Consider the following 57,671-nt stretch of genomic DNA (forward strand, 5'->3'; position numbering starts at 1 on the left):
CAGGGGCACCAGTTGCACCTACAGGACCTTCAGGACCAATGGGACCTACAGGACCAGGAGCTCCAGGAGAACCCGCAGGACCCACAGGACCTACGGGACCAGTAGCTCCAGGAGAACCCGCAGGACCCACAGGACCAGTTGCACCGGGAGGACCAGGTATTATGGGTAATGGAACCTCAACCAATTGAGTAACGGGAACGTCTGGCCCAGGAACGAACTCAACGCCTGGTATTTGTGCTGGTTGTCCAGTTGGTACCAAAGTATCAAGAGTTGCAGGAAACGCTGATGTTAAATCTGGTAATAACGGAGAAATTTGAGATGATTCTAAAAAATTTAAATCCATTTCTTTCTCAAGAAAGTAATTTTTCCCAGATTATAAGTGAGAATTTCACTTTTGAGAATAAAAATTTTGTGATCTAGCTATCAAAAAACTAGGCAAATCTAATGAGTTAAAAAATGTTTAACTGGCCAAATACTTTCTCTCTATAAACCTAAATTTTTTATGAAGCAAAACCTTTAAATTCTTCATACTTAACTGAGATTGAAATAGATGCCATATTCAAAAACTTAAAAACTAATTTTGCTCTAAAACCCATTTTTAATAGTAGTTTCCTGAATACCAAACCATCAAATCCCATTCTGGATTATAATTACTCTTAGTCCAAATAGTTTACTTACTATCCACATAAATTCCATCAAATATTCTTAACTTTTCTTTATATAAAAAAATGCAAAATACAAAACTTAAAGATATGACAAAAAATAACGGTTCAAAAAACATTTAAGTAGCAAAAAACTGAAAAATAAATATAAAGACGTTTGATTTTTTATAAAGTTCCCTCCTGAAAAAATCAATACATTTAACTAATTAATTTAAAATTTTATTTTGAACTTGAAATCCTAAATTTACACTCAATCAAAATGACCTACTCAATAGACATTACTACTTTGGCTACCTTGGCACGTTGGTTAGCTCCTGACTTCAGTAACCAAGAATAAGCTTTTGATCGCCCACCCCTTTTTTTTGCCCATATTCGCGTCTATATGCGTCCACTTGCATATCAACTGCTCAATGGACTTACCCTTGATCTAGAGCAAGCTGATGAAATTACCCTCAATAAACTGAAATTATTCTCTTCAAAAAAACATATAGATATTGAAAACTACGCCATTGAAGAAGAAGAATTTTATGGAGGTGCCCGCAACCCCCAACGCCTAGAAAACCTCAAAAAATAACAAATTAAAAAATTACCAGGCTGTACTTTTATTAAAAAATGGACTGGTAATAGTTTTAGAGGTGAGGTAGAACCAGGAAAAGCTTGTACCGTAGTCCAGAAAGAGAAAACTACCTATCTAAACAGTCACTTTGAGATAGATGAACAGAAATTTATTAGCCATGACACAGAATGTGAGCCTGAACATAGATAAACAGGTATGGGGAGCGATCGCTGGACTTTTTGAATTTATCTGTTGGACTACCTTTGCCGATCAAGTTACAATTCGACATTTCCCTGTCATCGGTTGGTATATCTTACCCACAAGTTGTCAGACGAATTTCATAAAATTTTGCTACGTTAAGTTTTTTGCTAGTGATAGTTGGAGCTGATAAGTACAAATCTCTAAGTTATAGTTTCACATAATAATTTTAGTAGAAAGATTTTTTGGAAAATAGGTATAAAAATATTGTTGAAATTAGGAGCATGAGGCATTTAGAAATAAAAAGCATATCATAGATTTACCCATTGAATCTGAAAGGAAATAATTTCGCAATTTGATTTTCAGACTCTTTGCTGGCGTGACATGAAACCTTTAATTTGGCCTCAGCAAATCAATAACATCATGTTAAATGTCTTTCTTGTGGAATTATGCGACACCTTCCCTGGTCTAAGGTTGGACTTTCGGTACGCAACAAACCTTTGATTTAACCAGAGAGTGTCAAAAATTGCCAAGACCTGGTACATTAACCGAATATCAGTAAGCAAGATTCAAAGTAAATTTATGAAAGTCCTAGTAATTGGTGGCGATGGCTACTGCGGTTGGGCAACCGCTCTTTATCTTTCTAGTAAGGGTTATGAAGTAGGTATCCTAGATAGTATGGTTCGGCGGCACTGGGATATGGAAATTCAAGTGGAAACACTCACACCTATTGCCCCTATCCAAAAACGTATCCAACGTTGGAAAGACCTAACAGGCAAAAAAATTGACCTATATATAGGAGACATCACCAACTACGACTTCCTTAGTAAAACACTACGTCAGTTTGAACCAGAATCTATAGTCCACTTTGGTGAACAGCGTGCTGCTCCATTTTCTATGATTGACCGAGAACACGCTGTTATGACCCAGGTTAATAATGTTGTTGGTACTCTCAATATTCTCTATGCGATGAAAGAGGATTTTCCAGATGCCCACTTGGTTAAATTGGGAACGATGGGAGAATATGGTACTCCTAATATAGATATCGAAGAAGGCTATATTACTATTGAACATAACGGACGTAAGGATACTCTGCCTTATCCGAAACAACCAGGGTCTTTCTATCATTTAAGTAAGGTTCACGATAGCCACAATATTCACTTTGCCTGCAAAATATGGGGCCTCCGTGCTACAGACCTCAATCAAGGTGTGGTATATGGTGTTGCTCTAACTGGTCTTTTAGATGATGAAATTATCAAAGACGAACTTTTGATTAACCGTCTGGACTATGATGGAGTTTTTGGTACAGCCCTCAATAGATTTTGTATTCAAGCAGCAATTGGCCACCCACTAACTGTTTATGGATCAGGTGGACAAACTCGTGCCTTCTTAGATATTAGAGATACTGTCCGTTGCATGGAACTAGCGATCGCTAATCCCGCTGAACCAGGTAAGTTCCGAGTGTTTAACCAATTTACAGAAATGTTCAGTGTTCAAAAACTAGCAGAAATGGTAAAAACAGCGGGCAAAACTATGGGTTTAGATGTACAGATTAATCACTTGGATAATCCTAGAGTAGAATTAGAGCAGCATTATTTTAATGCTAAAAATACAAATCTACTAGACCTTGGTTTAAAACCTCATTTTCTATCTGATTCTCTATTAGACTCTTTGCTAAATTTTGCGATTAAGTATCAAGAAAGAGTGGATAAAAATCAGATTTTACCTAAAGTATCTTGGCATAGAGAAAAAACTAAACAATCAGATTCTGCACAAAATACAATAGTATCCAAAACTAAGGAAACCAATAAAGAATTAGATTCTGTACAAGTACAGTAACATCTAAAACTGAATAAAAAATATATCTTTTTTAAGAAATTTATATTCAGTATATGTAGTAATTTTACTTGTGGTTGGAATTTGATATAATCAATTTTATAATAGTTTAAACCTGAGTTTTATCTACATATTAAAGGTAAGCATTCAGCTATTACGGGTCAGCTCTTCCTAGGGAATGCTGCGCAAACAGCTTTTGATAGACCTTGCTTTTAATGGCAAGGTTTTAAAAATGAAGCAAGTATTCATTTAACTTCTACCATTTGGAAATCTCCCAATTACTTTTCCCTTCTTTAAAAGTAATATAGCTGACTGCTGAATGCTTACTCTTAAAGCAAGAGGTAAGAGATTTATTTATTACCTTTTCTAATGCAGAAACTAAGATATAAAATTACCTTAAGATTAAGACTTAGTTATATGCAGTTAGTCACCGAAAACTACTTAACTCAAGTTAGTAATTGGCCAGAAAAAGGTAAACATATATTAGCGCAATTTGATGAAAATTCTATAGTTGTCTATCAAGCATATAAACCAAAAATAGGTCGTTTTGCAGCCTTAAAAGGTGATTTTGGTGGTGAATTTAGCCTGAGTAGAATGAGTTGGATTAAACCTAACTTTTTGTGGATCATATATCGTTCTGGATGGGGAACAAAAACAGGGCAAGAAATCATTCTCGCTGTAACTATCAAACGTACAGCATTTGATGAAATTTTAGCTAATGCGGTAGATTCAAAATTTATTCCAACTATTTATAATTCTCAAGAAGAATGGAAAGAAACTTTAAAGCGATCGCTTGTTAGACTACAATGGGACCCAGACCATAACCCCATGGGTGGTAGATTGGAACGACGAGCAATTCAATTAGGACTGCGTGGTGAAACTCTAAATAATTATAGCCGAGATTGGATTATCAAAATAGAATATATTACAGAATTTGTACGACAGCAGCGCAGTAATAGAGAATCAAGTAAATGGATTAACTTAATTACACCAAAAGAAGATGTTTATCCAGTAAATAATCCTGAGATAATATACAAACTAGGATTATCAATATTGTAGATAAATCAAATAGGTAATAAGTATAGCAAGTCAGAAAGAAAGACGTTAGATTATTTCAGGCACAAAAAGTCTTAAGTTACTTATATAACTGAGTTTTGAGCTAATTTATAAATTGAGATACGCAACACAAAAAATTTATCACATTCTACTTAAATTTATTACTATATAAATCAAGATTCTTGCTAATATTTTTTCAGCTAATAAATTTATATTTATTAATTTATGAAGATAGCCCTTTTTACCGAAACCTTTCTACCAAAAATAGATGGTATAGTTACCCGTCTATGTCACACTGTTGAACATCTACAACGTGCAGGCGACCAAGTGCTAATATTTTCTCCAGAAGGAGGACTTACAGAATATAAAGGATCAAAAATTTGTGGCATTGACGGTTTTCCTCTACCCCTATACCCAGAATTAAAATTAGCAATACCAACTCCCACCATTGGAGACGAGCTAGAAAAATTTCAGCCAGATATAATTCACGTCGCCAACCCTGCGGTATTAGGTTTAGGTGGCCTATACTATGCGAAAAAACTGAACATTCCACTCGTGGCATCTTATCATACTCACCTGCCTCAATACCTACATCACTATGGTTTAGGAATGCTCGAAGGCTTACTTTGGGAATTACTTAAATCAGGCCATAACCAAGCAGACCTAAATCTTTGTACCTCTACAGCAATGGTAGAAGAACTAAGGAACCACGGCATTGAACGAGTGGACTTATGGCAGCGGGGAGTAGATACAGAATTATTTCAACCCCACCATGCAAGTCGGGAAATGCGCGATCGCCTCAGTCAAGGAAACCCCGATAGTACAATATTGCTATATGTTGGCCGTTTAGGTGCAGAAAAAGAAATTGAGCGTATTAAACCCATCCTGGAAGCCATCCCTAATGCTTACCTAGCCCTGGTAGGTGATGGCCCTAACAGACAAACCCTAGAAGAACATTTTGCCAATACTCCTACTCACTTTGTGGGATATTTGCGTGGTCAAGAATTGGCCTCTGCTTATGCTTCTGCGGATGCTTTTATATTTCCTTCTCGTACCGAAACTTTAGGACTGGTACTTTTAGAAGCAATGGCCGCCGGTACCCCAGTAGTAGCTGCCAATTCAGGAGGCATTCCTGATATTGTTACAGATGGAATAAATGGTTATCTATTCGATCCGGGTGATGAAAAAGGAGCCATTACAGCAACTCAAAACCTTTTAGCCCGCTCAGAAGAACGAGAAAGTCTACGAAAAAATGCCAGAGCTGAAGCCGAACGTTGGGGATGGTCAGCAGCGACTCAACAATTAAGAAACTATTATAAAAAAATTATCTCATCCTATTCCATGTTGTCAGCAGCTTAAAAATATAAAAAAAAAGGTTTTAAACCTTTTTTTTTGCTAAACTAACCATGCTACTGGACTGACACAGCTAAAACTGTGCAATAGATTTTAACTGGAAAATTCTTACTTTTGACTTTTGACTTTTGACTTTTGAATTCAATCTAATGCACTATTTAAGGTGTGTCAGTGTACTACTTTAGGTTGAAAAATTTAAGCAAAGCAAAATAAACTTAAGTTGGAGCCATTTAACTTTAACAAAAAGAAGTCGAAATGACATTCTCTAATGCTGCAGGCAGTATACTCGCAACATTGACTCAAGTTAATAGTATGGGTCTACTGGCAAGTCGTGTCAAGGATTTGCCAGTAGGAGAGTTTGTTTGTCTGCTGGACTTTATTACTGCAGAGTTTCATCAATATCTCCGGGCTATAGACTTAATTAATAATGAAGGTGTTGAAACTCTACTAGAACAACTATTAGATGCCTTTACTGTAAAAATTGGTCAAGTCCTGAAAGCAGATCAAACAAGTATTTTCTTGGTTAACCAAGAAAAAAAACAACTTTGGTACAAAACAATAGTTGAAAACACAGGTATATCTCAAGAGTGCAACTTACCAATTAATGTAGGTATTTTAGGTCATGTAGCTACTACAGGAGAAGCACTAAACATTGCCGATGCTAAGAGTCACCCACTATTTAATGAAGAGGTAGACCAACCTCCAGGTTATGATACCCGTACTATTCTTTGTATGCCAATTTTTAGTACCACTAACTCTCACCAACCAGTAGCAGTGGTACGACTACTGAATAAAGCAGATGATGTCCACTTCAATGAAGAAGATGAGCAACTATTCCGCTCTTTTGCTGATTCAATGGGGATTATTCTCGAAAGTTGTCAATCTTTTTATGTTGCAGCTCGGAATCAACGAGGAGTATCGGCACTACTTAAGGCTACCACAACTTTAGGTCAAAGTCTAGACTTGGAAACAACTTTAAGAGCTGTAATGGACCAAGCCCGTAATCTAATGCAGGCAGACCGTAGCACATTGTTTTTACTTAGTAAAGAGACAAATGAACTTTGGACTAAGGTAGCAACAGCGGATAGAAAAGAAATGGTGGAAATTAGAATTCCAGCAAATCGTGGTATAGCTGGTTATGTTGCTTCTACGGGACAAACTCTGAATATTCCTGATGCTTATATAGATCCTCGTTTTGACCCTAGTACAGACCAAAAAACAGGTTATAAAACAAGAAATATTCTGTGTATGCCTGTGTACAATGCTAAAGGTGAATTAATTGGGGTAACTCAATTAATTAATAAGAATCAAGGTAGTTTTACTGCTTCAGATGAACAATTTTTATTAGCTTTTAATGCTCAAGCAGGTATTGCTCTCCAAAATTCTCAATTGTTTGAAAATGTTTTAGTAGAAAAACAATATCAGAAAGATATTCTACAAAGTTTGTCTGATGTTGTAATTTCTACAGATATGCAAGGTAGAATTGTGACTATTAATGAAGCAGCTTTAGAAATGTTGGGTTGCCCTATTAGACATGAAGTTAAAGGTAAAACAAGTGGGCAAATTTGGGAGGAAAAACTGGTTGGTAAATATCTATGGGAAGTTATACCAATTGAAAACCTAAAGTTCCGGGTAGAAGACAGTCTAAATAATGGTACTAGACAATATGTTCCAGAACAAAATTTACGAGTAGGTTCATTTATTAACAAAGAGCAGGAAGAGGAAGAAGAACTAATCCACATCTTAGCAGTTCCAGACCTAAAAAATCCCAATATTTATTTTCCTTGGGGAGAAAACATATCAACAAATATCCAGGAAAATCAGATTCAAAATAATCACAAAAATCACAAAAATATTAGTAAATCAATAGATATATCAGAAATAGATCAAGTCTTTGAACGGAGTGTGAATTTAACAGTTAATCCATTGACAAATCCTGAAGGTGGCGTGCGTGGAGGGTTAGTAGTTTTAGAAGATATTAGTCAAGAAAAACGCATGAAAAATGCTATGTATCGCTACATGACACCAGGGGTAGCAGAACAAGTAATGGCATTAGGTGAAGATGCTTTACTTGAAGGAGAACGTAAAGAAGTAACTATTTTATTTTCTGATATTAGAGGTTATACAACTATTACAGAAAATCTAGAAGCGTCTGAAGTAGTTAAACTTTTGAATCAATATTTTGAGACAATGGTAGAGGCAGTATTTGACCATGAAGGAACTCTAGATAAATTTATTGGGGATGCTTTAATGGCAGTTTTTGGCGCACCATTAGCTTTAGAAAATCATGCTTTGATGGCTGTAAAAACTGCTTTAGATATGCGTCATCGTCTCCGGGAATTTAATTTATCTCGTCCTGATGAAACACAATTTAAAATAGGTATTGGTATTAGTTCAGGAGAAGTAGTTTCTGGTAATATTGGTTCCCAAAAAAGAATGGATTATACAGTAATTGGTGATGGTGTAAATTTGAGTTCCCGTCTAGAATCAATTACTAAACAATATGGTTGTGATATTATTTTGAGTGAGTTTACTTATGAACTTTGTAGAGATCAAATTTTGGTCAGAGAGTTAGATAAAGTTAAAGTTAAAGGTAAACAAAAAGCTGTGAGTATATATGAATTAATTGGTGCAATTTCTCAACCTATTGACCTGGAAACAGAAGAGTTTTTAGAACTTTATATTAAAGCTAGACAAGCTTATACAGAAAAGAAATTTGCCGAGGCAATTAATTATTTTGAGACAGCACAAAAAATCAGACCAGAAGATGAAGCAGTTGCTATACATATTGAGCGATCGCTTGACTATATAAAAACTCCACCACCAAATGATTGGGATGGTAGTTATACTATGACAACTAAATAATTGATAATTGATAATGGATAATTGATAATGAAAACTATCTCTAATTATCAATGTTTTTCCAACTTTTCCCTGTTCCCTGCTATAACTAATAACTGGGCTTTGCATAAATGGGGGATGATTTTAATAGTTTTGTGGAATGGGCATCTTGCCCGTTCCTGATATTTTCGGACAGGCAGGAACAGGCAGGATGCCTGTCCCACCCCACTTAATATTCATCCCTTAATTCAGCAACGCCCAAAATTATTTGTATATTTACTACTGAGATATATTTTTTGTTCCTTATTACCTCAAATACTAAATATGAAACTAACAATATTGGCAATTATCATTATTTTCTCCCAAATTTGCTGGATAAACTCAGCAAAAGCAGCCAACCGAGCAGCTATCAGAAGACTATTAGAAACTAATGAATGTCCAGGATGTGACCTCAGTAGAGCCAACTTATCTAATGCTAACTTGATTGGAGCTGACCTAGCAGGAGCAAATCTCGAAGGAGCAAATTTGTCTGGAGCTAACCTAGCAGTGACTATTCTTGCTGATGCCAATCTTTCTAATGCTAACCTCCAGAAAGCAACAATGAATGATGCGGATCTTCGAGGTGCAGATTTAACAGATGCTTATTTAGGTCATGCTAATTTATCTAGAGCTTATCTGACAAAAGCAAATTTAGAAAATGCTAATCTATTTCAAGCAAATTTGATTGAATCTCTTGCTAGTGGAGCTAATTTATCTAATGCAAATTTACGTCAATCATATTGGTTTCGAGCTAACTTAGAAAATGCAGATTTGAGTGAATCTAATCTTTTCAATGCTAATCTGCATCAAGCAAATTTGAAAGATGCAGATTTTTCTAATGCTAACCTGACTAAAGCAAAATTAATGGAAACAAATATCGCTCTTGCTAATCTCAGTGGAGCTAATTTAGAAGGAGTTAACTTGCGTGGTACAAGCATAAGTCCGAGTGTATGTTTAATCACTAATTTTATAGAATGTGCTACGCCAAAAGTAATTCCTGAAGTGGAATAAAAATTCTATAACGTTAAAAAAAACCCAGGGTTAAAAAAATTGTAGGGGCGGGTTTAACAGGAAAGCTGAATCTAAGTGCAATTAGTGAGCAAAACCCGCCCCCTAAATATTGGGTTTGTTTATCATTAGGGCGGGTTTATCTAAATCTTGGAGTAAGGATGAAAATTCTAGGTAAAACCCGCCCCTACTAGAATTGATGAATCACATCGCCATGAATAAAAGCCAGTAGGGACGCTCCATGGAACGTCCCTACTAATTAATGTTAAAAAAAATGTGGGGGCGGGTTTAACTGAAAACCTTGAGGTAAAAGCCATATAGTTCTCACTGAACCGCTCTCTAAATATTTCGTTAGTTTACGATCGCATAGGTAGGAGATCGCTAACAAGTGTTTATAATAAGCTGCCAATTTTAGATGATTTTCAAAATTTACTAAAACTAGGATTATAGAATATTTTTTTCAAAAATAGTAGATCCTAAAGTCTAATTTAGAGTTAATGGTAAAATTCCTGATAACTATAAATCTAGATTGAGCTACATTAGGCAAGGATAATGCGATCGCCTATTTTTTCTTGACTTTTTATTCTCTCACTAATCTTCAGTATTATTAGTTAGAGATGGGCGATCGCTCACCCTATCACCAGATTTTTGCTTAGGAGCTTTTCTTGCGACGGCTAGCAACTAAACCTGTCGCAACTACACCAAGACCAAATAATGCAGTTGGTTCAGGAACACGAACATCTAGATCGACTTGTGCATTATATGTACCACCACCTATCGCCGCAGTGTCTGAAAATTGAAGTGTTTCAGCAATAACTGAGAAACCAGTCTCTTCTATACCGTCAACTTTTGCCAATATACCTTGACCTTCAGCCAGCATAAATTCTATAGAGTCCGGACCGTTGAACATACCCATAAACTCAGCACCAGCTCCCCAAGTAACGCTTACTCCATTATCATAGGCAAAAACTAGGTCGTTGGTGAGTGCGTATGTAAACTCGGAACCACTGGAGCTAACATATTCAAATTCTGCTACATAAGCTGCTACACCTTGGACGGGGCTACCATCAAATTCAGGCAGAAAAAAGCCATTTTGGGTAGTAACAAAGTTAAGATCATAAGGATTAAACTCGATATCAAAAGTATCCCCTACTCCTGGTGTTACTTCACTAAACCAATTATCAGCACCATTACTAAAGGCAAGGCTACCTGCAACAGCTTCAGCAGCGCCAGTACCAGCAAATAAAGCACCTACAGCGAAAGGAATAGCAGCGATGGAAGCAAAGATTTGGTTTTTCATTTTGAAGAATCCTAATGATAATTAGTTATGTAGATTTTTACTCAGTAATTATGAGGTTAATACTTAGTTTCTTTACCCGTTATTCTAGGTAGAAGCTTTAGTTCTTCTCCGTAGTTTTAGCGGTTTGTGAACTTCTCTTGCCCTCATGAATATAAACTAGCTAACCTTACTTAAGCATTGCAAGTCTTTTTCCAAGTCTTTACCGAATCTTTAAGAAAATCTGCTGGAATTTCACTCAATTCAATGGTGTTTCACCAGAGATATTTTTAGCATAAGCTGTAATTTTTTTTACATTCAACCAGGTATTTACTATTAAGCCCATTACTATCTCATAAGCCCATTACTATCTCACACCTACGCTATATGTATGGAAAATGAAGAAAAAAGGATTTATATAGATTTTCAAGCACAATTCTACCGATTGTACCGGAAAATCAAGTAATGTTACCCAGGGATTTATACTGAATGAAAGCAGACTTTTGTGGCTAAGATGAAGTTATGGCAAAGTATGTACAAACTCATTTACAAATAGTCGGTAATCTGGTATGGGCACAAAATCCACTCAGGTGTCACAATATATATATATAGAAATCCTTTTTGATTAACGAAGAGAAACTATCATGGCTAATACCAGTAATTTCCGTCAAGCAATGCGTGAAGCCCAAGGCCAATCCTTAGTTGGCCCCAATGTCATTGCCAATGCTTTACCTTTTGTAGGGGGGGGCCTAGTTCTTACAGCAGTAGGTACATTTGGTGGCCTAGGAGTCTTAACTTCTAACCCAGGTATATTTATGACTACATTCTGGATAGCCCTCATCGCAGAATTAGTCCTATTTTTTGTTGCCCGTGGAATTGCGGAAAAAGGCAATAACAATGTAGCCCTACCTTTATTAGCTACTTATAGCCTGCTATCCGGATATACTCTGAGTGGTTTAGTATTTGTAGCTTTAAGTACCCAAGGTGTAGGTATTGGGGGAGTAGGTTTTGCTGCCCTGGGTTGTGGTGTCACCTTTATTGCAGCTCGTCAAATAGGCTCAAATTTGTCTGAAGAAGATGGCATGGCCTTAACAAAAACTGTTAGCCTCGGCATAATGGCTCTATTAGTGGCAGTTGTCGGCCAAGTTATTTGTAGCTTTTTTGGTATTTATACAGCAGGTTGGTTAGAAATAGCTATTTCTGGCATTGGTGTATTTTTATTTGCTGGTGCTGCAGTAGTAGATTTTTACATTTTGCCCCGTACTTATAGGGACGATCAGTATATTCCCGCAGCTCTCTCAATGTATTTAACCTATATCAACCTATTTATCTTTATTCTGCGACTAATAATTGCGATTAGTGGTGGTGGTCGCGACTAGGTATTAATAGCAGTAAATAGTTGATGGGTAGGGGTTTGGTGACCAAACCCCTGCTTTTGGTATTTTCCTTCCCTGGTAGCACAGGCTTCCAGCCTGTAGACACGATTTTAGATGATGGGGTGACGGGGCGGGTTCATTTAATCAAATGTTGGTATGATTAATTTCAACTGGAACCCACCCCTACTAAATGTTGATACAGAGGATTTCCGAAGAGCATGAGGTAGACTTCTCACAGGCAAGATGCCTGTGCTACAAACTAAGACTTTTTTGATTAGGAGGCGATCGCCATGGAAGTATTAGACATTAAACGAGAAATAGAAAATTTGTCCTCTCGCCTGGGAACAACCCAGGACTATCTTTGACATTCCCGCACTTAAAGCAAAAATCGAAGATTTAGAACAAATTGCTGCTCAACCAGAATTTTGGGATGACCAAACGACGGCACAAAATACTCTGCAAGAACTTAACGATCTAAAATCCCATCTCCAGCAATATCAACAATGGCAAAATAATCTGGAAGATACTAGGGCGATCGTTGAGTTATTGGAACTAGAAACAGATGAATCTTTGCTGGAAGAAGCGAATGTGACAATTTCTAATCTCAACCGCGAGTTAGATCAATGGGAGTTACAGCAATTATTATCTGGTTTGTATGACCAAAATGGAGCAGTTGTAACTATTAATGCTGGTGCAGGGGGTACAGATGCTCAAGATTGGGCAGAAATGTTGCTGCGGATGTATACCCGGTGGGGAGAAGAGCATAAATATAAGGTGCAGTTAGCCGAAATTTCTGAGGGAGACGAAGCAGGTATTAAGTCTGCAACTTTAGAAATTGTTGGTCGTTATGCCTATGGTTATTTGAAGGCAGAAAAAGGTACTCATCGCTTAGTCAGAATTTCACCTTTTAATGCTAATGGGAAACGACAAACCAGTTTTGCTGGTGTGGAAGTGATGCCTATATTAGATCAGTCTGTAGAGTTGGATATTCCAGAGAAGGATTTGGAAATTACCACTTCTCGTTCTGGTGGTAAGGGCGGTCAAAACGTGAATAAAGTAGAAACAGCGGTGCGAGTAGTTCATGTTCCCACAGGTCTTGCTGTGCGTTGTACCCAAGAGCGGAGTCAGTTACAAAATAAGGAGAAAGCTTTGGCATTACTCAAAGCTAGGTTACTGATAATTGCTCAAGAGCAACGCGCTCAAGAAATTGGAGAAATCCGGGGTGATATGGTAGAAGCAGCTTGGGGAAATCAGATTCGTAACTATGTTTTCCATCCTTATCAAATGGTTAAAGATTTACGGACTCAGAAAGAAACTACTGCCATTACAGATGTGATGAATGGTGAGTTAGATCAATTTATTGAAGCTTATCTACGTCAGGAAAATCAAATGGTAGAAAGTCAGTCAGCTTAATTTAGCTTTCAGCTTGACTCAAAGCTATTAAGCAGTCTGTAATAGTCTGTCAATATTCAATTGTTGGATAGCCAAGCAAAACTTGTAGTGCAGTGATACACCTTAAATGGTGCAATAGATGTAGGTTGGGTTGTTTGCGTTAGCATTGCATTTGCGTTAGCATTGCGTTCGCTTTAGCGTTGCGTTTGCGTTAGCATTGCGAAGCAAAGCAAAGCAAAGCATGGAACGTAGCTTGCTTCTCCGCAGGAGTAACCCAACAAAAATTTTGCTCCCGTAGGGACGTTGCATGCAACGTCCCTACCTCCGACCCCACTCCCCTACTCACTAATGCACAGTTTTAGCTGTCTCAGTCCAGTAGGGTGCGTATTTACTGCTAAAATTTAGACTGTGAAAGCCATTTAAAAATCTGTCGTAACGCACCATTGAATATGTATCGGTCTACTACCACCTTATAGAACCCATTTGGGATCTTATAGATTAGGAGTGTGGGAAGTGTGGGAAGTGTGGGGAGATGGGAGCCTAGATTCTACTTGTTTCCCCTCTGAGTATTTCTTAATCTCCTGAGGACTGTACGGGCGTTAACGATAGTTATGCGAAGCTAACGGCCGTTTCGCGGAGCGACATGTTTGCGGAGCATTCCGTCAGGAAAACGCCCCTACGACTCCTGACTCCTCCCTTCTTATTTATAACTATTCAAGCGGACATGATATTATTCAATAAATAGCGATCGCCTCAAAATCCTCTACGTTGTGATGATCTTTAAAATCAGAAATATCTTCTACGAATAAATGTTGATAATTCATTTCAAATGTGCCAAATAAAGTTGCAAAAGAAACATCAGTAGCATCCCGACCTGTACTAATTCTAATAATACCTGTAAGTGGTACTAATTTAGTCGGGTCGAACAAATACCAACGATTACCTAAATAAGCTTCAAAACAAGCATGAAAATCTGGAGGATTAAGATTATAAGCATAAGCAGAAACAAAACGAGCAGGAATATTTAATGCTCGACAAAAAGCAATACCTAAATGAGCAAAATCACGACAAACTCCTGTCCTTTCTCTAGCAGTATCAAAAGCTGAAGTTTGGGAGTTTGTACTGCCAGATAAATATTTTACTTTGTCATAAATCCAGTCACAAATCATCATAACTCTAGAATAACCAGGGTTTAAATTTCCAAACTCTGATTCGGCTAAACCAAATAACAAATCAGACTGACAATAACGACTAGGATAAAGATAAGGAATTGTTTCTACAGGTAAATTAGCAGGTGGAACTTCTGGAATATTATTGTTGTTGGCATAATAGTGAAATAATTTTACGGTTGCTTGATAAGAAATTTCAATTTTTCCAGTAAGGGCATTAACTCGAATAAATCTATTTTTTTCAGTGCTAGTAATATATTCATCTCTATATAAAGATGGATTAAGATATAGTTTTTCTTGTAAAATATTTTGACATTTATTATTAACTACTTGAATATTAAATAATATAGTCATAGGTTGATAAATAGTGTAATTAAGTTGACAACCAAGTTGAAATTTTTTCATGGTACTTTACTGCTTTGGTATTTTTATTACTACTTCTTCTGACTCTAAAACTGTCTGATAATTTAATGTCTTTCGGTATATTTTCTGGTAAAGGTAGATGACTACTAATTAATTTTAACTGGTTCCAACTGATGAACCAAGTTTATTGTGTACCATGCTTTTCTGTCAAAATTACATAAGAAGTAACGAGGGATATTAAGGACATTTTTCATGAGTTTTATTCTCCTGGATTTTCAACTATTATATAAATTTAAAATTTTTTTTATGATTTATATAAAACTTTAAATTAACTTTGAGTAATACCTGTATCGTAATGTATAATGATATCTTAACTTAAATTAGAAACCATCATTTTCATTAAAGTTAGAGAAAATAATCATGGTACAAGAAAAAATATTTTGCATTGGCTTACCTCGAACAGGAACAACTTCACTCTGTAAATTTTTGAATATGATTGGATTGGCAACCAAGCATTTTCCATTTGAAATATTTCAAAATACAAACTATACCCTTCTAGTTTTGAACATGATTGGATTGAAAACCAAGGATTTGCCATTTCAACTAGACCTTAACCTAAATAATCTATTTCTGAATAAATATGTAGGTTTTGGTGATAGTCCTATTCCCCTAATATATAAAGATTTAGATAGAAATTTTCCTAATAGTAAGTTTATATTAACTACAAGGTCTCTTGATTCATGGCTTGACAGTATGCAATGGTTATTTGAACACGGAAAGGTAAAATGGAACTGGTCTATAAAAGTACATATATATCATCATATTTTCTTAGGAACTAAGACATTTAGAAAAAGAATATTAGAACATAAATTTGCTGATTTTCATACAGATGTCTTGAGGTATTTTGAATCTCGTCCCAAAGATTTACTAATTTTAGATATGGAAAAAGGTTTTGGTACCAAAGAAATTTGTGATTTTTTGCAAGTTCCTGCTACTCAATTAGAATATCCTCATAGCAACAAAAGAACTACTACTACTTTTGATGAAAGAGTATCCTACGAATTTCGTCAGAGAAAAATATTACTAAATTCTTTGGTAAAAAAATTAGGAAAAGATTTAAAATAATTATAGTGTTTGTTAGCCTAGTATTGTGGAATATCGAAGCCTATAGATTAATTTCAAGAAATAATCATTTATATTGAATTATCACTACATATAGAGGACTACCCAATTTATTATAATTGGAAAATATTTTGATACTATGAAAAAGATAGCGATAATTATCAATCAACAATTTATTAAGTTATAATTATGAATAATCACGAAATAGGTTATCTTTATATTGCTACTGGAGACAAGTACATGAAAGAAGCAATTGTCTCTGCTACAAGCCTGAAAAAACTAAATGCAAAGGCTCATATTACTCTGGTAACTGATAAAAACATTAACAATTCACTGTTTGATGAAGTAGTTATTCGTCCTGCAGATATTAAACATTTTCAGGAAGGTTTGTTGTATAAAGTCAGGCATATTTATCATGGATCTCCCTACGAAAAAACTTTGTTTATTGATACAGATACATATTTCTGTGATGATTGTCAAGAAATATTTGAAACTCTAGATTTTTTTGATATGGCTGTTGCTCCAGACCCCACAGATCCTCATAAAGCCAGATTGCCTAAAACTAACAAAGTATTAGCTGCTTGTGAAACATATAATACGGGAGTTATTCTTTTTAAAAAAAGCTCGAATAATGAGTTGTTTTTTCAAAGATGGTTAGAAATATATGAATCAAAAATTATTAATAAAACTGTAGGAAAGGAAAACGATCAAACTTCTTTTATAGAAGCTTGGTTAGAATCTAATTGTAAAATGTATGTTCTATCTCATGCTTGGAATGCAAGGACTCCTTTCTTTTTTACTTTGAAGGATTCTGTAAAAATTATCCATGGTAGACATAGGAATTATGAAGTTATAAAAAACGAACTTAATAGATTACCAGGTCGGCAACATCGATGCTGGTTGCCAATACAAAAAAGAACTATTAAAAAGAAACAGGGATGGGAATATCAATTATCACTTATAACTGATAAAATAAAGGAGTATTTAAAGCTTTAAATGAACTAAATCTCAAATTAGAAAACTATCAACCCGGTTTCTTGAAGAAACTGGGTTTTGAAACTGACAGACTATTTCACAACTAAGGTCGCTGTAACCGATCTTAAAATTCTTGTGCCCAGACCTCAGCGACAGGTAATTCCCACCCTGGTAACAATTCTGGAACTTGTAAAACATCTCCATCCCTAAGCACAATTTTCTCAGTATTAAGGCGATAAACTTCCATTGTGCGACTGCGGGGATCTACTAATACTCCTACAGTCGTGCCATAAGTTAGAAACTGTTGAATTTTTTCTTGAAGTTTGGTTACAGAGTCAGTTTTAGATTTAACTTCAAAAATTAGGTCAGGTAATATTTCGGCATAATTTTCCGTAGTCTGGGGGAGGCGATCGCCACGAATAAAAGCAGCATCAGGAGCGCGAACATCTCCATCTGCATTTGGTAAACGAAAACCTGCACTGGAAGCTGTTACTCTGCCTAATTTTCGAGGTCGAACCCAGTTTAATAATAGATTAATAATCATTGCTGCTATTTCATCTGATTCTAAACCTGAAGGACTCATAACGATAATTTTTCCTCCTACTAATTCCATTTGATGGTCTGGGTGTTCGGTTGTTAATTTTTCTAGGTCTTTTATTGTTAGATTTGGCATGGTTATTAATTATTTCCCAATACAAATATTATGTCATTTTTTGATGTTAATTGTTCAATTATTCAGGGCAAACAGAATGGTCTCTATCAAACAAAACTATATAATAAACTGCATCTACCCGAAATCAAAAAATTCGCTTTTTTTCATCTATTCTCATTTCTGACAATTTAATATCTTCCGGTATATTTTCTGGTAAAGATGGATGACTACTAATTAATTTATAACCTGTTCCAACTGATGAAGCACGTTTTTTGGAACCGTGAGTTTTTATCTGCGCCCAGGTATATTTTTCTATTTTCTTTAGTCCTTGAATTAAGTCATTAATTTCTGAGGAATTCCAATCAGACAAAATCCAACGATTTTTATCTGTGTATGTAAATCTAAAGCTAGGATTTTCATTGTCGGTACTACTTTCTAATGGTGGGGTTGCTTGAGCAGGAATTTGTCTGCCTTTATTTTTTCCTGGAAGATTTTTTATTCTATTTTTTCTGCTCAACTTAAGCCTCCACCATCTCCGAATAGAAAGCTTTCATATCGTCTTGAGAAATAATATTATTCGATGGTTGAGCAGGTTCTAAATCTTTTCTTGCATTTAGCCAAGGAGGTTCTGAATGTGTTAATTCTTTTAGGTATCTAGCGCTTAATTCTCCATAAGTATTCCATACTTCCTCAAGAACTTCTATTTCATCTTTTTCAAATTCTATTTCTAATTCGTCTGGTGCAGGAATATCTCGATAGTTGTAAGATTTATATTCATTCCAAACATCACGAATAACATGTCCGTAAACCCAGGCTTCAATATCTTGAAAAAACAGAGGTTTATTTCTAAATACTAAACTCCAAGCTTGTGCATAATATACAAGTTTTTGTAGTTTTAGAGGAGAGATTGTATCCCCTGCTTCTCTGTCAACACGACATAAAAAATAGCGGGCTATATCAAGGGCATTTTTCATATAATTTATTCTCCTTTTAGAGCTGATTATCTCGACTTTCTCTTGATATCGATCATTTCTGTTAAGTAATTGGTGACATTCCTCTGAATTAAAACCTAGTTCCATCAAAAAGCAAGCTTGCAAAATGAAAGAAAGTAATTCTATTAAATCAGGTAATTCTTCTAATTTAGCTGATTTTTTATCTTTAGTTTTATTATCGTGAACAAAATCGTTTCTCGTTGCTGTAATTTTAGCAGAAAACGATTCTTTATCATTAATTAATTGATTGGTTACTTCTGGTATTAATTCAGTTAAATCTATCAACCTTTGTTTTAAGCCTGGATCATTCTTAAGCTGAAGTTTTTCTTTTGCCCATTGTTTATACTCATCAGAAAGACTATCTAGACTATCTAAAACTGCTTTTCGACGCTTTTTATATTCATCATCTGGCAAAATTTGTCTGTTTATTCGACGACGATGATAAGATTCTGCAGCTTGGACAAGATTAATAAATTTATTTTCTAAGTACATATCTGGTTTGTATCTGATACTGAAGAATAAATTAAAAATACTATCTAATTTTTCCCAAGAATCAAACCATTTTTCCAGAATTGAGGAAAAATCACTCTTAATTTTAATATCAGATAAAGAAAAAAGCATCTTAGGTTTAATAAGTAATTTATCTGTTTTTTTTCTTTCAGGGTATATAGTTTGATAGATAGCTTCTATAGGAATTTCGTCTAGAATGTCACGACTATTTACTCTGTGTAGAAGATGACCGTGACGGGAATAAAGTTTTAATTCAGTAATGCAGTTAGTTCTATCAGTTGCAAAAGTTATAAAATTATTCAGAGGATGTATGAATTTAGAGTGAAAATTTTTAAATGAAAGTTCTTCATTGGGTTGAATGATGAATGATGCAAATTGCTTAAAGTCAATATTTACAAAATGTTTATTGGAGTAACTATAATCAAGAGAAAATTTTCCATCTTTTGTAGTTCCTTCAATCGTTTCAGGACGAGTATATATAAATCTTAATTCTTCTTCTTTATCCTGATATGGTAATTTAGTTTCTTCTCTAATACGAGGTAAGTCAGCCCAGTCAGATAGATAACTATACTCTACTCTAGCTTGATTAAACAATAGTTCATCTGGCTTAGTAAAGTATCTGCCAATCAAAGCAAACTTTGAATAATATAATTCACTTGAAAAAATAGTAGAATCACAAAGAGTAATAATATTTCTATCTGCAAATCCTAAAATAATTGGAACATCAGGAGTTGATTTCAATTCTCCAGTAGTTGATACCAATTCTCTAGTAAATGAGCCTACTATCAGTTGGAGAAATGAATCCATTAGTTGAAGTTTAATTCCTTCATCATTTGTAAATGTCAGAGTACCAGCTATTTTTTTATCTGGATCTGACGGCAACCACCAATATCCTGAATATTCTATATTTTCCATTTTTAAACCTGTAATTAATAACTATTAGTAAGACTTAATTTTTTAAAACTATGCCCTATTTTTTAATTTCGGGCATAGCTTAAATAATAACATTAATTAAGGGACTTGACCGACACATATTCAATGGTGCGTTACGACGAATTGCTAAATACTTTTCACATTCTAAATTTTAGTCGTCTAACGCACCCTACAAATTTTGCTTCAAGAAATATTCTCCCCTCTCCTCGCAGGAGAGGGGTTGGGGGAGAGGTCAACTACTTCACAACCAACGTTGTCGTTGCCGATCGCCCAAATTCTTCGGGTGCATATTGTAGTCGTGCTTCTGCTCCTGGCCAAATAAATGTTCCGGGAGTCACAGACCTGACTAAATAATGTAAGGTATACACTCCTGGGTTTAAACGGTCTGCATAAGCTTCGACCCGATCGCGATATATCTGTTGATATCCTATTTGCCAACTATCAGCTTTTGCTTTGACGGCGGAAGTGGAGGTTTGGAAACTGGTGTCAACTGCTTCTAAACCTGCTGGTAGTGGGTCGCTTATTACTACATGGTCTACGGGGCGGTCTGTAATAATTTCGATTCCAATATCAAAGACTTGCCCTGCACTGACATCTAATGTTGATGGCACTTCAGATATATCCATTCGTTGCAAGACGGACGTTTCATGCAACGTCCCTACGGCACGAATTTCCCGCGCTACTCGCAAACCGTTGTACCTTCCTGGTTGGTTTCCTGGGAGGCGATAACTGTATTCAACTAAATAGTGCAGTTTACCGTCTCCTGATTTTTCCAAGACTAAATCTGATTCACCTTTTGGCAACACATCCATTGCTACATTCAGAGATAGATTTGGATTTTCATAACCTTGAAAACGAGCTGCATCTAATTGTTTGCCAGATAATTTGGCGGTTGTTACAAAGTCTGGTGGAGCGGGTTGGGTATTGCTATAAGTAACCAACGCGGTCAATGCTTCGGCATTATCATAAGTTGTGCGCCAGGTGCTGTCGCGCCGTAAGTTGAGCAGACTTTGTAATAGTCGGTCTAATACTTCTGGTTTGGCGTCACGGGTAATAAATAGTCGCAATGCTTGAGCTTGACTTGCCGTAGTTGAATTCATCCATCCCCAGGTGGACGGTAAATTTAATGTAGCACTGCGCCCGGTTTCATAGACGCTTTCCTGAATTTCGTTAAACATTTCCTCTGACTGTTGGCGCCATTCGGGGAACGTGGATAGGTAACGCGCTAGTTTGATTTGGTCTAACTGCGACAGTTTTTCCCGTTGTTGATAAATATCTGACAAAAAGCTATTGCGGGTGTCGCCTAATTCCGACAACGCCATCAACGCATCTAAGCGGAATTGATTTCGACAAAGTTGTTCGCTGCAATAATCATATTTACCTGGGTCTGCTAATAAGTCGTTTAAGTAACTCCGCAGACGGTTTAACATTGACTCATCTACTAAATTTGGGAATGCTTTTTTTGCTTGAGCGATCGCCTCTGCAGCGTAAGGAGTCAAGTAAGGATTAGAATCTTCTCGCCCTGGATAGTAAGCAAAACCACCGTCTGGCAGTTGCAACGTTTCTAATTTTTCTAATGCTAATCTTGCTTGTTGTTTCGGGTTGAAATCTACAAATGCTTGGTTGTATTTTTTACCTAATATTTGTAGGTTGGAGGCGATCGCTAATTGACTTGCTACTGGTTCGAGAAATGGTAGTTGGTCTTTTTTCAATACTGCTTTTGCAGGAGCTGTAATTTCTGGTATCAATGTACTTGCTAGAGAAATTTCGAGACCTCCCACATCTGGCATCACATTTTCGGTAATATTTAGAGGAATTTGTACTTGGGAGTTAGTAGTACCAGATTCCACTACACTTTCACTTGCTGCTAAAGACCGGACGGGTAGAGAAACTTGAAACCCATCAGTGTCGCGGTTATTCAGGTCGGTCGAAAATTGCACTTTTGCCTCACCCGGTTGTTTTGCTTCCATCGGGAAACGATAAGCGTTAGTACCGGAGTCTGCTTTTGTTTTTAGAGTTTCTGTAGTTTGGGAATTTTCAGCAAACAAAATATTCTGACTAACTTCCCCATCTATTTTGAGACTGCCTTTTTTGCCAGTATTATTGGTAACTGCTACGCCACCCTCAAATTTATCGCCGATACGAGCAAACTGAGGCAACACAGGATTTGACATTAAAGGTTGAGTCGTAATAAAAGTTGCCTCTCCATTACCAAAATGTAAATCTCCATCAGTAGCAACGGTCATTACGCGCCAAGTTGTTAGATCGTCTGGCATCCTAAAACTTACCATTGCTTTACCCCGGTCGTCCGTAATTACAGACCCATTGTAATAAGCTAAAGACTGAAAATCTTTGCGGATGCGTGTGCCCGCAGCACCAGAGGATAAACCACCACCGAAACCCCAACCTTTTCTTAGGGGTGATGCCATCTCTGCCATTGTTACTTCCTCGCGGTTATCGTTGAAACGGGTAGATATTGGTTGCTCCGCGTAGACAGTCTCAACTAAATCTGGTGGTCGATGACCGCTCAGTTGCAACACCGCTTCATTCACAACCATCACTGTAAACTGACCTTTAGTTGCTTCTCCTTGACTATTTTTTACTGTCAACTCCACATTTTCCATTGCCCCCGGTTGCACCTCCAGACGTTGGGGTTTGACTTCCACGTTTAAGTATTTGTCTGCCAAATTGATATTGAATGGAGTAAAGCCAACTTTCATCAAATCTTCGACGCTTCCAGGTTCCACATTTTCCAGTGGTTCACCTTGCCGTACTAATACCGCTTGCACCGCAGCATTGGGCAACATTTCCTCAGTCACTTGAAATTGAATTTCCGGTGCGCCACCTGTAACTTTTGTAATTTTTTCATAGAAAGGTTTGTCGCGAACGACGGCAAAATACAATTCTCCTTCTGGATAGGGCGACTGAATTAAAGCGGTGGCAGTTTCCCCTACTTGGTATGTGTCTTTGTCGAGTTTGATTTCTAGGCGTTTTTCGTTGCGACCTCCCCAATAAACTCGCTCTGCTCCGGTTGCCCAAATCTGAATATCGGTGGCAGTAATGTCATCTTCAGCATTGGCAAAGTTGGCACGAATGCGATAACTACCAGATTCGGGGGCGGTGAGGTTGACGGTTTTGGGTTTGTTGTTGCTTTTGACGTTTTCTGTCGCAACGGTTTTGTATTCCACCTGATATCTGGGGTTGCGACTACCAGCAACTACTTGAGTGACAGTGCTGTATTCCATTTTTTGTAATTCCAGCAGAATATTTTCTCCAGAAACTGCTTTTCCTTCAGAGTCGGTGACAATAATTTCTACCGGGAATTTTTGATTAGCTTCGGCAACAAACTTACTTTTTAAACCTATTAACTTCTCACTTGGTAGAGCGGTAAATGTTTGAGTGTCAGCTACAGAAAGATTAGATATATCTGTTACTTCTACATCTACTCGATAAGTCATTGGGTAGGGTAAATCTTTCCCGACTGTAAATATTTGATTATTCGCACCATTATTATCTAGCACTACATTTTTTTGCAGCACATTATTAGGAATAGTCGGTGCTTTTTCCGGCCAAAACCATCGACGACCAAAATCAAATTCTTGCCAATCTTTAGGAGTAAATTCTGTTTTTTGGCGAGTCAGATAATATTTAGCCTTGGCTCCTTGCACTGGGGAACCAAATAAATAATTACTTTCAGCTTCCACCCCAATTTCTTCAGCAAGAAAAGCAATTTTTTTATCCAGTTTCAGGTCTACTTTAAAATTAGGTGGTTTAAATTCAGCAACGCGAAATTGCCCATAAATTTCTACATCATTTTCTCCTTTCGCCTCCACATTGTAATAACCCAATGGCTGATTACTATCCAGAGGAATTTCTAGAGAAAAAGTACCAAATTCATTAGTCGTTTGAGTACCTAAATTTTTCTGATTACCATCTGGGTTATTTAGAGTAACTTGATAACCTGTATTTTTGGCTTGTTTCAAGTTGCCATCTTCCAAATAATAAGCAGCTCCAGTCAACCAAACCTTTTCCCCTGGTTGATAAAGTTCTCTATCTGAAAAAATAGTACCCCGTGATTGAGGTTTTCCACTATCCCAACCCGAATAAATACCATAACCATAAGTACCACTATATTCCTTAGTGCTGGCAAATGCCCAATCTCGATCTTCTTTGGCAATTACTAATAATTCCGGTCCTTGAGAAAAACGCTGACCGTTCATACATTTTTGTAAATCTGTTTTACTCAAATTTAACAGACCAAATTCATTAGTTTTTCCCGTAGTACAAGCAGTAGGTTTAGGTTGAGATTTAGCATTTAATTGAGACTGATAAATCTCCACATCTGCCACAACTGGAGAACCATCATCCAGATGATTTACTTTAATAATTCCCGACTCTGGGAACCACTGAGCAAATACTCCTAAATTAGTTAGTTGTACTAATCCATAAAATGTTGGTTCCTGCCATTTTTTCTCACCATTTTGTTGATAAGAATTTGTTCGTGCTTGAACTCCATAAGCTAACATTCCCGTCTGACTGCCGAGTTGTTCTCTTAGGGGAACTGCGGCTTCAGTAATTTGATTTTTTTCTCCAGACATAGGGTAACTTTTCCACTGTTTAGTTGCGGGTAATAAATTCTTCCTATTTTTTCTGGGATAGGCTGATTCTGTGTAAACTAAATCTGTTGGTTGTACAACTCTATAAGCTGCTTTATATTCCGAATTTGGCAGATTTACTGTAGAAATATTCAGTTGTAAATTTTGACTAGATGGGAAAATATTTAAGCCACCAGGCACAGAAATTTCGGCAGATAAATCTCCTGTTTGATAATCTAATATTACTGGCTGACTTAATACTTGCCCAAATTTATCTTTGAGATTGGCGCCGATAGTAATTTTATAGTTTGTATCTGGTTCTAATAACCAAGGATTGATACTAACAATATTATAATTATCATAAGCTTGTATCAGATTTTTAGTCTCTTTTGGTGCTGGTTCAATAGTAATATTTTCGACTGCTGAATCTGGTACAATTCCATGATTAAATTCCAACATGGGATTACCTTTAACAAATCTATCGCTTCCCTGGGAAAATTTGAGTTGGGAAAATTCAAAATTAGAGTAGGTTTCTACTTCACTAACAAAAGGTGTTTGACTAGGTAAATTACCTTTCAATGGCTGAATACCAGAGTCAAATTCCAAACGATATTTGGTACCTTTTTCCAGAGTTACTTGGGGAGTAATCAGATAATTCCACTGACGCAAAGAAGAGTCAAATGGTTCTATGGGAGGTTGTTCTTCTTCATCAGTTTCTAATGTTTCTAAACTAACTGTAAAAGGTAAGCTTTCTGTCTTACCATCTGGCAAAAGTTTTAAATTTTCTGTGATTGAATCTAAATCCAATTCTACATTTGAGGTAAACTTTAGAGTCGGATTTATATCAATCGGTTCTAACCTTCTATTTTTCTCTTTGCTAGTTGGTAAATTCGTTAATTTGACTGGTTCAGTATTGAAAGTCCAGGCTAAATCTTCATCTAATTGATGATTTTTTAAATCAGATAAACCAGCTTTTAAAGTAACTTTTACTCTAGTAGATTTAGGAAAAGATTCCGCTGCTTGAAACCCTACCATTTTCGGAGTCAAAAATCTGAATTGACCGGGTAATTCTGGGAAAATTTCAAACTGCTTTAATTTTTCCTGTTGTTCTGGAGAATCTAAAGTTTCCAAAGGAATTAAAGGCTCTTTAAACCGAATCCGAATTTGATTTAAAGGTGCTGCTTCTCCCGTCGGACTAATTTGTTCTATCCACTCCGGTACTGTCGGATTAACTATTAAATCTACCATTGGTAATTTTTCCTGTTGTGAGGTGGTATTAAAAATACCGCAGGCTCCTATTACAAATGTTAGGAAAAATCCTAATACAAAATGTTTCCAATATTTTCGGATCATATTTTTTGAATTTTACGAAAGTTTTTATCTACAATAGTGTAGATGTAGTTTTCCTGAATAAAATAGACAAGTTTATCTATTTCTAATAACGTATTATATCTCTAATGGTTAAAAGCGACAATCAATAATTTGTAATTTTTTGGGAAATAAAGCACCATAAGCAACAGGGAACAGAAAATAATAGACATGACTTTAGACTTTTGAAAAAATGTCAAGTTTTTGTATTTATTATTAAATAAAAGCTCGGAAGATTAATTTACTAATAAACTGTTAAAAGCCTTAATTTCGGCAATATTTAATTTAAGCGATCTAAAAGTTACAACAACTAATGCCAGCAAATTATAGAACCTATTTGGGATAAAATATAGATGGGGAGTAGGAGCGATTTGCGAATCCGCCCGTAAGGAAGTAGGGAAGAGTCCGAGATGGTGAAGCAAGGGAGCCTATATTCTACCTTTTTCCTCTATTCTATATAATTACTAATCATTTGTTGAAAAATTATTAAAAGATTATAGACAGATATGGTAAAAATAACTATAATAAAAATAAAAGCCATTTAACGAAATAAAAAGTTGTTTTTGTAATGAGGATTTTAACTCCATGAACTAACTAAAGTTAAGTGGCTAAAATACCCCCTGAACTGTAAGTTGCAGCTTTTTCATACCGCAACTAAAGTGCTGTAGGTTTCCAAACTACGGAGGATTTTTAAATGACACAAGAAGATAAACAACTTTCTTTATCTCCAGAAGATTACAGTCTGTTAACAGACCTCTATCAACTAACAATGGCAGCTTGCTACGTTGGAGAAAAAATAGACCAACGACAAGCCAGTTTTGAGCTATTTGTGCGAAAACTGCCAGCAGGTTTTGGCTATCTCATTGCTATGGGTTTAACACAAGCATTAGACTATCTGGAGAAATTTCGATTTAGCTCTGAGCAAATTGATGCTTTAAAGTCAACAGGAATTTTTGCTAATGCTCCTAATGAATTTTGGTCGTTGCTAGCAGAAGCTAAATTTACCGGAGATGTATGGGCGGTGCCAGAGGGAACAGCAGTATTTCCCAATCAACCTCTACTGCGAATAGAAGCGCCACTTTGGCAAGCGCAGTTAGTGGAAACATATCTATTAAATACAATTAATTACCAAACTCTCATCGCAACAAAAGCAGCGAGAATGCGGGATATTGCTGGAAAAGACACCAAATTATTAGAATTTGGCACTAGACGCGCATTTAGCCCCCAAGCTAGTATTTGGGCAGCTCGTGCTGCTTTAGCAGGGGGAATGGATGCTACTTCTAATGTTTTGGCAGCCTTAAAATTAGGTCGGAAACCAGCAGGAACAATGGCTCATGCTTTGGTGATGGCAATATCTGCTGTCGAAGGTAGTGAGGAGGACGCTTTCAATGCTTTTCAGCGATATTTCCCTCAAGCACCTTTATTAATAGATACTTACGATACTTTGGCAGCTACCCGTTTATTAGCACAACGAGTTAAACAGGGTGAAATGCAGCTAAGTGGGGTAAGATTAGATTCGGGAGATTTAGTTAAATTATCCCAGGAAGTACGATCGCTACTGCCAGAAGTGACGATTTTTGCTAGTGGAGATATTGATGAGTGGGAAATAGCTAGACTTCAGAGAGAAAATGCTTGTATTGATGGATATGGTATTGGTACTAAATTGGTAACTGGTGTTCCTGTAAATGGAGTTTATAAACTGGTAGAAATAGACGGTATTCCTGTAATGAAAAATGCTACCGGGAAAGTCAGTTATCCTGGTAGAAAACAAATATATAGATATCTAGAAAATAGTCAGTTAAAACATGATTATTTGGGATTAATGGATGAAGATGTATTGAATCAAACAGAATTTCAGACTGATAATTTTATAAAATTAATCACACAAGTAGTTCAGAATGGAGAAATATTGCAAAAATCAGAAAATCTAGAAGCGATCGCTAATCGAACTGCTATTTCTGTTGCTAGTTTACCCCCTGAAACTCGCAGTCTAGAAAATCCTATTTTGCTACCTATGAAAATTTCTAATAAATTACAAGAACTTACACAAAAAACTAGAGATAAAATACTGAGCGGGAGTAAGGGAGTGAGGGAGTGAGGGAGTGGGGGAGTGGGTGAAAAATAAAGATTTTTCCTTATCTTAAAGCTTCTTACTTCTTACTTTAGTTAATTATCAAGGTTAAATTATGAATAATTCCCAAATATTATTAGGTTTAATAGGTGTATGTAGTTGTAATATTTGTGGGTAAATATCTACCATTATGTAAGATTTTTCCTTCTTCCTTCTTCCTTCTTACTTCTTACTTTAGTTAATTATCTAGGTTAAATTATGAATAATTCTCAAATATTATCAGGTGTATGTAGTTGTAATATTTGATCGTAGGAGTTTTGTATCCAAACACCAAGCAAAAATGGTATTTGGAAACCAAACACTCTACAATTTTTCTCACAAATCATATCATGTTCGTTGGTATCGTTTGTATAAAAGTTGGGGAAATATTTACTATATTTAAGATTTTTCCTTCTTACTTCTTGCTTCCTCCTTCTTACTTCTTACTTCTTGCTTCCTCCTTCTTCCTTCTTACTTCTTACTTCTTACTTCTTCCTTCTTCCTTCTTACTTCTTCCTTCTTCCTTCTTACTTAATTATCAAGATTAAATTATGAACAATTCCAAAGTATTATCAGGTTTAATAGGTGTATGTATTGGAGATGCTTTAGGTGTACCTGTAGAATTTTCCAGTCGTCACGAAAGAAAAATTAATCCTGTAACTGAAATGATTGGTTATGGCGCACATAACCAACCACCAGGTACATGGTCTGATGATAGTTCCATGACATTATGTTTAGCTGAATGTCTATGTGATGGATTTGATTTAGAAGCGATCGGCCAATCTTTTTATAAATGGCGTTATGAAGATTATTGGACTCCACGGGGTAAAGTTTTTGATATTGGAGGTACCACTGCTGCAGCTATTTCTAGAATTAAAAAAGGTAGACCAGCAATAGAAGCTGGAGGTAGAGAAGATAGGAATAATGGCAATGGTTCTCTAATGAGAATTTTACCCCTAGCTTATACTTATAAAAACACCAATTTTCCCGAATTAATTCAACAAGTTCACGACTGTTCTTGTATAACTCACGGTCATGTAAGGTCACAAATGGCTTGCGGTATTTATATTAGTATAGCTATTTGTTTATTAGAGGGTTTAGACCTAAAAACAGCATACTTACAAGGAATAGAAAATATCAAAAAAATCTACTCAGAAGAGAAGTATGCAGGAGAAATACATCGTTTTCGTAAAGTATTGGGTGGAGAAGTTCAAAATATACCTCTAACACAAATTCATGCTGGTGGTTATGTACTAGATACATTAGAAGCTTCTTTGTGGTGTTTATTAAATACAAACTCTTTTGCGGATGCAGTATTAAAAGCAGTCAATTTAGGAGAAGATACAGATACAACTGGAGCAGTAACAGGTGGTTTAGCAGGAATTTATTATGGTATAGAAAATATGCCAAAAGAGTGGATAGAAGTTATTGCTAGAAAAGATGATATTGTGAATTTAGCAGCTCGTTTAGAAAACGCTCTTTCAGATTAGGAAGTAGTGAGGAGCCAGGAAAGAAAAAGGTAATCAGCTAACCTTATAATAATCCGCCTTGATGTTGTAACATTTTATTGTAGGGGTTGTATCTTTTTATCCAATTTTTGCCTGGGTTTAGAGACAAAACTCCCTAAAGTTTTTTTCATAAATCATATCATGTCCGTTGGTATCATTTGTGTAAAAGTTGGGGAAATATGTACCATTATATTAAGATTTTTCCTTCTCTTCAAGCTTCTTCTTTATTACTTCTTCTTTATTACTTCTTACTTCTTACTTCTTACTTCTTACTTCTTACTTCTTCCTTCTTCCTTCTTCCTTCTTACTTCTCAAAATAAATGACAAAAATAGCCTTATTTGGAACAAGTGCAGACCCACCAACAGCCGGACATGAAACAATTGTTAGATGGCTATCCCAAAACTTTGATAAAGTAGTAGTTTGGGCATCAAATAATCCCTTTAAATCCCATCAAACATCCCTAGAACAACGTTCGACAATGTTATCAATTTTGATTGAAAATATTGACTCAAATCAAAACAATATTTCTCTACATCAAGAATTAAGTAGTCGTCGTACTCTAGAAACCGTTGAACTTGCTAGCAAGAAATGGGATGATGCAGAATTCACCTTAGTAGTAGGTTCAGATTTAGTCAAACAATTACCAAGTTGGTATCAAATAGAAGAACTTTTACAAAAAGTAGAATTATTAATAGTACCTCGAAAAGGTATTACAACCGAAGAGGAAAATTTACAGAAGTTAAGGGAACTAAGTACAGGAGTAAAAATAGCTTCTTTAGAAGTTCCGAATGTTTCCTCATCTGCATATCGCGAACAAGGAGACGAAATGACTATTACGCCTCCTATTAAAGATTATATATATCGGCATAAATTATATCAATGGCAGGAAGCGACTACAGAAAAATTGTAAACAATAAAGCAGACTTTAAAGTAGGGGTAGATAATGTAATTTTTTCTGTTGATACTCAACAAAACCGCCTCTTAGTTTTGTTAGTAATGCGACAAAAAGAACCATTTATTAACCGCTGGAGTTTACCAGGTACATTAGTAATAAAAGGTGAATCTTTAGAAGCAGCAGCATACAGAATTTTAGCAGAAAAAATTAGGGTAAAAAATCTATATTTAGAACAATTATATACTTTTGGCGATCCTGGTCGTGACCCTAGAGAATTTAATTATAATTGTAGATATTTATCTGTCAGTTATTTTGCCCTAGTTAGATTTGAAGAAGCAGAATTAATTGCTAATGAGGTGACAAGTATTAGTTGGTATCCTGTTGAACAAATTCCTCAATTAGCATTTGACCATAAAAAAATTATTGAGTATGGATATTTAAGATTAAGAAATAAACTTGAGTATAGTCCTATTGCTTTTGATGTTTTACCAGAAGAGTTTACTTTAGGAGAATTGTATCAACTTTATGCAACTATTTTAGGAAACAATTTTTCAGATTATTCTAATTTTCGTGCCAGACTATTAAAGTTAGGTTTCTTATATGATACTGGCATAAAAACATCACGGGGAGCTGGTAGACCCGCTAGTCTTTATCGGTTTGATATTGAAGAATTTTCTTTAGTAAAAGATAAACCTTTGATGTTTATTTGATAAGGCTGTAATCTTTTTTGGTAGAAAAAAAGCAACTTTTTCCACTCCATAAATCTAAAAAAGTTAGCATTAGTTACTGGTTAATTTGCATTAATAAAGTTTGAGTAGTCCAAGTCGGACATCCACAACAAAATCAGTTATCAGTTATCAGTTATCAGTTATCAGTTATCAGTTTTTTCAGTTCTTTTAATGATGGAAAATAATATTTTGCTAATCTCATCTGCATCCTGATGAATACTCTGAAAAGCTTTTTCTTCAATATAGTCAGTATCTTTTAGGAGAGATAGCCAATATTTTGTTTCCAGGGTTTCTTTGTAGGCTATTGACATTTTTGACCGAAAGTCAGCTTGAGATATACCTCCATTTGCTTCTGCTATGTTTGCTCCAATAGATGTCCCACTTCTCAGTAGTTGCTTAGATAACACATATTCTTTTTTTTCCTCAGTTAAATATTTATAAGCTTTGACAATTCTAATAGCAAATTGGTAAGCTTTCTGATAAGCAATGCTCTTATTTATATCCATAAGTTTAAGCGCTAATAACTAAAAAAGCTGATAACTGATAACTGATAACTGATAACTGAAAAAGACGCATTATTCCTCCACTGCATTCATAAACATTGACACATATTCTTCTTCTGTTAATCCCATTTTAGCTAATCTTTGTTCCATAATTCTGTCAAGTTCTTCTGCCGCTTTATTGGCTGCTTTGTAATCTAGTTTACTACGCAGTTCTGCTATTCTTTCTTCTGTTAATCCCGTCGGATGTAATTTTTTATCCATAATTTTACCAAGTTCTTCTGCTGCTTTTTTGGCTTCTTCGACTGCTTTCTTTCCTTCATAATTGAGTTGACTAGGCAGTGATGCTATTCTTTCTTCGGTTAATTCTCTGGGATGTAATGTTTTATCCATAATTTTGCCAAGTTCTTCTGTAGCTTTTTTGGCTTCTTCGGCTGTTTTATTAGCTGCTTCAAAAATTATTTCAAGTTCTTTTTGAGCTAATAAAATTTTTTTTTCTAAGTCGTTTAATTTAATGTTTTTCATAATCCTTTTGGCTGGGTTTTAGATTGGTGTCTAAACTGTTAGTTATTATATCTAAGATAACATTACTTCCCAGTGGAATCAATAATTAATTTACTACAAATTATGTAAAATATCCCGCATATGGCGAGTGGAAACCTAAGACAATTTGACTTTTAGGAATATCTGCTCTTATACCAATTCCCATGCATTAATGCTATACTTAATTAAAACTTCAGTTATTAGGTAATTACTTTAGTAGAGTAACTTTTTTGGTTATTTTAGGTAAATTAAGGTTAATTATTCTTTATTTTTACTTCTCGCCCACTTCCCCACCCAATCAAATGTAGAAAAGTTTTTGAGAAATGGTATTAGTAGATTGGACGCTATTCCATCCTCTAAACCATCCCGATGTATCCAGATATGTAAGTTAAAGAGATTTAATCACTCCTAGTTAGGCTTTTCTAAGTGAATTTATTTAATAGTAGAGAACAATCATCTTTCTTGAACAGCCAAGCTCTGGATAAAAGCCAACCTTTTGAAGTATTATAGCTATATTTATCATTGTTTATTTTTTTTCTTTTTTCCTTTCTTCCTTTCTTTAACTAGGGTTTGCGCTCAAAAGTATTATGGGTGAGAGAAGGAGTCAGTCCTCAGGAGGAATGGGTATGGGAGCGAGGAGGCAGGAGTCAGAATTTAAAGAGTGATTTTTCTGCCTCGCGCAACCCAAAATCCTCACTTTTTGAGCTTCTTAGAACAAAAACCTTGTACTTTTTACAGACCTAAAAAGGCTAATATCTTTATATGTCAATGCTTTTATATTTAATCAGCAAACCATAACTAATGAATAAAAAAAGTCTGACTTTAATCGGATTATTTTTAACAACCTTCCTGCTAATAACAATCAATTTATTTTCCGCCCAGAATGCCGAAAGTAAATCACAAAACCCTCTATTTATTGGTTTCCAAATTATTAGTCATTCTCAGGGAACAACTCTTTATCAAAAAGATTTAGATTATCTACAAGTTATTGATTTAACTCAAGGCGCAAAAATTAATTTTATCTACGGAAATATCACAGACTTAGGTACTAAAAAAGGAGCTTACGACGGTAACGATCCACAATTTGAACGTCAGACAATATCACAAGTATGGTCTAACTTATCTTCAGAAAATTCAAGTTTATTTTGTATTACTAACGGTCAATTTTTTAGAAATGATAAAAACTCCTCTACAGGGTTAGCATTTCCTGTTAAGTCAGATGGAATTATAGTTAGTGACGGTTATGCCGGAGAAATAGAATTTCCTGACGAAAAGTTAATGCTAGAAGTCTGGAATGATAGAGCATTAATTACTAAATTTCAGCCAAATAATTTCCAATTATCAACAGCACCTAATTTTATTGTTGGTTTACAGGAAAATGCTGATAAAGGAGTTGAAGATAAAACAGGTAGAACATTTATTGGAATTCAAGATAAAGATGGCGATCGCCTGAATGAAACTATTTTAATTTTTACTTCTAAACAAGCAACTCAACCTCACGCTGCTAAAGTTTTGAAAAGTTTCGGTGCAACTCAAGTAATAATGTTAGATGGTGGAGGTTCAACACAATTAATTTGTCAGGGAAATAATTATATAGATTCACCAAGAACTATCCCTCAAATGATTGCTATTTTTAGTGGAAATTAAGACTAGGGAATAGGGAATAGGGAATAGGGAATAGGGAAAGAAAAAAATATCTTTTACTCCCCTAATCAAAAAAATGTAGAAAAGTTTTTGATAAATGGTATTACACCATTTTGAACAAAGAATGTTACGAATAGTAAGAGGGATAAAAATACTTTACAGGAGATGTCTATTGGACAAAAAATATGATTTATGACCTAAAAAACCGTATTGAAGCCATTCCCATTCGACTCCGTACGGACGCCCTTATGCAACGTCCCTACCTCCTGACTCCTAAAAAGTACCCTAGCTATTTGTAGCAAACATTTATCAATTTGGTATTACTTTATTCTTTTCTCTATATTCCTTTTTGAATATAAAAAACTTCCAGTAACTTAAAACTGGAAGTCCAGAGAAAATTTATTTTACTTGTATGATAATCAAATTATTTCATAAGAGAAATTTCTTTATCTGCCACCACTTCTGAATTTGCATTATCAGCAACATTATCCTCAATTAAATCTAGTTCACCACCAGGTGCTTCAGGATGCTGTTGAACAAATGTTTCTTCTACTGGTACTTCCATAGACTCATCACCAGCATCAACATTAGCCTCTGCTTTACGACTAATATAACGACTAGCAAAAAAAGCACCTAACCCAGTTAAACCTAGTGTACCAGCGGCAATACCAGCAATAGTAAAGTCAGACTTACCAGGAAATTTTTTGTTTAACCAAGAATCTTGTGAAATTAAAGGTTTTTCTGTTGATGTAAAACTTTTACCTTTGCCACTAAAAGGACAAGCTTCTACAGAATTCGCAAAAACTACACCACCAGCGATCGCTACGGTGGAAAGAGCAGTGGCCACAAAATTTAGCTTTTTCATTTTTGTTTGGTTTGTAAAGTACCTTTAGAAAAGTAATATTAACAGCACTTTCCTAAAGTGGCAACTAAAGAAAAAGACTTTGTTATCTCCTCCTGACTAAACTCATCAATAAATTGGTATAGACAAGTTTTTTATATTAGGAAAAAACCTACAGCAATCCTATTTCAGTTGTAATATTTTAGTGGTCGGGGTGAATAGCCATTCGCCCCTAAAGGACTCAGGTAGGTGAGCAGTTTGATTAGCAACTAACAGTAGTCAGGAGTAATAATTTACTTATATTTTCAGTTAAAATTAATTAACTGTTATCAAAATTTTCACAACCAATTTTAAGATTGCGATAAGTATAGCAATCCTAAATTAGGTTGTGACAAATAATAAACCTATAACTACCACCTGTTCCCTGTTCCCTAAAAGCGGTAAGATTTTTATACACAAATAAAGTAGGATTGCTATACTAAAAAAAATAAACCTGGTTTATTCCTGAATAATTAAATTAACTTAATTACTCTGAATCAACCTCACTTATTTCTTGGTTAGGATTAAGACAAGTAGTTAATAATTCTTCTGTCGATAATCCTACATTAGAACTTAAACCAATCACACAAGAAGAAAAACTTTCTGGGAGTAAACTAAGACGACAATTTTCTAACACAGCAGATTCATTAGATGTATCTTTTACTGCTTTATTAATCTTTCTCACACAATTTCCTAGTTCATCAACTCTTCTCACCCTTTGACAATTAAATAGAATTTCTTCTGCCGGAAGTTCTTTCGTTGTACTATCATAAATTCTTGTGACACATTTGGATAAATCTCTAGGCTTTAAAGCTGCACCACAAGCATTAGCTACTTCTGACTCAGATAAACCTACGCTTAATAAATCTCTAGAGCAAATTCTAAATGATTTTCTACTTGGTTGAGCTGTTGCTACTTCAGGAATAATCATCAAAAAACTATAACTAAAAAGTTGTATTACTGCTAAAGATATCCACCGTTTACTCAAGTATTTTTTAGGTGTAAATAAGGGAAATTTATCAGATAAAAAATCAGAAAAGTTCTTATGAAGCATAACAAATAATAAAAGTTAAAAACAATAGTGGACAATTGACAAAGTAGCAATTAAATAGTATATGATATAGGATTGTGGCTAAATTTTACGTTAATGAGGAAATTATTATGTCTAGATATAGAGGTCCACGTTTAAGAATAGTACGTCGTCTGGGGGATTTACCAGGGCTAACTCGTAAAAGTGCCAGACGTGCTTATCCACCTGGTCAACATGGTCAAAATCGTAGAAAGCGTTCTGAGTATGCGATTCGACTGGAAGAGAAACAGAAACTACTATATAACTATGGTCTTTCTGAACGCCAACTCCTACGTTATGTAAAAAAAGCTCGTCGTGCAGCAGGTTCCACAGGGCAAGTATTACTACAATATCTAGAAATGCGCTTAGATAATACCGTATTTCGTTTAGGAATGGCTCCAACTATTCCCGGCGCAAGACAGTTAGTTAATCATGGTCATGTGACAGTTAATGGCAAGGTAGTAAGTATTGCTAGCTATCAGTGTAAACCTGGAGAGGTAATTAGTGTTAAAGAAAAAGAAAAATCTAAGGAAATGGTAAAGACTAATCTCCAATATCCAGGTTTAGCTAATATTCCTAGCCATTTAGAATTTGACAAAGATAAACTGGTTGGTAAAGTTAATGGTGTTGTGGAACGGGAGTGGGTGGCGCTTCAAATTAACGAACTATTAGTTGTGGAATATTATTCCAGACAAGCTTAGAATTTTTGTTTTTCAGAGAACTAAGGAAGAAGGAAGAAGGAAGAAGGAAGAAGGAAGAAGGAAGAAGTTTAATTATTGACATATGATTGTTTACGCTATTAATTTTTAGTAGTTAAACAGTAAACATAGACGTGAAAAAGAATGTAGGGATTTTCCATAGAATTTCCCTACAAAGTTTTGAGAAAATGTTTATTTCTGGCACTTAATTAATGAGAGTTGATATGAGGGATTATTCCAATACTCCATCTATACTTCTTCCTAAGTCCTGACTTCTAACTCCTTTTCCCAGAGCAAATATAGCAGTCGCTATTACTGATACAAACATTCTCAAATTCTCAAATATAGTTACAGTAATAATTTAACTTCTGTACCTTGCTAATCCTATGATTCCCGTCCTATGATTCGCCTATCTAACTCCTAAATTATAAATTATAAATTATAAATTATAAATTCCTTTTATCCTCCAATTTGTGACATAGTTCGACTATAAATTCCAGTAGTACCAGACTCTCTTTGTTTAAAATTAATATCTGGTTTTATACCTAATAAATATTCCACTTTCTGCCGTAACTCCTCAACAGAAACTCCATTACGCAAACCATTTTTTAAATCTATTTGACCCATTTCATTCAAAAGGCAAGGTCTTAACCATCCATCCGCAGAAAGACGCATTCTATTACAGCGATCGCAAAAGCATTCGGACATTTGACTAATAAACCCCAGGGTTCCCTTTGCTCCAGGAATTTGAAATACATCGGCAGGTCCATTTCCTCGGACAAAAGATTCTGTCAGTCCCCATTTTTTCCTAATACTTTGCCGTAATTCTTCAGAAGAAATCCAACCTTTATCATCAAATAATTTATCATTACCAATAGGCATAAATTCAATAAATCTAACATGCCAATTACGGTCAATAGTTAAAGCTGCTAAATCTAAAACTTCATGGTCATTCACCCCAGTAATAACAACCACATTTAATTTCAAAGGGTCGAAACCTACCTCATAAGCAGCTTGAATACCATTCCAAACAAGCTGCCAACGACTACGACCTCTATTACCAATAATTAAATTAAAAGTATCTGAGTCTAGAGAATCTAAACTAATATTAATTCTTCTTAAACCAGCTTGATATAAATCTTTTGCCATATCTGCAAGTAAAAATCCATTAGTCGTCATAGATAAATCTTTTGTTTCTGGAAAAGAAGCAATATTCTCAATCAAATCTACAAGACCAGGACGTAATAAAGGTTCACCTCCCGTTAAGCGAAACCGAGTAAAACCCACAGGAATAAACACATTTTTTAGCAGAGTTAGTAATTCATCATTAGTCAATAAATTTTGTTTTAAAATATAGTCAATTTCTGCACCTTCAGGCATACAATATTGACACCGAAAATTGCAACGATCTATCAAACTAATTCTGAGATAATCAACTATGTTCATATTAAAATTTATATCCTAAGAGAATGTTAATTTTGTTTTACTGGCAAATATGCAGCCAGTTATAACCATTTTTTTTATACTCCAACTATAATATAGCGGTTATCATCTTAATCAGGTATAGTATTTTGTTATCTTCCCTATTCTTTTTTCCTTATTCCTTTTTTCCTAAAATCGAAAACTTGTAAAATCAAGCAGATAATGTATCAATTAAAATCTCTATTTATCAAGACTCCATCCCCAGAAACTGATGAAGAAAAAAAACTTGCTAAAATCAAAGAAAATTTTGATTATTTGTAAGCATTTCCTGCAGAATGCTGCACAAACAACCGTCAGCTAGCCTCTTGCCTCCTGCTACGGTAGCTCTAGCTTTTTCGTATAGGGAATGCTCCGCTTTCCATGTCGCGCAGCATTATCCTGACGGACTGCTGCCTCTTACAGAGGAGCTGCCTCTTGCAGAGGAGCTGCGCTAACGCTTTTCATGTCGGCTAAGAGCCGAAACGCAAACATGTCGGCTCTTAGCCGAAAACAGCTATCAGCCATTAATTAATTGCCTTTATAGCAGTAATTAGTATTGATATTTTTCAGGAAAAGTAAGCGTTCAGCTATCAACTATTAGTTATGATTTATTAACTCAATTAAAAGACTTTGTATGAAATGTATTTTTGAGGAAAAAAAGAATTTCCGACCTAAAAAATGGTATTAAAATCATTCCCATACGACTCCTTACTCCTGACTTCTAAGAAGCTGATAGCTGACTGCTAATAGTTGAATGCTTACGATTATTTATCCTAATCTTTCCTAAGGATTAAGTTCAGTAGCTGCTCAATTATGGTGACAATATTTAAGTCTAGCAAATCTGGAAAACATTAATAATCAAGCAGAGGTATTCGTTGACAAACTGTGGAAGATAATCTAATATTTATTCCCCATAATAAAATTTGGAATGAGCTAAGATATAACTCTAATCATGGCGCATGAGAAGCTCAAGTTACAACTGATTTTTATTTAGCTAATGAAGTAGATTCATAACTGGCAATTAAAATTTTGTATCTTGCTACTTATACCAGTAAATACAGTCAATTAAAACTTCAGATTAGAGTATTAGTTGAGCAAAAAACTTGGGAAACTCAATTTCAGTTCAAGTCTTCTCCTATAGAGATAAGTAACTTCTAGGGTGGGAAAACCTGCTTCTCCTTCTTTAAGTTTATAGAATTATTTTTAATAATTTATATAAGTAAAATTAAACACTTGTTTAAAAATATTTAGGGCTTCCTGATTAAATATAAAAGGATTTACAGATAAAGGTTTTAGCCTTTTTAGGTCTTGAAAAAGTACAAGGTTTTCGTTCTCTAGAAATGCAAAAAGTTAGGATTTTGGGTTGACGCTCTTGCTCAAAAAATCAAGGGATAATTCTTCCTCCTACCTCCTAGCTCCTCACTCATTCCCCATTCTTCCTGTAGGGGTGATTTCCCTACGGAATGCTCCGCATTGATGTCGGCGACAGCCGTTAGCGGAGCTTTGCAGAATGCAAAACGCGCATCACCCCTACAACTCCTGACTCCTAACTCCTAACTCCCGACTCCCGACTCCCGACTCCTGACTCCTGACTCCTGACTCCTGACTCCTGACTCCTGCGCTACTAAAAGACTTTTTCAGCAAACCCTATTTAATTGACAAAAACAAAAATTTTACAAAATTTCTACTATTAACCTTCCTGTGAGTAGTAAACTTTAAACCTAATTTTCTTGGTCATCAGAATATACCTAAATATACCCTATACTTTTCTACCGATAAAATTGGAAATTGAGCCAACTGGTTACCGACAAACCAGCTATAGAAAATAGAATAGTAACTGGCTTGATTTTTGGTTAATAATTGACAAAAAATAAATCAAAAGATATCAATATAATAAGATTTATCAAAAAAAATAAACAAAAGTAATGATGAAAATTTGCCAATTAGTAGTATAGCCTACCCTGGCCGAAAAATACATTTCTGTAAGCTCCCCAGAGCATCCAGGACAAAATTAACAAAACCTCACTAGCTTAATAGCTAAGTTGAGCATAAAAAAAATAATAAATTTTGCAATATTTTAAGAGGTACTAGGATTTGAAAGCCAACTTAAAAAAATTAGTTTCCCAACGGACAATTTTAATATCCATCGCACTTGTAGTCTGGAGTACATGGTTAATCTTACTAGGTGGCAAAGAAGCATTTTCCTATTTACTAGGTAATTGGGAAATAGCCCTAACAATGATTTTTGGGTCAGCGATCGCTGGAGGTACAAGTCTAGGGGGAGGAGCTGTCGCATTTCCAGTTTTTACCAAAGTTCTGCACATTTCACCTTCCGATGCCAAAATATTTTCCCTGGCCATTCAGAGTGTAGGTATGACTTCTGCTGCCGTTGCCATTTTTTTAACTGGAATTAAAGTAGAATTACGGGTAATTCTTTGGGGTAGTCTGGGTGGGTTTTTAGGAGTATTTATGGGGTCTGGTTTTTTAGCCCCCCTGATACCCCCTGACGTAATCAAAATGTCTTTCACTGTTATGCTCACCAGCTTTGCTGTTACCTTATTAAAATTAAACCAACAGCCGAGAGAATTATATACAGCTATGCCAATTTGGACAGTTAAAGAGCAGAGAATTTGGCTAATAGCTGGGTTCCTCGGAGGGATGATGAGTGGTTTAGTCGGTAGCGGTATTGATGTCTTTACTTTTTCTGTCATGGTAGTTTTATTTGGCCTTTGCGAAAAAGTTGCTACCCCCACTTCCGTCATCCTCATGGCAGTTAATGCTATAGCTGGATTTATTTTACAAGTCTTTGTTTTCCAAGATTTTATAGATCCAGTTCGTAGTTATTGGTTTGCAGCAATTCCAGTAGTAGTAGTTGGGGCACCTCTTGGGGCAATATTTTGTAACCTCTTGCGCCGAGAAACCATTGCCAATATCCTGATTGGTCTAATTTTTGTAGAAGTTCTTTCCTCTTTACTTTTGATTAATTTAACATCAATAGTAATGTACTCCAGCTTGATAGCTTTAGTGGTATTCTCTTGTTTAAATTACTGGATGTACCGCACAAAAATCTATCAGAAAAATCAAAAAGAATGTTATAATTACCAACTATCTAAGCAAGAGTCGTCAACTTCTGCGGGCTGAAGCCACGCAGCTTGGACGGCCCAGCGTCTAACTAAGAGTTGGCTAGACCACAGAGCCAAAAAACGATAACACCTCTGGGTATTTCCCTAGCCCGGATTATTTGTTGGTCTTCTTGGGTTAAGGCATCGTACAAATGCGAGACACAACGTTTTTGGTGGTCTTAGGGACTTACAACTTTTCAAGGGAAAGGATTATCTCTTATGCTTCGAGTCCCAGTACAAAATCCTGATGGCTCTCCTGCAATGCCAACAAAAGCATCGCGGGCACGTCGTTGGGTACAAGAGGGAAAAGCAACAGCACATTGGAATGATGCTGGGTTGTATTATGTTCGCTTGGTGGCCGAATCATCAGGTGGCCATACCCAGAAAATAACAATTGGTTGCGACCCTGGCAAAAAATATACAGGGATTGCGGTTCAGTCTGCAAACTTCACTCTTTATACCGCACATTTGGTTTTGCCGTTTGACCGTGTTAAAGAACGGCTTGGCTCTGCTGTGATTAAGCAAGGCAAAATAATTAAAAATGTCAGAGGTCGAGCATTACAACGTCGGGCGCGGCGTGGTAGAAAGATTAATAGGAAAGTGCCTTTCAACCAACGTGCCCATCGACAAAAGCGATTTGATAATCGTAAAAGAAAAGGGAAATTACCTCCATCTATTCGAGCATCAAGGGAGATGGAGATTAGGATTATCACCGAACTGTCTAAAGTTTTCCCTATAACTATGATTGTCTATGAACTGGTTAAAGCTGACGTAGATTTAACTAGCGGTCGCAAAGGAGCGCGTTCGGGCAAAGGGTTTTCTCCGGTTATGGTCGGGCAAAATTGGTGTGTTAAACAACTGCAATCTATTGCACCTGTTAAAACCGTTTATGGCTGGCAGAAAAACAACAATGGAACCAGTCAAATTCGCAGATATTTACGGTTGGAAAAAATCAAAGATAAGAAAGCCCAAGTACAAAAATCTCATGCAGTAGATGGTATTGCTTTGGCTGCTAGTGAGTTTGTTCGCTATGGAGTTACTCCCAGAAAAAATTCTGATACTTGGGGATGGAAAGGCTCCGTCAACATAACTTATTGCATTTTTCGAGTCATTACTAGACCTGCTTATTTTCGTCGCGCTTTACATTTTGATAATGCTGAGAAAGGCGGCATTCGTAAACGCAAAGGTGGAACAATCACCCCTTTTAATGTTCGTTATGGCGATAAAGTTATGGCTGAAAAATCAGGGAAAACATACATTGGATGGGTAGGAAGCTTTACTAAAACCAAGACCAAAAACATCAGTGTTTATGACCATAATTGGAAGCGCGTTGGACAATTCTCTCCTAAAAAAGTTCAACTGATTCGTAGGTCTAATAAACTCTGTGTTGTTTAACTTACACGGATGTTAAATCCTCTACTCGCCTTTCCTCCCCACGTTAAAACGACGGGGATTCCAGGATCTGGAATATTTTTCTTGAATATAACAGTCGCCATAGCAGTTAGGACATTTTCACACCTCTCAAATATAGCAATCCGCTCTTATAAAGTAAATAAAAAAACTGAAACTCCCACCTGTTGCCTTCTGGAGCTGTTGCCTAAAAAGCAGTAAGGTTTTTGACACGAATAAAATAGGATTGCTATATAGTCCGTGCTGGGAATTTGACTTATGACTTCTAACTTATGACTTCTGCTAAAATTGTCATGGCAAAATATAAGGATACTTATTTCCGTGAGGTGCTATGCACCTTGCGGGTTTTAAATTTTATGGAGAATTAAGTGCAATGACGATTCAACGTCAGTACAGTTTGCCTAATTGCAAATTGATTTTGCAAGGCTTGAGTGATAGTGGAGGAACTAACTTAAGTCCAGGGCAAGTATTATCTATATTAATGAGTGCTGAATGTCATATTCATGGCCAAGAGCCACCATTAACTGGTGGACGAGATTTTTTTGAAAGTTTGGTCAGGCAAGTTAGCAGCTATGCTCAGGAATTTCTGAGTGGCATATCTTCCCCTAGACACCACAGTGAAAGCCAAGAGTTGCTAAACTTACACAAAATAGATGTCAATCTCCATAGATTAACTCTTTTTGATGGCAATGTTTCTGGCGGAAATATTGCCGAGCAAAAACCTGGTAGAATTATAGATTTAACTACAGTTCAGTTATTCGATCTGGTTGAGGCCATAGACCAGTTTTTTGCCGATTCTCTCACTTTACCGGATTTCTCTTTGGCAGTAAGACCTGTTTCTCGAAGACAAGTCAAGTCAGGGGAACCTGTAGCTCAAAAAGTTCTGCCTGCTGCTGTGGGAATGTCGGGTTTAGCAATAGCAGCGTTAGCTTTATTCTTTGTACCTATTCCAGAAGTACAACGTCCAAGAGAACCTCAACCAGAATCAAATGAGAGTGTGGGTAGTTTAGAGACATCTCCCACCAGTACCCCGGAACCTGGTTTAAATCCTACCCCAACACCTGAAGGTTTGGACTCTTCGCCAGAATCGACTACTATTGATTCATCTGAGGAGAAACTATCTGAAGAAAATCTAGAGTCATCTTTGTCTACCAGTTCGGAAATTACCGATCCAGCAGAGATTGAAAAATTGCAAAATATACTCTCTGCAAAAATTGATAATACTTGGAAAATAGAAATTAGCGCAGATTTAATTTATCGTGTAACAGTGGCTACCGATGGTTCTATTATTGGCTACAAACCAATAAATTCTGCTGCTGCTGATGAGGTGGATAAAACTCCTCTACCAGATTTACTGGACCGACAGACAGTAACTGGAGATAATAATCAATCGACGGCTGAGTTTAAAGTCTTTTTTAGTCAACAAGGTTTCCTAGAAGTAGAACCTTGGGAAATTTAACGAAGTAGGGGCGAATGGCCATTCGCCCACAGATAGGCAGGGCTGTTTCATTCTTGGTAAAGGTAGAGGGGGAGGAGGGAGTAGGGGAGCAGGGGAGCAGGGGAGCAGGGGAGCAGGGAAGTAGGGGAGTAGGGCAGTAGGGGAGCAGGGAAGTAGGGGAGCAGGGGAGAATTTTCCACCCAATACCATATTGTCTTATTATCTCTAAAGTATTTGTTAAGCTAATATCATGTCCGGTTGAATAGTTATAAGGAGGAGTCAGGAGGAAAGAGAGGAGAAAGAAAGTATCAAAAGGAGAATGTTTTTTTATCACTAATTATCCGGACATGATATAACATTCAAATTAAAAGTGTCACTAATGGAAAAACCGTGAGTAAATCTTCTCCCAATCGGATCAACCCTAGGTCTCCGGGAATGGGTCTGTTAATACTATCCTTAATATTTCGATTGTTACTACTGGTAGTAGCTAGTGGTTTTTCCTGGGTGTTGGGAATGGCGATCGCTGTCCAATATCCCTCTACTTCTCAAGAGATACCCATAGCAGAAAAACTACTTCGTGGCACTAAGGGTATAGTCTCTAAAAAAGGGTTGCCCCAATCTTCAAACGCCACCCCTGAATCTACCCCAGAAATTCTGAAGCTCCAAGTTGAACTAACTGAGGCCCAGAGACAGGAATTACAAACAGAACTTGAAGAATTACAAACACAGTTAAATAGTCTTATTGGTCAGACCACAGCTTTAGAAAATCAATTAGGTGTTAGTAGACCTAATCAAAATTTAGAGGCAAGATTAAATTTAATTTCTCAGCAGTTGACTGTACCGCTTTCAACTAATGAACGCAAACAAATAAGTCAATTTACCAAACCTGTTTTTTCAGGAAATCAAATGATGGTGACCCTTCCTATTGATATTTTGTTTGAGTCAGGTAGTAATACAATTCGTTCTGAGGAAAGGATTATTTTAGACAATTTAATTACTGAATTGAAAAATTATAAAGGTGCAACAATTACTGTTTCTGGTCATACTGACAGTCGAGGTAAAGTCAAAGCAAATCGAGAATTATCATTTTTACAAGCTGAAGCAGTAGCAGAATATTTATCAAAAAATCTGGGGCAACAGTATCGTCTGCTGGCTATTGGTTATGGAGAGTCTCGCCCCATAGCAGAAAATGATTCTCAAACTAATCGACAACGTAATCGTCGGATAGAGGTAAAAATTAATCCTAGTCAAAATAGAAAACTAGAGATTTAAACAACTCTTTCATTGTATGTAAGCATTCAGCTATTAGCTGTCAGCTCTCAGCAATAAGTTTCATTGATTAATTAGTGCAATAAGTGTAGGTTGAGTTGTTTGCGTTAGCATTGCGAAGCATGGAACGTTTGCGGAGCATTTCCAACGGAAAAACCCAACCACAACAAAGCTAGTTATCAGCTTTATATTCTAACAAAAATAATAGCTAATAGCTGTTTAGCTGGCGCACAACGCGCGTTAACGCTGCGCGACATGTTTGCGGAGCATTCCCTATACGAAAAAGCGCAGCTCCTCCGCAGGAGACTAGCTGACGGCTGTTTGCGCAGCATTCCGTAGGAAATACTTACTTTTCATTATCAATTATCAGATAGAGGTAAAAATTAATCCTAGTAAAAATAGAAAACTAGAGATTTAAAAAACTCTTTCATTATCAATTATCCATTATCAATTATCCATTATTACCTAGCCAGTTTTCCAAGTCTGCCATTGTTGCTAAATCAAAAATTTCTTCACCTAAAATATCTAATTTTTCCAAAGATAATTCCTCTATCTGAGTTTGAACTTCTGGAGCTATTTCCCCAAACTGGCGACGAATTTGACGTAAGATTTGCTTGACTATACCAATTCCAATTCCAGTTTCTTCTCCTTCCTTTCTCGCTAAACTAATTTGTCCTTTCTTATCTCTAATCGACTTTTCCTCTTGCTCTAATTCTTCTAATTCTTCATTGCTTAAGTTCGCCTTATTCGCTATATTTAACGCTGCTTCTATTTCTGATACTTCTTCCAATGATTCTGGTATTACTTCTAAATTTGGAGCCGAGCTAAGAAAATATATCCATTTATCACTTAGAGTTTCTAAGGCTGATAATTCTTTTTTAAATTTGGGTAATTCGACAAACATTAATGTTAATTCATCTTGGTAATTAAACAATTCTGTCTCTTCTTTCAATCCAAACTTAGTAATCATTTTTTCTGTCTTTTCAAATAAAACAAAGTCGGCGATCGTCAAAGCAATAAAAGGTTGCAACATCATATAACCTTGCCCTGCATCTAATTGATTTCCATAAGCTTTGGCTAAGTTATAAATTACTCGTTTTTCAAATTCTTCTACATTCAATACTTGCATTTCAATGATGACGGTACTACCATTATCTAAAACTGCTTTAACATCAAAATAAGTATCTTTCATAGTGTTAGTAACTCCAGGGTTATAGGGGTTAATTATTTTGAGAGATTGAATGATGTTTTGATTGTTATAAACTATGGCATTGAGAAAACTAATCAGGATGTTTTGACTATGAATAGAAGCAAAAATTTTTTTAAAGGCAAAGTCGGTTTTAGGGCTAATAAATTTCATAGTTATATCTTTTGCTGAACTGCTATAATATAATTTATGGTACATTGTTTTCAGCTCTTTATACTCAAAAAGTTATGATTTTGGGGAAAAGTTGAGCAAAAAAAAATGCTCCCCTACTCCTGAAAAAAGACTTTTTCAGCAAACCCTAAGTAATCAGAATAACTCTAAACAATCTAACAATGAATTAGAAGATAATTCTTCTATTGCTGTTGCTCCAGAGCGTAAGATTGATTCTACTTTTTCAGTTTTAGCATTCCCGCAACGTAGCCAAATTACTTTTGGTGGCGAACCATACAGACTGCTTTTTTCAGCAAAGTCTGCATCTTGGGTAACAATACAAAAGTTTTTTGCTTTCGCAAATTCCCAAATTTCTGTATCTGTAGCGATAGTCATTCCTTCAAATTGAACGTGACTTGCATCAGGGAAAATATCGGCTAGTCGTTGGACTAACTTTCTGCTCAAATTTTGGTCAAATAGTAATTTCATTCTTTAGTTATTACTGCTACTGAACGCCGTTCTCTATCGGCGGCAAATTCTAGACAAGCTCTAATATCCTCTTCTGTTAATTCGGGAAAATCATCTAAAATTTCTGCAAAAGACATTCCTGTAGCGAGCCATCCTAAAACGTCGTAAACTGTAATTCTCATTCTTCTAATACAAGGTTTACTACCACGTTTGTCTGGTTCGATGGTGATAATTTTTTTATAGCTCATAGTTATAGTTTTAGAGAATTGGGCTAATTTGTTGATCGTAATTTTTTATTATATAGCCTTTTCAAATTGTACTAAATTAATAGAGTTGTTGGGAAATAATTTTTGTAGATTGTGAGTCTGATAATATTATATATTTAGATTGATCTTTTGGTTTTTATGGGTAATGAGGGTATGAGTGCTGGACAATTGTTGAAGCAGGCTAATAGGTTGAAGAGAGCGGGGCAGTTGGATGAGGCGATCGCTATTTATCATCAGGCTATTGAAATTAATCCTAATTTTGCTTGGTTGTATTCTAATTTAGGTGATGCTTTAGCTCAACAAAATTACTTTGATGAAGCCGTAGCTTGCTTTAACCAAGCTCTCAAGATTAGTTCTAGTACAGCTTTTTTCTATTACCAGTTATCCGAAGTCTTAGGGAAACAAGGAAGATTAAATCAAGCTTTAATTTATTTCGATACACTTATAAAAACTCATACAAATCTAGAGAAATTAAATTTATATACAAAAGGATTAAATAGCAATTATTTTTCCCAGAAAAAAATCAAAAAATCAGAACTTTGGAATGCTTTAAAATTTGCCATTGTTTTAGAGCAAAAAGGTGAAATTAAAGAAGCAGCAAATCTTTATAAAAAGATTATTGAAGATAGTCCTTATCAATATTTTGAAATTTATAACAAACGGGGAAAGTTACTTCTAGAAATGGGAGAGCGGAAATGGGCAGCTAATAATTTTGAAAAAGCTGTATTTCTTAATCCTAATTCAGCCGAGTATTATCTAAATTTAGCAGAAGCAGTAGATCGTTGGAGTCTGTCTGTAAAATATTATCGAACAGCAGTTAAATTGAATCCAGTGGCTTTGAAAAAATACTACGATACAATTAAGCCTAATAACGCCCAAGATATTAAGGTTAAAAATCCAGTATTTGTGGTTGGTTGTGGGCATAGTGGAACTTCAATAATGTTAGCTTTGTTGGGTAGTCATCCTTCTTTTTATCCAATACCTTATGAAAGTGCAATATTTCTGCAAAATCTCAGGAAAATTGAAGAAACAATGCAAAATTGGGATGAAGAATGTTTGGCAGCAGGAAAAAGTCGTTGGATTGAAAAAACTCCTCCCCATATTTTTCAAATTGGAAAGTTTCTTAAAATTCGCCCTCAAAGTCGGTTTATTCTTATGTTAAGAGATGGGAGAGATGTTGTCTGCTCTCTAAAGGATAGACCAGATTCAGGTTATGATAAATTTTGGGAACGTTTAGACCGATGGATTTATGATAATTTGTCTGGATTACTTTATTGGGATGACCCTAGAGTTAAAGTTGTTAAGTATGAGGATTTAGTAACTAATCCTGAAACTACTTTGAGAAATATTTTACATTTTTTAGGCGAAAAATATGATGATAAAATTTCAAAATTTCATCAGACTGAAAGGCGTTGGTACAGCTCAGAGATTATTAAACCTGAGAAAATTAATAGCATTACAGAACACAAACAATATCGTAATTGGCAAATTAATCAGCCTTTGTTTGATGGTCGTGGTCGATGGAAGGAAGAAATGACAGAGGGAGAAAAAGTTATTTTTAAGAAAAAAGCGCAAAAGTATTTATTAGAGTTTGGCTATGTTGAAGATGATAATTGGTGAGTTTACTTTTAATTTGATCTAACCCTTGATATTAGAAACATATATTTATTTATGAATACTATTAATCTGAAAATTCAAGCAGTACGCTGCCAAAATAATCCAATTTTATATCCAGATATGGCTGGTTTAAAAGGTGAAGTTGGTTCTAATATTAACGGTCCATCACTGATTCGGGTTCCAGATTGGATTGAAAATCCTTTGGGTAACTATTATCTTTACTTTGATCATCATCAGGGTAAGTACATTCGTTTAGCATATTCTAATAATATTCAAGATTCATGGACGGTTTACCAGTCAGGAACGTTAAAGTTAAATCAAACTGTATGCCAAAATCATATTGCTTCTCCAGACGTTCATGTAGATGATAAAACCCGTGAAATTAGGATGTACTTTCATGGCGTTCATCCCTCCCATGGTCAGGTAACTTTTTTAGCAACATCCAAAGATGGCTTGAACTTTACTCCATCCTCGTCGGTTTTAGGACCATTTTATTTCAGGGTGTTTAAGTATGGTGGGTGGTATTATGCGATCGCTAAGAACAAAAATATTGGTGGTGTTTTACTGCGGTCCAAGGATGGGATAACTGCTTTTGAAAGAGGACCAGAGTTTATTCCTAACCTTCGACACACTGCTGTATTGTTAGAAAGGGACACTTTGATGGTATTTTATTCTCGTATTGGGGATACACCCGAATCTATATTAATGAGTTATGTGGATTTAAAGCAGGACTGGAAATCTTGGACACCATCTCCACCTATTCCTGTCTTAGAACCTGAAGAAGATTATGAAGGGATAAGTTTTGCAATTGAACCTTCACAAAAGGGAGCAGCTAAAGGAAAAGTGCGGCAGTTGAGAGATCCTGCGATTTATCAAGAAGATAATAAATATTACATCCTGTATTCTATTGCAGGAGAGTCAGGTATTGCTATTGCTGAGTTAAAGTCGATTATTTTTAGCAACTGAATGTATTGAATTTCCTCTCACTGTTTAGTTTATTTAAAAACAGTCCTCACTCTATCCCATTTTTTATTTGATTCTGTGTCATAGATACATATAAGACGACGACATGGAGACTCTATTTCTTTGATAATATTTTGGTAGTTAGGCTCTCGTCCAAACCAACTATTCATTTTTTCTAGATCTACCGGATCGTGTATATGACTTTTTGTTTGACCTTTTGGCCATTTGTAGGGTACAGAAACCACTAACAGGCGAGCAGTTTCTAGTAATTTATGGCAGAAAGCTTCAGCATTTGGGACGTGTTCAATTACCTGAAGGCAAGTCAACAAATCGAAACGTTTTCCCGGACTATACTTTAAAAAGTCTGTTGTCACAGCAACAATACCGGGAGCTTTGTAAGGTTTCCGCAAGTCTATGGAGTAGCGTTCCGGAATCCATGTAAACCAATCGAGATAAGGACATCCATTAGAACCTACATCTATAATTGAACCTGCACCGCTGCCAAGCTTGTGAATAATTTGCCGAATTGCAAAAATATAAATATGTTTTTCTCGTTTAGACCAATATGATGATTTTTTCTGATCTGACATATGTAACCCTCAAACTTATACCCTTGCTTTTTTGTCCCTAAATAATAACCCTTATCTAGTAATTTTATCAAACTACAGTTTTTGCTTCACAAATTATCTACTTAGCTTGAAGACGTTGTACATATTTAGATTTGTTAGTATCCCAGTTTCTGTTAAAGTGACCAGTCTGAAAACTTTAAACCTGTAAAGTTCCGTAATTTTTCAACATCAGGTGCAATTGTGGCAGTAAGTATACTCATTTCAGTTGGAGATAAACTGGGCTTCTCAATTAATTTGCCATTACATTTATTATCACGAGAATCATTAAAACGTTTCTCGAGTATAGCTGGATTGTATTCAAGCCGTATCCCTAAAAAATTAAAAATGTTACTAACAACCATAGCTGGATTTTTAAATAATTGCTCTGATTCAACTACAAGTAATTGCTGATCTGAGTAATATTCTAGAAAAGCTTGTATTTGAAAATAGTATTTACTTGTTTGAATATAATTGCTGTTAATATCTTTGATCACTTTTGAAAATGGTCCTGATTCCCTACCCTTGAAATAGTTGTACACATAGTGAGATAAGAGCCTTTGTATTGGATCGCGAAGTACATAAATGAGTTTAACTTCTGGTAAGATAGAGTACATTCTTGCAGGAATATCTGAAAAATAGTGCCGTTTTGTGTAATTGGGGGAAGCCTCAAAAAAATATTTACCGCCCTTTTTAAATAAGGACTGATACCACTTTAGTCCTTTATTATATAGTTTAGTCTCTCGGAAAAAGTTTGTTTCTTTGGGAGTAGAGGGTACTATCTCAGGATGAGAGGCAAGATAATGATACAAACTTGTTGTACCACCCTTCATTGCTCCAATGATTATGAAATTTGGTAGTCGTATTTCTGTTTTAGCTTCATTGTATCTAATTCGAGAATCTACAGATGGCTCTGAGAGCGATCGCATCTTTACTGAATTCCGTTGAACCTCAACTATCTTTCTTTCTACTTTTCTTGCCTCTTCTCCCCGCCCCAAAATTCTCAACACTCGTCCTAAATGAAAATAAGGCCAAACTGAATCTGGTTTTAACTGCACCGCCTGACGATATGCTGCAACAGTTTCCTCCAAACGCCCTAACTGCTCTAATGCTTCCCCCAACCTATGGTAAGACCAATGAAAATTTGGATTACGAGCTATCGCTCTACGATAAGCAGTAACTGCTTCCTCAAATTTATTGCTTCGCAAAAACTGATTACCTTGTCTGAAGTCACTAGCTCCCATCTTTAAAACCTCAAATTTAATATTTGCCATACAATTTAGGAGTGGTATTATTTCCTATCAGGTTTCTGAGCTATACCCCAAGCAAAGCTAGGTTCTTCAAATTTATTCACATAGCCCAAATGAGGAACAATCATTTCCCATACCATGCGAACACCTTTTGCATCTTGCTCATCCTGAGAGTAACGCTTCCATGGGCTTTCGGAAATCGGCTTACCACGAAGGGACTTAGATACCGTCCATTCGAGGTCATCAAAGATAATCCAACCACCTGGCTTTAGCAACATATCAACAAGTACAAAACCATACCCAGTTACATCCCAGGTATGGCCACCATCTAAATAACAAAGGTCAAACTGTGGTCGAGGTATTTGCTGGAGCATTTTTCCTAGTTCCCAGGTATATGAGCGATGTGCGTAGACAGGATCGACACGATGGGAAAGACCTAGCTTTTCCAAAACTTCATTGATTGAAGGTTTGCGCTTAACTGCATGTCGTGTATCAATTGTTGTGAGATGACCTAATCCTCGGTCTTCCATTATTGCTGCAAAATAAGCACTACTCTTACCCTGGAAAAAGCCTAACTCCAGAACATTTTCAACTCTATGTTTTTTCATAAAGTCGCGTAGGAAAGAGGCTCTATCCTCTTTCATATATTTCAAACTGCCGAACATCTTTGTTACATTATCGAAATGTGCCATGTGTAATTCTTAAATACCTTAATTTATACAACTATAAAAAGTTTGAGAATAATAATTATTACTTTACTGCTAATTGAGCAACTTTTTCATTGCTCTCCAAAGAATTAAGGCGATCACCAAATCCCATTAAATCACAGTTTTGTTTCACAAATTCTCGACCGATTTTAGCACGCTCCAAATATTTACTTTTATTTAACCACAATTGCTGCACTCTAGAATTTACATCTTCTGGATTTGCATATAACGCTGCATCCCCAAAAGTTTCTTTAAACTGATGAGGCAGAATTACAGGAATACCAACTGCCATAGCTTCCATAATTACCCGACCAAACTCCTCTATGTAGTTTTCGTGGGGATAGTGAACAAAAAAATCCAAATCTTCTACAAATTCTTGCACGCTGATGCTATCAAAAGGTATTACTTGCCAGTTTTTGGGCTGTTCCCCAATTAAATTAATTGGAATTGTCGCACCTCCTAAAAATCTGACATCCCAAGGCAGATTCACACCATAAGCTTGCTTCAAAGCTGTTACTTTTTCTGGCCATTTAGTGTAGGTATCCCGCCCATGACGACCAACTACTGGAATTTTTCTTTCTTGGCCACGCCAGCGAAGTTTTTGTCTACACCATTGGTCAACATCTATCATCGGATACCAAGGATTTGGGTAAGGGTTTGGATAACGTTGATCTTCAGTCATTAGTCGTTTAACCCATGATGAAATAGCTATCCAGTAGCCTTCTTGCCCGAACATACTCTTGAGATTTGCCCTGACAATATGTGGGTCGTACTGAGGGTCAGAACCATCAACTAAACGTGTGGCAAATTGGTTAATCACTACAATTAACTTTGTAGTGTTTATGTAAGGGAAAGCATCAGGCTTATGCTGAATGATGGGTGGATAGCCAAACAGCACGAAGTTTGCATCTACCTCATCTCCAGGGGTCAGTATGTCTAGCTGATATTTTACGCAGATATCATAGAAACGGAAGTTAACTTTTTTTGGTCTAAGTTCATATTTTCGCCAATGAACTACTGCCACCTTCATTCCTAATCTGCAAGCTGCAATAATATAGTTGATAGTAGATACAAAAGCTCCGCCTTGTAGGACAAAATCTGATATTACAATCAAATCATAGGAGTGAACCTTCGATTTTTTGATCTGATTACCTAGAAGTACAGGAAACTGCCTGTTGATCTGAGAAAGTTTTGGTGATACTTTAAATTCTGGCTGAGAGTGCCAATATTCATAAGCACCTCGATAATGCCATCTTAGTCCAAAGTTTATTGTTTTGACATGAGTAGCTTTCGCTCGGGTTAGGGAATCTTCCCTTGAAAGCCCGAAAGAAAGCATTATTTCTTTTGGTATATTGTAAATTGCATTTGAGCCATAAAATTTAGTTAATCTAGCTCTCAACTCTGCATCACCACTAACCCTTACGTTATCCCACCCTCCAAGTTTACCTAGTATCTCTCTTTTGAGCATCAGAGATGAAAAGTTTAGGTCAAAAAGGTTAGGGCCTGGTTTCCATTTTCCAACTACCATGATATTTTCATCGACTCGCAACCAATAAGACATCACAGCAATACAAGAGTTTTTGGAATTCATAGCATCTATCTGATACTCAATTTTCTGTGGGTGTGACCAGTCATCACTATCATGCACCATAATTAATTCACCCGTGGCAACTTCTAATCCACAGTTTCGTGTTGGGTATGCACCTTCATTGATCTCTTTAGTGATTAGCTTAACCCGATCGTCTTGTTTTATGTATTCAGTTACTATTCCACAAGTATTATCATTACTACAATCATCGACGACAATAATTTCGATATTTTTCCATGTTTGCGCGAGTAAACTTTCAAGAGCAATGTGTATAGTCTTTTCTGCATTGTAGGCAGGCATAATAACAGATACTTTGGTTTTCTGTTCAGCTATTTTTGCTTTAGCACTTGCAGTAATATTAGAAATGTGTAGTGGCAAGCTAGCATCTTTTAATTTGAGTGGTGCAATTCCAGCTTTTTCGTATACCTTATTAATATAATCTAGCTGCAAAGAAGAGGCTTCAGATTCTTTTCCTTCTGTCAAACAAATCAAGCGTTGGGTGCTTCCTTTTAGAAGCAAAAAATCCGCTCGCTCTCCTCGTTTTTTGATAGCAAAGTCTAAGCATTTGTCTGCTAGCAAAATGCGATTAAGTTTTATCAGACATTGAACCTCTACAAGCAAAATCTTTTGCTCTGGCTTTTTCTGAAATATTTTAATTAGCTCAATATTCTCTAAACATCGATCATAATTAGCTTCTAGATAATACCATGTGACTAGCTGCCAAGCTACCTCACTGCGTTCTCTTGTTGATGCAGTATGGTTATGCGTTATTTCTTCAAGTGCCGGCAGCGCGTATCTTGAGTAGCCACCCCATAGCCTTACACCTAAATCTTCAGCAGAAAAATTAACTGGTCTAAGAAAATTTTTATAAGTAGATAGTTGCGACTCTACAGCTAAAACGCGATTTTTTGAGTTTATTACTTCTATTTTTTCAGAACTTCTTTTTTTACTTGAAGAAAAATCATTTTTTGTCTCCGCCTCCGCCGTCAACTTAAATGCCCTCCCATAAGCATCCTCTGCCCCCTCCCTATTTCCCAACTCCCTTAAAACATCCCCCAAATGCTGCCAAACTTCAGCAGACCCAGGATAAAATTCCACAGCCTTCCGCAACTCAATCTCCGCCTCCCCCCATCTACCTAGCTGCATCAACCCATACCCCAACTGATGCCTCACCGTAGCAGACTTCCGATTAATCTCCACCACCAACCGATACTCAACAACAGCCTCCTCCCACCTGCCCAACTTCCCCAAAGCAAACCCCAAATGATGCCTTATCTTAGCTCCAGCAAAACCCAAACTAATCGCCTGCCCATACTCAACAACAGCCTCCTCCCATCTACCCAACTGCCCCAAAGCCTGAGCCAAACCAAACAAAACCTCACCAGACTCCCCAGACAAAACCACCATCCGACGATACAATTCCACCGCCTCTTCCCATCGCTCCAACTTACCCAAAGCTTTTGCCCAACCAATACAACAATCAACCCTACCCGGATTAATTTCCCAACTCCGCTGATAAAAATCCACCGCTTCTAACCATTGCTGCTGCCCAGACTTAGCCTCTGCCAAATAAAAATAAGCCTTCCCCTGTAGGGACGTTCCATGGAACATCCCTACTTCTCCATCTAACATCCCCATTGCCTCATTAATACAATGCTCCGCCTCAGACCATTGGCCTAACTTCACCAAGCCACTTCCCAAACCCAGATAAAATTCAGGCACATCCTGTTTTAACTCGATCGCTTGCCGTAAATAACCCACCCCTTCCTGAACCTCTCCTTGCTGCCCCAACATTATCCCCAACTTGTAGAAAGACCAGTGAGCTTGAGGATTGATGGCCACCACCTGACGTAAAGCAGCGATCGCCTCCTCTATCCGTCCCACCTGCTCCAGGACGTCGGCCAAATTTTGGTAAGAGTAAGCAAACTGGGGGTTTGCCTCTATGGACATTTGATAAGAAGCGATCGCCTCTTCTAATTTTCCTTCTTTAACAAGTCGATTCCCCGTAGCAAAAGCAGTCATCTTTTTCAGTTATCAGTTATTAGTTAATAGTACCTCCGGTTCAATCTGGAGGCTGGAAATCCGAAATTTCCTTTTCCCTTGAAGGGAGAGACCATTGACTTTACTTATTGGCCATATTTCTTTTGAATTTACAATTTATAAATTTATATATGTATTCGTAACTATAAAGGAAAGTGGCAACTAAAAAAAAGTTCCTGCTGCCTTCTCAAGTCAGAAGTTATAATTTTGAATGTTTTCAGTAATACAGTCATAAAGTTCCCCCTCTTGCCAAGTTATTGAATTCGGTAACATGGTTGGTCGATAAATTATCAAGCAAAACTTTATTTTCTATGTGGGCTATAAATAGTTTGACTATATCATAAATAAAAAAGTCTAAGCCATACATCCTCCGAAGTTGCTTGAGAGCGTGAAGTTTTTGCTGAAGAAGTTGATTGTTTTGATTAATTTTTGCTAAATACTCAGGCAATTTTTTGATGTCTTCTGACGTTTCAGGACAACTAATCGTCGCTTCATTCCATAAAGCTAAATTGCCTGGTGGTAAATATGTATCAGCTAAAATAACCGGAATACTACCTAGACTTATCGACTCCCAAAGTCGAATAGAGTTGGAGCCAGTTCCCGACGGGCAAAGGGTAAAGACACTCTGTTTCATAATCTGCTGAAATTCTACTGATTTAGAGTTATCGACAAGGCTATCTGATGTTGGAGCTTTTTTATAAATTTGGTAATCGTAGACAATTTTATTGTAGTGCCATTGATCTCGTAAAATAATTAAACCACGCGGATCATTGGATAGATAGTCAACAATTTTTTGTCTGGAATCAGTCAAATAAAAATCTAGATAACGAGATCCGACATAAGAGTAAAGGTATTTTTTTGGAGTTTTAAGAGGTTCTGAATCAACTGCTTGAACAGGATAAAGTGGAAAAGGATGTAATGAAATATTAGGATATGAAGGCAGCTTATTTTGATTTTTAACTGTATGAGACCAAAAAATATCTGTGATTCCCATTTCAAAAAAGAGATTTTGAAATGTTAACATTCGTATGTGCTGGCAAGAAGTAACAATTTTTTCATACTTTTGTAGAGACTCTTTAAAACTTCTTAACTGTTCTAGTAATGATTTAGCTTTAGTTCGGTCCTTTTTGTTGTGTACTAAATGGTCAATTAATGTAGCCCAAGGAAACCCAAAATAAACAATACTATCATTGTATTCGTAAGCACCTAAATACTTTTTTGCCATTTCAAAAGCATATTTTTCAGTGATAGCAGGATACTGC

Annotated in this window: 41 protein-coding genes and 2 pseudogenes (1 of these 43 running past the window's edge); 23 read left to right on the plus strand and 20 right to left on the minus strand. The window is 36.1% G+C overall.

From position 1 onward, the window contains the following. Nucleotides 1–343, minus strand: a pseudogene (locus tag ACP6PK_RS01935) (collagen-like protein); the annotation flags it as partial. Between the two features lie 701 nt (nucleotides 344–1,044). Here ACP6PK_RS01935 and ACP6PK_RS01940 point away from each other — a divergent pair. The 7 genes and pseudogenes from ACP6PK_RS01940 to ACP6PK_RS01970 all read left to right on the plus strand — a co-directional run bounded on the left by ACP6PK_RS01940 (nucleotide 1,045) and on the right by ACP6PK_RS01970 (nucleotide 9,552). Continuing rightward, nucleotides 1,045–1,428, plus strand: a pseudogene (locus ACP6PK_RS01940) (CpcT/CpeT family chromophore lyase). After that, on the plus strand, nucleotides 1,397–1,606 hold the full coding sequence (locus ACP6PK_RS01945; protein WP_426557289.1) for a hypothetical protein: 210 nt from the start codon (nucleotides 1,397–1,399) through the stop codon (nucleotides 1,604–1,606). Before ACP6PK_RS01940 ends, ACP6PK_RS01945 begins: the two are co-directional and overlap by 32 nt. A 392-nt stretch (nucleotides 1,607–1,998) precedes the next feature. Further along, a complete protein-coding gene (locus ACP6PK_RS01950) occupies nucleotides 1,999–3,255 on the plus strand; it encodes an NAD-dependent epimerase/dehydratase family protein (protein ID WP_426557291.1) in 1,257 nt (418 codons plus the stop codon). 366 nt (nucleotides 3,256–3,621) lie between these two features. After that, the gene (locus tag ACP6PK_RS01955; protein WP_426557293.1) at nucleotides 3,622–4,311 is read left to right on the plus strand and encodes a DUF4291 domain-containing protein; all 690 of its coding nucleotides are present in this window, start codon (nucleotides 3,622–3,624) and stop codon (nucleotides 4,309–4,311) included. Between the two features lie 222 nt (nucleotides 4,312–4,533). Then, complete coding sequence (locus ACP6PK_RS01960) at nucleotides 4,534–5,667, plus strand: glycosyltransferase family 4 protein (RefSeq protein WP_426557295.1); 1,134 nt, start codon at nucleotides 4,534–4,536, stop codon at nucleotides 5,665–5,667. A 249-nt stretch (nucleotides 5,668–5,916) separates the two neighbouring features. After that, nucleotides 5,917–8,526: a GAF domain-containing protein gene (locus ACP6PK_RS01965; RefSeq protein ID WP_426557297.1), complete on the plus strand. Its 2,610-nt coding sequence runs from the start codon at nucleotides 5,917–5,919 to the stop codon at nucleotides 8,524–8,526. 300 nt (nucleotides 8,527–8,826) lie between these two features. Further along, nucleotides 8,827–9,552, plus strand: coding sequence for a pentapeptide repeat-containing protein (locus ACP6PK_RS01970; protein WP_426557299.1), 726 nt, complete (start codon nucleotides 8,827–8,829; stop codon nucleotides 9,550–9,552). A 649-nt stretch (nucleotides 9,553–10,201) separates the two neighbouring features. Here the strand turns inward: ACP6PK_RS01970 and ACP6PK_RS01975 are convergent. Beyond that, nucleotides 10,202–10,849: a PEP-CTERM sorting domain-containing protein gene (locus tag ACP6PK_RS01975; protein ID WP_426557301.1), complete on the minus strand. Its 648-nt coding sequence runs from the start codon at nucleotides 10,847–10,849 to the stop codon at nucleotides 10,202–10,204. A gap of 620 nt (nucleotides 10,850–11,469) precedes the next feature. On the opposite strand from ACP6PK_RS01975, the gene ACP6PK_RS01980 reads away from it, so the two are divergent. Together ACP6PK_RS01980 and prfB are read left to right on the plus strand one after the other, a co-directional pair. Then, entirely contained in the window at nucleotides 11,470–12,204 is a 735-nt protein-coding gene (locus tag ACP6PK_RS01980; RefSeq protein WP_426557303.1) for a Bax inhibitor-1/YccA family protein, read from the plus strand. Between the two features lie 287 nt (nucleotides 12,205–12,491). Continuing rightward, nucleotides 12,492–13,614 (plus strand): peptide chain release factor 2 gene (prfB, locus tag ACP6PK_RS01985; protein ID WP_426557305.1). Its coding sequence is split into 2 segments (ribosomal slippage): nucleotides 12,492–12,563 and nucleotides 12,565–13,614, totalling 1,122 coding nucleotides; the frame shifts between segments, so codons are not numbered across the junction. 713 nt (nucleotides 13,615–14,327) lie between these two features. Here prfB and ACP6PK_RS01990 read toward each other — a convergent pair. Continuing rightward, nucleotides 14,328–15,167, minus strand: coding sequence for a transglutaminase-like domain-containing protein (locus ACP6PK_RS01990; protein ID WP_426557307.1), 840 nt, complete (start codon nucleotides 15,165–15,167; stop codon nucleotides 14,328–14,330). A 378-nt stretch (nucleotides 15,168–15,545) separates the two neighbouring features. Between ACP6PK_RS01990 and ACP6PK_RS01995 the strand changes: the two genes are divergently transcribed. Together ACP6PK_RS01995 and ACP6PK_RS02000 are read left to right on the plus strand one after the other, a co-directional pair. Continuing rightward, nucleotides 15,546–16,250, plus strand: coding sequence for a sulfotransferase (locus tag ACP6PK_RS01995; protein ID WP_426557309.1), 705 nt, complete (start codon nucleotides 15,546–15,548; stop codon nucleotides 16,248–16,250). A gap of 186 nt (nucleotides 16,251–16,436) precedes the next feature. Continuing rightward, nucleotides 16,437–17,243, plus strand: coding sequence for a putative nucleotide-diphospho-sugar transferase (locus ACP6PK_RS02000; protein WP_426557311.1), 807 nt, complete (start codon nucleotides 16,437–16,439; stop codon nucleotides 17,241–17,243). A gap of 103 nt (nucleotides 17,244–17,346) precedes the next feature. On the opposite strand, the gene ACP6PK_RS02005 is transcribed toward ACP6PK_RS02000, so the two are convergent. From ACP6PK_RS02005 to ACP6PK_RS02020, 4 genes are all read right to left on the minus strand, one after another. Next, nucleotides 17,347–17,895: a Uma2 family endonuclease gene (locus ACP6PK_RS02005; protein ID WP_426557313.1), complete on the minus strand. Its 549-nt coding sequence runs from the start codon at nucleotides 17,893–17,895 to the stop codon at nucleotides 17,347–17,349. A 124-nt stretch (nucleotides 17,896–18,019) separates the two neighbouring features. Next, a complete protein-coding gene (locus ACP6PK_RS02010; protein WP_426557315.1) occupies nucleotides 18,020–18,391 on the minus strand; it encodes a hypothetical protein in 372 nt (123 codons plus the stop codon). Between the two features lies 1 nt (nucleotide 18,392). Beyond that, nucleotides 18,393–20,291 carry an ApeA N-terminal domain 1-containing protein gene (locus tag ACP6PK_RS02015; protein WP_426557317.1) on the minus strand — a complete coding sequence of 633 codons (1,899 nt, stop codon included), beginning with the start codon at nucleotides 20,289–20,291 and terminating at the stop codon, nucleotides 18,393–18,395. A 254-nt stretch (nucleotides 20,292–20,545) separates the two neighbouring features. After that, nucleotides 20,546–26,257 (minus strand): alpha-2-macroglobulin family protein, encoded by a 5,712-nt coding sequence (locus ACP6PK_RS02020; RefSeq protein ID WP_426557319.1) that lies wholly within the window; start codon nucleotides 26,255–26,257, stop codon nucleotides 20,546–20,548. A gap of 709 nt (nucleotides 26,258–26,966) precedes the next feature. Between ACP6PK_RS02020 and ACP6PK_RS02025 the strand changes: the two genes are divergently transcribed. The 4 genes from ACP6PK_RS02025 to ACP6PK_RS02040 all read left to right on the plus strand — a co-directional run bounded on the left by ACP6PK_RS02025 (nucleotide 26,967) and on the right by ACP6PK_RS02040 (nucleotide 31,496). After that, on the plus strand, nucleotides 26,967–28,370 hold the full coding sequence (locus ACP6PK_RS02025) for a nicotinate phosphoribosyltransferase (protein ID WP_426557321.1): 1,404 nt from the start codon (nucleotides 26,967–26,969) through the stop codon (nucleotides 28,368–28,370). 563 nt (nucleotides 28,371–28,933) lie between these two features. Beyond that, the gene (locus ACP6PK_RS02030) at nucleotides 28,934–29,872 is read left to right on the plus strand and encodes an ADP-ribosylglycohydrolase family protein (protein ID WP_426557323.1); all 939 of its coding nucleotides are present in this window, start codon (nucleotides 28,934–28,936) and stop codon (nucleotides 29,870–29,872) included. A 338-nt stretch (nucleotides 29,873–30,210) separates the two neighbouring features. Continuing rightward, nucleotides 30,211–30,801 carry a nicotinate-nucleotide adenylyltransferase gene (locus tag ACP6PK_RS02035; RefSeq protein ID WP_426557325.1) on the plus strand — a complete coding sequence of 197 codons (591 nt, stop codon included), beginning with the start codon at nucleotides 30,211–30,213 and terminating at the stop codon, nucleotides 30,799–30,801. Beyond that, a complete protein-coding gene (locus ACP6PK_RS02040) occupies nucleotides 30,771–31,496 on the plus strand; it encodes an NUDIX hydrolase (protein WP_426557327.1) in 726 nt (241 codons plus the stop codon). Before ACP6PK_RS02035 ends, ACP6PK_RS02040 begins: the two co-directional genes overlap by 31 nt. Nucleotides 31,497–31,657: 161 nt before the next feature. On the opposite strand, the gene ACP6PK_RS02045 is transcribed toward ACP6PK_RS02040, so the two are convergent. Next, nucleotides 31,658–32,020: a four helix bundle protein gene (locus ACP6PK_RS02045; RefSeq protein ID WP_426557328.1), complete on the minus strand. Its 363-nt coding sequence runs from the start codon at nucleotides 32,018–32,020 to the stop codon at nucleotides 31,658–31,660. Nucleotides 32,021–32,089: 69 nt separating this feature from the next. After that, nucleotides 32,090–32,539 carry a hypothetical protein gene (locus tag ACP6PK_RS02050; RefSeq protein WP_426557330.1) on the minus strand — a complete coding sequence of 150 codons (450 nt, stop codon included), beginning with the start codon at nucleotides 32,537–32,539 and terminating at the stop codon, nucleotides 32,090–32,092. Nucleotides 32,540–33,358: 819 nt separating this feature from the next. Between ACP6PK_RS02050 and ACP6PK_RS02055 the strand changes: the two genes are divergently transcribed. Next, nucleotides 33,359–34,204: a phosphodiester glycosidase family protein gene (locus ACP6PK_RS02055; protein ID WP_426557332.1), complete on the plus strand. Its 846-nt coding sequence runs from the start codon at nucleotides 33,359–33,361 to the stop codon at nucleotides 34,202–34,204. Between the two features lie 421 nt (nucleotides 34,205–34,625). On the opposite strand, the gene ACP6PK_RS02060 is transcribed toward ACP6PK_RS02055, so the two are convergent. Then, nucleotides 34,626–35,066: a hypothetical protein gene (locus tag ACP6PK_RS02060; protein WP_426557334.1), complete on the minus strand. Its 441-nt coding sequence runs from the start codon at nucleotides 35,064–35,066 to the stop codon at nucleotides 34,626–34,628. A gap of 502 nt (nucleotides 35,067–35,568) precedes the next feature. Continuing rightward, nucleotides 35,569–36,135 carry a hypothetical protein gene (locus ACP6PK_RS02065; protein ID WP_426557336.1) on the minus strand — a complete coding sequence of 189 codons (567 nt, stop codon included), beginning with the start codon at nucleotides 36,133–36,135 and terminating at the stop codon, nucleotides 35,569–35,571. Between the two features lie 107 nt (nucleotides 36,136–36,242). Between ACP6PK_RS02065 and rpsD the strand changes: the two genes are divergently transcribed. After that, nucleotides 36,243–36,851 carry a 30S ribosomal protein S4 gene (rpsD, locus tag ACP6PK_RS02070; RefSeq protein ID WP_094678363.1) on the plus strand — a complete coding sequence of 203 codons (609 nt, stop codon included), beginning with the start codon at nucleotides 36,243–36,245 and terminating at the stop codon, nucleotides 36,849–36,851. Between the two features lie 456 nt (nucleotides 36,852–37,307). On the opposite strand, the gene moaA is transcribed toward rpsD, so the two are convergent. After that, the gene (gene moaA / locus ACP6PK_RS02075) at nucleotides 37,308–38,294 is read right to left on the minus strand and encodes a GTP 3',8-cyclase MoaA (RefSeq protein ID WP_426557338.1); all 987 of its coding nucleotides are present in this window, start codon (nucleotides 38,292–38,294) and stop codon (nucleotides 37,308–37,310) included. A 2,109-nt stretch (nucleotides 38,295–40,403) separates the two neighbouring features. On the opposite strand from moaA, the gene ACP6PK_RS02080 reads away from it, so the two are divergent. From ACP6PK_RS02080 to ACP6PK_RS02095, 4 genes are all read left to right on the plus strand, one after another. Continuing rightward, nucleotides 40,404–41,450, plus strand: a complete 1,047-nt coding sequence (locus ACP6PK_RS02080; RefSeq protein ID WP_246844603.1) for a sulfite exporter TauE/SafE family protein — start codon at nucleotides 40,404–40,406, stop codon at nucleotides 41,448–41,450. A gap of 200 nt (nucleotides 41,451–41,650) precedes the next feature. Then, entirely contained in the window at nucleotides 41,651–42,826 is a 1,176-nt protein-coding gene (locus ACP6PK_RS02085; protein WP_426557341.1) for an RRXRR domain-containing protein, read from the plus strand. A 388-nt stretch (nucleotides 42,827–43,214) separates the two neighbouring features. Continuing rightward, nucleotides 43,215–44,300, plus strand: a complete 1,086-nt coding sequence (locus tag ACP6PK_RS02090; RefSeq protein WP_426557343.1) for a DUF4335 domain-containing protein — start codon at nucleotides 43,215–43,217, stop codon at nucleotides 44,298–44,300. Nucleotides 44,301–44,669: 369 nt separating this feature from the next. Further along, on the plus strand, nucleotides 44,670–45,551 hold the full coding sequence (locus ACP6PK_RS02095; protein WP_426557345.1) for an OmpA family protein: 882 nt from the start codon (nucleotides 44,670–44,672) through the stop codon (nucleotides 45,549–45,551). A gap of 448 nt (nucleotides 45,552–45,999) precedes the next feature. Here the strand turns inward: ACP6PK_RS02095 and ACP6PK_RS02100 are convergent, their stop codons facing one another. The 3 genes from ACP6PK_RS02100 to ACP6PK_RS02110 form a co-directional block, all read right to left on the minus strand. After that, nucleotides 46,000–46,908 (minus strand): Rpn family recombination-promoting nuclease/putative transposase, encoded by a 909-nt coding sequence (locus ACP6PK_RS02100; protein WP_426557369.1) that lies wholly within the window; start codon nucleotides 46,906–46,908, stop codon nucleotides 46,000–46,002. Between the two features lie 153 nt (nucleotides 46,909–47,061). Continuing rightward, nucleotides 47,062–47,394, minus strand: a complete 333-nt coding sequence (locus tag ACP6PK_RS02105) for a DUF5615 family PIN-like protein (protein ID WP_094678403.1) — start codon at nucleotides 47,392–47,394, stop codon at nucleotides 47,062–47,064. Then, nucleotides 47,391–47,621 (minus strand): DUF433 domain-containing protein, encoded by a 231-nt coding sequence (locus ACP6PK_RS02110; protein ID WP_094678401.1) that lies wholly within the window; start codon nucleotides 47,619–47,621, stop codon nucleotides 47,391–47,393. The genes ACP6PK_RS02105 and ACP6PK_RS02110 overlap by 4 nt, the downstream gene beginning before the upstream one ends. Nucleotides 47,622–47,792: 171 nt before the next feature. On the opposite strand from ACP6PK_RS02110, the gene ACP6PK_RS02115 reads away from it, so the two are divergent. Both ACP6PK_RS02115 and ACP6PK_RS02120 read left to right on the plus strand, forming a co-directional pair. Continuing rightward, nucleotides 47,793–49,259: a tetratricopeptide repeat-containing sulfotransferase family protein gene (locus ACP6PK_RS02115; RefSeq protein ID WP_426557348.1), complete on the plus strand. Its 1,467-nt coding sequence runs from the start codon at nucleotides 47,793–47,795 to the stop codon at nucleotides 49,257–49,259. Nucleotides 49,260–49,310: 51 nt separating this feature from the next. Further along, complete coding sequence (locus ACP6PK_RS02120) at nucleotides 49,311–50,222, plus strand: glycoside hydrolase family protein (protein WP_426557350.1); 912 nt, start codon at nucleotides 49,311–49,313, stop codon at nucleotides 50,220–50,222. 29 nt (nucleotides 50,223–50,251) lie between these two features. Here ACP6PK_RS02120 and ACP6PK_RS02125 read toward each other — a convergent pair whose 3' ends face one another. The 5 genes from ACP6PK_RS02125 to ACP6PK_RS02145 form a co-directional block, all read right to left on the minus strand. Continuing rightward, on the minus strand, nucleotides 50,252–50,809 hold the full coding sequence (locus tag ACP6PK_RS02125) for a class I SAM-dependent methyltransferase (RefSeq protein WP_426557352.1): 558 nt from the start codon (nucleotides 50,807–50,809) through the stop codon (nucleotides 50,252–50,254). Nucleotides 50,810–50,961: 152 nt separating this feature from the next. Then, nucleotides 50,962–52,098, minus strand: a complete 1,137-nt coding sequence (locus ACP6PK_RS02130) for a sulfotransferase family protein (RefSeq protein ID WP_426557354.1) — start codon at nucleotides 52,096–52,098, stop codon at nucleotides 50,962–50,964. A 17-nt stretch (nucleotides 52,099–52,115) separates the two neighbouring features. Further along, nucleotides 52,116–52,766: a class I SAM-dependent methyltransferase gene (locus ACP6PK_RS02135; RefSeq protein WP_426557356.1), complete on the minus strand. Its 651-nt coding sequence runs from the start codon at nucleotides 52,764–52,766 to the stop codon at nucleotides 52,116–52,118. 58 nt (nucleotides 52,767–52,824) lie between these two features. Next, nucleotides 52,825–56,391, minus strand: a complete 3,567-nt coding sequence (locus ACP6PK_RS02140) for a tetratricopeptide repeat protein (RefSeq protein WP_426557358.1) — start codon at nucleotides 56,389–56,391, stop codon at nucleotides 52,825–52,827. Between the two features lie 247 nt (nucleotides 56,392–56,638). After that, on the minus strand, nucleotides 56,639–57,671 hold the final stretch of the coding sequence (locus tag ACP6PK_RS02145) for a tetratricopeptide repeat protein (RefSeq protein ID WP_426557360.1). Its footprint extends 2,195 nt past the window's final position; only the last 1,033 of its 3,228 coding nucleotides appear in the window; the start codon falls outside the window, past its right edge — the gene reads right to left on this strand; its stop codon occupies nucleotides 56,639–56,641.

The sequence above is a fragment of the Dapis hubbardiae BLCC-M172 genome, from assembly GCF_050016015.1.
Classification (GTDB): domain Bacteria; phylum Cyanobacteriota; class Cyanobacteriia; order Cyanobacteriales; family Microcoleaceae; genus Trichodesmium.

What these genes read in the sequence shown, in the direction of transcription:
- ACP6PK_RS01945 (WP_426557289.1), top strand. Translation starts at nt 1,397, where the DNA reads ATGACACAGAATGTGAGCCTGAACATAGATAAACAGGTATGGGGAGCG.
- ACP6PK_RS01950 (WP_426557291.1), top strand. Translation starts at nt 1,999, where the DNA reads ATGAAAGTCCTAGTAATTGGTGGCGATGGCTACTGCGGTTGGGCAACC.
- ACP6PK_RS01955 (WP_426557293.1), top strand. Translation starts at nt 3,622, where the DNA reads ATGCAGAAACTAAGATATAAAATTACCTTAAGATTAAGACTTAGTTAT.
- ACP6PK_RS01960 (WP_426557295.1), top strand. Translation starts at nt 4,534, where the DNA reads ATGAAGATAGCCCTTTTTACCGAAACCTTTCTACCAAAAATAGATGGT.
- ACP6PK_RS01965 (WP_426557297.1), top strand. Translation starts at nt 5,917, where the DNA reads ATGACATTCTCTAATGCTGCAGGCAGTATACTCGCAACATTGACTCAA.
- ACP6PK_RS01970 (WP_426557299.1), top strand. Translation starts at nt 8,827, where the DNA reads ATGAAACTAACAATATTGGCAATTATCATTATTTTCTCCCAAATTTGC.
- ACP6PK_RS01975 (WP_426557301.1), bottom strand. Translation starts at nt 10,849, where the DNA reads ATGAAAAACCAAATCTTTGCTTCCATCGCTGCTATTCCTTTCGCTGTA.
- ACP6PK_RS01980 (WP_426557303.1), top strand. Translation starts at nt 11,470, where the DNA reads ATGGCTAATACCAGTAATTTCCGTCAAGCAATGCGTGAAGCCCAAGGC.
- ACP6PK_RS01990 (WP_426557307.1), bottom strand. Translation starts at nt 15,167, where the DNA reads ATGAAAAAATTTCAACTTGGTTGTCAACTTAATTACACTATTTATCAA.
- ACP6PK_RS01995 (WP_426557309.1), top strand. Translation starts at nt 15,546, where the DNA reads ATGGTACAAGAAAAAATATTTTGCATTGGCTTACCTCGAACAGGAACA.
- ACP6PK_RS02000 (WP_426557311.1), top strand. Translation starts at nt 16,437, where the DNA reads ATGAATAATCACGAAATAGGTTATCTTTATATTGCTACTGGAGACAAG.
- ACP6PK_RS02005 (WP_426557313.1), bottom strand. Translation starts at nt 17,895, where the DNA reads ATGCCAAATCTAACAATAAAAGACCTAGAAAAATTAACAACCGAACAC.
- ACP6PK_RS02015 (WP_426557317.1), bottom strand. Translation starts at nt 20,291, where the DNA reads ATGGAAAATATAGAATATTCAGGATATTGGTGGTTGCCGTCAGATCCA.
- ACP6PK_RS02020 (WP_426557319.1), bottom strand. Translation starts at nt 26,257, where the DNA reads ATGATCCGAAAATATTGGAAACATTTTGTATTAGGATTTTTCCTAACA.
- ACP6PK_RS02025 (WP_426557321.1), top strand. Translation starts at nt 26,967, where the DNA reads ATGACACAAGAAGATAAACAACTTTCTTTATCTCCAGAAGATTACAGT.
- ACP6PK_RS02030 (WP_426557323.1), top strand. Translation starts at nt 28,934, where the DNA reads ATGAACAATTCCAAAGTATTATCAGGTTTAATAGGTGTATGTATTGGA.
- ACP6PK_RS02035 (WP_426557325.1), top strand. Translation starts at nt 30,211, where the DNA reads ATGACAAAAATAGCCTTATTTGGAACAAGTGCAGACCCACCAACAGCC.
- ACP6PK_RS02040 (WP_426557327.1), top strand. Translation starts at nt 30,771, where the DNA reads ATGGCAGGAAGCGACTACAGAAAAATTGTAAACAATAAAGCAGACTTT.
- ACP6PK_RS02045 (WP_426557328.1), bottom strand. Translation starts at nt 32,020, where the DNA reads ATGGATATAAATAAGAGCATTGCTTATCAGAAAGCTTACCAATTTGCT.
- ACP6PK_RS02050 (WP_426557330.1), bottom strand. Translation starts at nt 32,539, where the DNA reads ATGAAAAACATTAAATTAAACGACTTAGAAAAAAAAATTTTATTAGCT.
- ACP6PK_RS02055 (WP_426557332.1), top strand. Translation starts at nt 33,359, where the DNA reads ATGAATAAAAAAAGTCTGACTTTAATCGGATTATTTTTAACAACCTTC.
- ACP6PK_RS02060 (WP_426557334.1), bottom strand. Translation starts at nt 35,066, where the DNA reads ATGAAAAAGCTAAATTTTGTGGCCACTGCTCTTTCCACCGTAGCGATC.
- ACP6PK_RS02065 (WP_426557336.1), bottom strand. Translation starts at nt 36,135, where the DNA reads ATGCTTCATAAGAACTTTTCTGATTTTTTATCTGATAAATTTCCCTTA.
- rpsD (WP_094678363.1), top strand. Translation starts at nt 36,243, where the DNA reads ATGTCTAGATATAGAGGTCCACGTTTAAGAATAGTACGTCGTCTGGGG.
- moaA (WP_426557338.1), bottom strand. Translation starts at nt 38,294, where the DNA reads ATGAACATAGTTGATTATCTCAGAATTAGTTTGATAGATCGTTGCAAT.
- ACP6PK_RS02085 (WP_426557341.1), top strand. Translation starts at nt 41,651, where the DNA reads ATGCTTCGAGTCCCAGTACAAAATCCTGATGGCTCTCCTGCAATGCCA.
- ACP6PK_RS02090 (WP_426557343.1), top strand. Translation starts at nt 43,215, where the DNA reads ATGACGATTCAACGTCAGTACAGTTTGCCTAATTGCAAATTGATTTTG.
- ACP6PK_RS02100 (WP_426557369.1), bottom strand. Translation starts at nt 46,908, where the DNA reads ATGAAATTTATTAGCCCTAAAACCGACTTTGCCTTTAAAAAAATTTTT.
- ACP6PK_RS02105 (WP_094678403.1), bottom strand. Translation starts at nt 47,394, where the DNA reads ATGAAATTACTATTTGACCAAAATTTGAGCAGAAAGTTAGTCCAACGA.
- ACP6PK_RS02110 (WP_094678401.1), bottom strand. Translation starts at nt 47,621, where the DNA reads ATGAGCTATAAAAAAATTATCACCATCGAACCAGACAAACGTGGTAGT.
- ACP6PK_RS02115 (WP_426557348.1), top strand. Translation starts at nt 47,793, where the DNA reads ATGAGTGCTGGACAATTGTTGAAGCAGGCTAATAGGTTGAAGAGAGCG.
- ACP6PK_RS02120 (WP_426557350.1), top strand. Translation starts at nt 49,311, where the DNA reads ATGAATACTATTAATCTGAAAATTCAAGCAGTACGCTGCCAAAATAAT.
- ACP6PK_RS02125 (WP_426557352.1), bottom strand. Translation starts at nt 50,809, where the DNA reads ATGTCAGATCAGAAAAAATCATCATATTGGTCTAAACGAGAAAAACAT.
- ACP6PK_RS02130 (WP_426557354.1), bottom strand. Translation starts at nt 52,098, where the DNA reads ATGGCAAATATTAAATTTGAGGTTTTAAAGATGGGAGCTAGTGACTTC.
- ACP6PK_RS02135 (WP_426557356.1), bottom strand. Translation starts at nt 52,766, where the DNA reads ATGGCACATTTCGATAATGTAACAAAGATGTTCGGCAGTTTGAAATAT.
- ACP6PK_RS02140 (WP_426557358.1), bottom strand. Translation starts at nt 56,391, where the DNA reads ATGACTGCTTTTGCTACGGGGAATCGACTTGTTAAAGAAGGAAAATTA.